The 55,814-nt window shown below is 54.1% G+C and carries 61 protein-coding genes (1 of these 61 running past the window's edge); 24 read left to right on the forward strand and 37 right to left on the reverse strand.

The genetic code is table 11. From position 1 onward, the window contains the following. Window positions 1-358, forward strand: a 358-nt coding sequence (gene greA, locus AC2FNE_RS13090; RefSeq protein ID WP_496805532.1) for a transcription elongation factor GreA, incomplete at its 5' end; no start/stop codon positions are given. Between the two features lie 14 nt (window positions 359-372). After that, the gene (locus tag AC2FNE_RS13095) at window positions 373-1,368 is read left to right on the forward strand and encodes a hypothetical protein (RefSeq protein WP_170474860.1); all 996 of its coding nucleotides are present in this window, start codon (window positions 373-375) and stop codon (window positions 1,366-1,368) included. Window positions 1,369-1,378: 10 nt separating this feature from the next. Here AC2FNE_RS13095 and AC2FNE_RS13100 read toward each other — a convergent pair whose 3' ends face one another. The 5 genes from AC2FNE_RS13100 to fdhD all read right to left on the reverse strand — a co-directional run bounded on the left by AC2FNE_RS13100 (window position 1,379) and on the right by fdhD (window position 5,894). After that, on the reverse strand, window positions 1,379-2,656 hold the full coding sequence (locus AC2FNE_RS13100) for a molybdopterin-binding protein (RefSeq protein ID WP_496805533.1): 1,278 nt from the start codon (window positions 2,654-2,656) through the stop codon (window positions 1,379-1,381). 12 nt (window positions 2,657-2,668) lie between these two features. Further along, window positions 2,669-3,187 (reverse strand): molybdopterin-guanine dinucleotide biosynthesis protein B, encoded by a 519-nt coding sequence (gene mobB, locus AC2FNE_RS13105; protein WP_170605947.1) that lies wholly within the window; start codon window positions 3,185-3,187, stop codon window positions 2,669-2,671. After that, window positions 3,184-3,840, reverse strand: coding sequence for a molybdenum cofactor guanylyltransferase MobA (mobA, locus tag AC2FNE_RS13110; protein ID WP_302477832.1), 657 nt, complete (start codon window positions 3,838-3,840; stop codon window positions 3,184-3,186). Before mobA ends, mobB begins: the two co-directional genes overlap by 4 nt. Window positions 3,841-3,887: 47 nt before the next feature. Continuing rightward, entirely contained in the window at window positions 3,888-4,841 is a 954-nt protein-coding gene (locus AC2FNE_RS13115; RefSeq protein WP_496805534.1) for an AEC family transporter, read from the reverse strand. Window positions 4,842-4,952: 111 nt separating this feature from the next. Further along, window positions 4,953-5,894, reverse strand: a complete 942-nt coding sequence (gene fdhD, locus AC2FNE_RS13120) for a formate dehydrogenase accessory sulfurtransferase FdhD (protein ID WP_496805535.1) — start codon at window positions 5,892-5,894, stop codon at window positions 4,953-4,955. Here fdhD and AC2FNE_RS13125 point away from each other — a divergent pair. Continuing rightward, the gene (locus AC2FNE_RS13125) at window positions 5,893-6,609 is read left to right on the forward strand and encodes an AzlC family ABC transporter permease (protein WP_170474849.1); all 717 of its coding nucleotides are present in this window, start codon (window positions 5,893-5,895) and stop codon (window positions 6,607-6,609) included. The two genes, fdhD and AC2FNE_RS13125, sit on opposite strands and share 2 nt — an antisense overlap. Next, window positions 6,606-6,938: an AzlD domain-containing protein gene (locus AC2FNE_RS13130; RefSeq protein WP_496805536.1), complete on the forward strand. Its 333-nt coding sequence runs from the start codon at window positions 6,606-6,608 to the stop codon at window positions 6,936-6,938. Before AC2FNE_RS13125 ends, AC2FNE_RS13130 begins: the two co-directional genes overlap by 4 nt. Here AC2FNE_RS13130 and AC2FNE_RS13135 read toward each other — a convergent pair. The 7 genes from AC2FNE_RS13135 to AC2FNE_RS13165 form a co-directional block, all read right to left on the reverse strand. Beyond that, window positions 6,927-7,559, reverse strand: coding sequence for a hypothetical protein (locus AC2FNE_RS13135; RefSeq protein WP_496805537.1), 633 nt, complete (start codon window positions 7,557-7,559; stop codon window positions 6,927-6,929). The genes AC2FNE_RS13130 and AC2FNE_RS13135 overlap by 12 nt on opposite strands. Window positions 7,560-7,578: 19 nt before the next feature. Next, window positions 7,579-7,713, reverse strand: a complete 135-nt coding sequence (locus AC2FNE_RS13140) for an aa3-type cytochrome c oxidase subunit IV (RefSeq protein ID WP_170474840.1) — start codon at window positions 7,711-7,713, stop codon at window positions 7,579-7,581. Window positions 7,714-7,796: 83 nt separating this feature from the next. Further along, window positions 7,797-8,342 carry a hypothetical protein gene (locus AC2FNE_RS13145; protein WP_170474836.1) on the reverse strand — a complete coding sequence of 182 codons (546 nt, stop codon included), beginning with the start codon at window positions 8,340-8,342 and terminating at the stop codon, window positions 7,797-7,799. Beyond that, the gene (locus AC2FNE_RS13150) at window positions 8,329-10,167 is read right to left on the reverse strand and encodes a glycerophosphodiester phosphodiesterase (RefSeq protein ID WP_496805538.1); all 1,839 of its coding nucleotides are present in this window, start codon (window positions 10,165-10,167) and stop codon (window positions 8,329-8,331) included. Before AC2FNE_RS13150 ends, AC2FNE_RS13145 begins: the two co-directional genes overlap by 14 nt. Window positions 10,168-10,231: 64 nt before the next feature. Beyond that, window positions 10,232-10,684 carry a DUF6173 family protein gene (locus AC2FNE_RS13155; protein ID WP_496805539.1) on the reverse strand — a complete coding sequence of 151 codons (453 nt, stop codon included), beginning with the start codon at window positions 10,682-10,684 and terminating at the stop codon, window positions 10,232-10,234. A gap of 5 nt (window positions 10,685-10,689) precedes the next feature. Continuing rightward, window positions 10,690-11,736: an MBL fold metallo-hydrolase gene (locus tag AC2FNE_RS13160; protein ID WP_496805540.1), complete on the reverse strand. Its 1,047-nt coding sequence runs from the start codon at window positions 11,734-11,736 to the stop codon at window positions 10,690-10,692. Next, complete coding sequence (locus AC2FNE_RS13165) at window positions 11,736-13,439, reverse strand: acyl-CoA dehydrogenase (protein ID WP_496805541.1); 1,704 nt, start codon at window positions 13,437-13,439, stop codon at window positions 11,736-11,738. Before AC2FNE_RS13165 ends, AC2FNE_RS13160 begins: the two co-directional genes overlap by 1 nt. A 122-nt stretch (window positions 13,440-13,561) precedes the next feature. Between AC2FNE_RS13165 and AC2FNE_RS13170 the strand changes: the two genes are divergently transcribed. Next, window positions 13,562-14,509: an L-threonylcarbamoyladenylate synthase gene (locus AC2FNE_RS13170; RefSeq protein WP_170605929.1), complete on the forward strand. Its 948-nt coding sequence runs from the start codon at window positions 13,562-13,564 to the stop codon at window positions 14,507-14,509. Here AC2FNE_RS13170 and AC2FNE_RS13175 read toward each other — a convergent pair. Then, window positions 14,506-15,060 (reverse strand): YqgE/AlgH family protein, encoded by a 555-nt coding sequence (locus AC2FNE_RS13175; protein WP_170474819.1) that lies wholly within the window; start codon window positions 15,058-15,060, stop codon window positions 14,506-14,508. The genes AC2FNE_RS13170 and AC2FNE_RS13175 overlap by 4 nt on opposite strands. 147 nt (window positions 15,061-15,207) lie before the next feature. Between AC2FNE_RS13175 and AC2FNE_RS13180 the strand changes: the two genes are divergently transcribed. Together AC2FNE_RS13180 and AC2FNE_RS13185 are read left to right on the forward strand one after the other, a co-directional pair. Then, window positions 15,208-16,020: a protein-disulfide reductase DsbD domain-containing protein gene (locus AC2FNE_RS13180; RefSeq protein WP_170605927.1), complete on the forward strand. Its 813-nt coding sequence runs from the start codon at window positions 15,208-15,210 to the stop codon at window positions 16,018-16,020. A 4-nt stretch (window positions 16,021-16,024) separates the two neighbouring features. After that, on the forward strand, window positions 16,025-16,444 hold the full coding sequence (locus tag AC2FNE_RS13185) for an NUDIX hydrolase (protein ID WP_496805542.1): 420 nt from the start codon (window positions 16,025-16,027) through the stop codon (window positions 16,442-16,444). Here the strand turns inward: AC2FNE_RS13185 and AC2FNE_RS13190 are convergent. The 5 genes from AC2FNE_RS13190 to AC2FNE_RS13210 all read right to left on the reverse strand — a co-directional run bounded on the left by AC2FNE_RS13190 (window position 16,441) and on the right by AC2FNE_RS13210 (window position 23,577). Further along, window positions 16,441-19,842, reverse strand: a complete 3,402-nt coding sequence (locus tag AC2FNE_RS13190) for an efflux RND transporter permease subunit (protein ID WP_496805543.1) — start codon at window positions 19,840-19,842, stop codon at window positions 16,441-16,443. The two genes, AC2FNE_RS13185 and AC2FNE_RS13190, sit on opposite strands and share 4 nt — an antisense overlap. Window positions 19,843-19,847: 5 nt before the next feature. After that, a complete protein-coding gene (locus AC2FNE_RS13195) occupies window positions 19,848-21,302 on the reverse strand; it encodes an efflux RND transporter periplasmic adaptor subunit (protein ID WP_496805544.1) in 1,455 nt (484 codons plus the stop codon). Window positions 21,303-21,408: 106 nt separating this feature from the next. Beyond that, the gene (gene moaB, locus AC2FNE_RS13200; RefSeq protein WP_170474807.1) at window positions 21,409-21,951 is read right to left on the reverse strand and encodes a molybdenum cofactor biosynthesis protein B; all 543 of its coding nucleotides are present in this window, start codon (window positions 21,949-21,951) and stop codon (window positions 21,409-21,411) included. 262 nt (window positions 21,952-22,213) lie between these two features. Then, a complete protein-coding gene (locus AC2FNE_RS13205; RefSeq protein ID WP_170605921.1) occupies window positions 22,214-22,813 on the reverse strand; it encodes a metallophosphoesterase family protein in 600 nt (199 codons plus the stop codon). Then, complete coding sequence (locus AC2FNE_RS13210) at window positions 22,810-23,577, reverse strand: uracil-DNA glycosylase (RefSeq protein WP_496805545.1); 768 nt, start codon at window positions 23,575-23,577, stop codon at window positions 22,810-22,812. Before AC2FNE_RS13210 ends, AC2FNE_RS13205 begins: the two co-directional genes overlap by 4 nt. A gap of 124 nt (window positions 23,578-23,701) precedes the next feature. On the opposite strand from AC2FNE_RS13210, the gene AC2FNE_RS13215 reads away from it, so the two are divergent. From AC2FNE_RS13215 to AC2FNE_RS13250, 8 genes are all read left to right on the forward strand, one after another. Beyond that, window positions 23,702-23,896 carry a hypothetical protein gene (locus AC2FNE_RS13215; RefSeq protein WP_496805546.1) on the forward strand — a complete coding sequence of 65 codons (195 nt, stop codon included), beginning with the start codon at window positions 23,702-23,704 and terminating at the stop codon, window positions 23,894-23,896. Window positions 23,897-23,935: 39 nt separating this feature from the next. Beyond that, window positions 23,936-24,181 carry a hypothetical protein gene (locus AC2FNE_RS13220; protein ID WP_170605916.1) on the forward strand — a complete coding sequence of 82 codons (246 nt, stop codon included), beginning with the start codon at window positions 23,936-23,938 and terminating at the stop codon, window positions 24,179-24,181. A 157-nt stretch (window positions 24,182-24,338) separates the two neighbouring features. After that, window positions 24,339-25,274 (forward strand): aspartate carbamoyltransferase catalytic subunit, encoded by a 936-nt coding sequence (locus tag AC2FNE_RS13225; protein ID WP_170605914.1) that lies wholly within the window; start codon window positions 24,339-24,341, stop codon window positions 25,272-25,274. After that, on the forward strand, window positions 25,271-25,789 hold the full coding sequence (locus AC2FNE_RS13230) for a hypothetical protein (RefSeq protein ID WP_496805547.1): 519 nt from the start codon (window positions 25,271-25,273) through the stop codon (window positions 25,787-25,789). The genes AC2FNE_RS13225 and AC2FNE_RS13230 overlap by 4 nt, the downstream gene beginning before the upstream one ends. Continuing rightward, the gene (locus tag AC2FNE_RS13235) at window positions 25,774-26,160 is read left to right on the forward strand and encodes a hypothetical protein (RefSeq protein ID WP_170474790.1); all 387 of its coding nucleotides are present in this window, start codon (window positions 25,774-25,776) and stop codon (window positions 26,158-26,160) included. Before AC2FNE_RS13230 ends, AC2FNE_RS13235 begins: the two co-directional genes overlap by 16 nt. Further along, complete coding sequence (pyrC, locus tag AC2FNE_RS13240) at window positions 26,157-27,437, forward strand: dihydroorotase (protein WP_170605910.1); 1,281 nt, start codon at window positions 26,157-26,159, stop codon at window positions 27,435-27,437. The genes AC2FNE_RS13235 and pyrC overlap by 4 nt, the downstream gene beginning before the upstream one ends. Next, on the forward strand, window positions 27,437-28,042 hold the full coding sequence (gene plsY / locus AC2FNE_RS13245; RefSeq protein ID WP_170474784.1) for a glycerol-3-phosphate 1-O-acyltransferase PlsY: 606 nt from the start codon (window positions 27,437-27,439) through the stop codon (window positions 28,040-28,042). The genes pyrC and plsY overlap by 1 nt, the downstream gene beginning before the upstream one ends. Window positions 28,043-28,259: 217 nt before the next feature. Continuing rightward, window positions 28,260-28,733, forward strand: coding sequence for a YHS domain-containing (seleno)protein (locus AC2FNE_RS13250; protein WP_496805548.1), 474 nt, complete (start codon window positions 28,260-28,262; stop codon window positions 28,731-28,733). 141 nt (window positions 28,734-28,874) lie between these two features. On the opposite strand, the gene AC2FNE_RS13255 is transcribed toward AC2FNE_RS13250, so the two are convergent. Then, complete coding sequence (locus AC2FNE_RS13255) at window positions 28,875-29,858, reverse strand: quinone oxidoreductase family protein (RefSeq protein WP_170605908.1); 984 nt, start codon at window positions 29,856-29,858, stop codon at window positions 28,875-28,877. Window positions 29,859-30,051: 193 nt separating this feature from the next. Here AC2FNE_RS13255 and AC2FNE_RS13260 point away from each other — a divergent pair, with 193 nt between their 5' ends. Further along, entirely contained in the window at window positions 30,052-30,909 is an 858-nt protein-coding gene (locus AC2FNE_RS13260; RefSeq protein ID WP_170605906.1) for a DUF2189 domain-containing protein, read from the forward strand. A 16-nt stretch (window positions 30,910-30,925) separates the two neighbouring features. Here AC2FNE_RS13260 and AC2FNE_RS13265 read toward each other — a convergent pair whose 3' ends face one another. Together AC2FNE_RS13265 and AC2FNE_RS13270 are read right to left on the reverse strand one after the other, a co-directional pair. Beyond that, window positions 30,926-31,912, reverse strand: coding sequence for an NAD(P)H-quinone oxidoreductase (locus AC2FNE_RS13265; protein ID WP_496805549.1), 987 nt, complete (start codon window positions 31,910-31,912; stop codon window positions 30,926-30,928). Between the two features lie 64 nt (window positions 31,913-31,976). Beyond that, window positions 31,977-32,669 carry a COQ9 family protein gene (locus AC2FNE_RS13270; protein ID WP_496805550.1) on the reverse strand — a complete coding sequence of 231 codons (693 nt, stop codon included), beginning with the start codon at window positions 32,667-32,669 and terminating at the stop codon, window positions 31,977-31,979. 108 nt (window positions 32,670-32,777) lie between these two features. On the opposite strand from AC2FNE_RS13270, the gene rpsU reads away from it, so the two are divergent. Both rpsU and AC2FNE_RS13280 read left to right on the forward strand, forming a co-directional pair. Continuing rightward, a complete protein-coding gene (gene rpsU / locus AC2FNE_RS13275) occupies window positions 32,778-32,984 on the forward strand; it encodes a 30S ribosomal protein S21 (protein WP_005614280.1) in 207 nt (68 codons plus the stop codon). Between the two features lie 292 nt (window positions 32,985-33,276). Next, a complete protein-coding gene (locus tag AC2FNE_RS13280; protein ID WP_496805551.1) occupies window positions 33,277-34,407 on the forward strand; it encodes a CAP domain-containing protein in 1,131 nt (376 codons plus the stop codon). Between the two features lie 50 nt (window positions 34,408-34,457). Here AC2FNE_RS13280 and ppk2 read toward each other — a convergent pair whose 3' ends face one another. Next, complete coding sequence (ppk2, locus tag AC2FNE_RS13285) at window positions 34,458-35,375, reverse strand: polyphosphate kinase 2 (RefSeq protein ID WP_170474765.1); 918 nt, start codon at window positions 35,373-35,375, stop codon at window positions 34,458-34,460. Between the two features lie 271 nt (window positions 35,376-35,646). Further along, window positions 35,647-36,105, reverse strand: a complete 459-nt coding sequence (locus tag AC2FNE_RS13290; RefSeq protein ID WP_170474762.1) for an Lrp/AsnC family transcriptional regulator — start codon at window positions 36,103-36,105, stop codon at window positions 35,647-35,649. 136 nt (window positions 36,106-36,241) lie between these two features. Here AC2FNE_RS13290 and ald point away from each other — a divergent pair, with 136 nt between their 5' ends. Then, window positions 36,242-37,360 (forward strand): alanine dehydrogenase, encoded by a 1,119-nt coding sequence (gene ald, locus AC2FNE_RS13295; protein WP_496805552.1) that lies wholly within the window; start codon window positions 36,242-36,244, stop codon window positions 37,358-37,360. Window positions 37,361-37,492: 132 nt separating this feature from the next. Here the strand turns inward: ald and AC2FNE_RS13300 are convergent, their stop codons facing one another. Beyond that, window positions 37,493-38,299, reverse strand: coding sequence for a mechanosensitive ion channel family protein (locus AC2FNE_RS13300; RefSeq protein WP_170475393.1), 807 nt, complete (start codon window positions 38,297-38,299; stop codon window positions 37,493-37,495). Window positions 38,300-38,518: 219 nt separating this feature from the next. Here AC2FNE_RS13300 and AC2FNE_RS13305 point away from each other — a divergent pair, with 219 nt between their 5' ends. Continuing rightward, complete coding sequence (locus AC2FNE_RS13305; protein ID WP_170605896.1) at window positions 38,519-39,217, forward strand: glutathione S-transferase family protein; 699 nt, start codon at window positions 38,519-38,521, stop codon at window positions 39,215-39,217. Window positions 39,218-39,271: 54 nt separating this feature from the next. On the opposite strand, the gene AC2FNE_RS13310 is transcribed toward AC2FNE_RS13305, so the two are convergent. The 9 genes from AC2FNE_RS13310 to AC2FNE_RS13350 form a co-directional block, all read right to left on the reverse strand. Next, window positions 39,272-39,718: a YtoQ family protein gene (locus AC2FNE_RS13310; RefSeq protein ID WP_170605894.1), complete on the reverse strand. Its 447-nt coding sequence runs from the start codon at window positions 39,716-39,718 to the stop codon at window positions 39,272-39,274. Window positions 39,719-39,798: 80 nt separating this feature from the next. After that, window positions 39,799-42,195, reverse strand: a complete 2,397-nt coding sequence (pheT, locus tag AC2FNE_RS13315) for a phenylalanine--tRNA ligase subunit beta (RefSeq protein WP_496805553.1) — start codon at window positions 42,193-42,195, stop codon at window positions 39,799-39,801. Window positions 42,196-42,273: 78 nt separating this feature from the next. Further along, window positions 42,274-43,065, reverse strand: a complete 792-nt coding sequence (locus AC2FNE_RS13320) for a CE1 family esterase (protein ID WP_496805554.1) — start codon at window positions 43,063-43,065, stop codon at window positions 42,274-42,276. A gap of 524 nt (window positions 43,066-43,589) precedes the next feature. After that, window positions 43,590-44,663: a phenylalanine--tRNA ligase subunit alpha gene (gene pheS, locus AC2FNE_RS13325; protein ID WP_170605888.1), complete on the reverse strand. Its 1,074-nt coding sequence runs from the start codon at window positions 44,661-44,663 to the stop codon at window positions 43,590-43,592. 77 nt (window positions 44,664-44,740) lie between these two features. After that, window positions 44,741-45,808 (reverse strand): Hint domain-containing protein, encoded by a 1,068-nt coding sequence (locus AC2FNE_RS13330; protein ID WP_496805555.1) that lies wholly within the window; start codon window positions 45,806-45,808, stop codon window positions 44,741-44,743. A gap of 127 nt (window positions 45,809-45,935) precedes the next feature. After that, complete coding sequence (locus tag AC2FNE_RS13335; RefSeq protein ID WP_170605884.1) at window positions 45,936-47,306, reverse strand: glutamate--cysteine ligase; 1,371 nt, start codon at window positions 47,304-47,306, stop codon at window positions 45,936-45,938. A gap of 65 nt (window positions 47,307-47,371) precedes the next feature. Continuing rightward, window positions 47,372-47,899, reverse strand: a complete 528-nt coding sequence (locus tag AC2FNE_RS13340; protein WP_170474737.1) for a hypothetical protein — start codon at window positions 47,897-47,899, stop codon at window positions 47,372-47,374. Next, window positions 47,896-48,693, reverse strand: a complete 798-nt coding sequence (locus AC2FNE_RS13345; RefSeq protein ID WP_496805556.1) for a hypothetical protein — start codon at window positions 48,691-48,693, stop codon at window positions 47,896-47,898. The genes AC2FNE_RS13340 and AC2FNE_RS13345 overlap by 4 nt, the downstream gene beginning before the upstream one ends. Continuing rightward, window positions 48,690-49,415, reverse strand: a complete 726-nt coding sequence (locus AC2FNE_RS13350) for a 16S rRNA (uracil(1498)-N(3))-methyltransferase (protein WP_170605880.1) — start codon at window positions 49,413-49,415, stop codon at window positions 48,690-48,692. Before AC2FNE_RS13350 ends, AC2FNE_RS13345 begins: the two co-directional genes overlap by 4 nt. 12 nt (window positions 49,416-49,427) lie before the next feature. Between AC2FNE_RS13350 and ubiA the strand changes: the two genes are divergently transcribed. From ubiA to AC2FNE_RS13365, 3 genes are all read left to right on the forward strand, one after another. Then, complete coding sequence (gene ubiA, locus AC2FNE_RS13355) at window positions 49,428-50,390, forward strand: 4-hydroxybenzoate octaprenyltransferase (RefSeq protein WP_170605878.1); 963 nt, start codon at window positions 49,428-49,430, stop codon at window positions 50,388-50,390. A gap of 66 nt (window positions 50,391-50,456) precedes the next feature. After that, window positions 50,457-52,391: an OmpA family protein gene (locus tag AC2FNE_RS13360; protein WP_496805557.1), complete on the forward strand. Its 1,935-nt coding sequence runs from the start codon at window positions 50,457-50,459 to the stop codon at window positions 52,389-52,391. Beyond that, on the forward strand, window positions 52,378-52,698 hold the full coding sequence (locus AC2FNE_RS13365) for a hypothetical protein (protein WP_170474725.1): 321 nt from the start codon (window positions 52,378-52,380) through the stop codon (window positions 52,696-52,698). Before AC2FNE_RS13360 ends, AC2FNE_RS13365 begins: the two co-directional genes overlap by 14 nt. 26 nt (window positions 52,699-52,724) lie before the next feature. Here the strand turns inward: AC2FNE_RS13365 and AC2FNE_RS13370 are convergent, their stop codons facing one another. From AC2FNE_RS13370 to pgsA, 3 genes are read right to left on the reverse strand one after another with little or no spacing between them, the layout of a single operon-like run. Further along, on the reverse strand, window positions 52,725-53,168 hold the full coding sequence (locus AC2FNE_RS13370) for a molybdenum cofactor biosynthesis protein MoaE (RefSeq protein WP_170474722.1): 444 nt from the start codon (window positions 53,166-53,168) through the stop codon (window positions 52,725-52,727). 4 nt (window positions 53,169-53,172) lie between these two features. After that, entirely contained in the window at window positions 53,173-53,418 is a 246-nt protein-coding gene (gene moaD / locus AC2FNE_RS13375) for a molybdopterin converting factor subunit 1 (RefSeq protein ID WP_170474719.1), read from the reverse strand. 3 nt (window positions 53,419-53,421) lie between these two features. After that, complete coding sequence (gene pgsA / locus AC2FNE_RS13380; protein WP_170605876.1) at window positions 53,422-54,090, reverse strand: CDP-diacylglycerol--glycerol-3-phosphate 3-phosphatidyltransferase; 669 nt, start codon at window positions 54,088-54,090, stop codon at window positions 53,422-53,424. Between the two features lie 176 nt (window positions 54,091-54,266). Here pgsA and AC2FNE_RS13385 point away from each other — a divergent pair, with 176 nt between their 5' ends. Beyond that, window positions 54,267-55,151 carry a DMT family transporter gene (locus AC2FNE_RS13385; RefSeq protein ID WP_496805558.1) on the forward strand — a complete coding sequence of 295 codons (885 nt, stop codon included), beginning with the start codon at window positions 54,267-54,269 and terminating at the stop codon, window positions 55,149-55,151. Here the strand turns inward: AC2FNE_RS13385 and uvrC are convergent. Beyond that, window positions 55,148-55,814, reverse strand: the 3' portion of a protein-coding gene (gene uvrC, locus AC2FNE_RS13390) for an excinuclease ABC subunit UvrC (protein ID WP_496805562.1). It continues 1,208 nt past the right edge of the window; 667 of the gene's 1,875 nt are visible here — the last part of the coding sequence; its start codon lies beyond the right edge, outside the window; it ends in the stop codon at window positions 55,148-55,150. The two genes, AC2FNE_RS13385 and uvrC, sit on opposite strands and share 4 nt — an antisense overlap.

The following is a 55,814-nucleotide window of genomic DNA, read 5'->3' on the forward strand; positions in this document are numbered from 1 at the left end:
ACTTGGCGACCTAAAAGAAAATGCCGAGTACCATTCAGCCCGAGAAAAACAAGGTTTCATCGAGGGCCGCATCAAAGAGCTGGAGGGTATCCTGTCATTGGCTGATGTGATTGATCCGACTAAATTGACAGGGGCGGTTAAATTCGGCGCGAAGGTATCGTTGGTGGATGAGGACACTGACGAAGAAAAAACCTGGCAGATTGTAGGAGAGTATGAGGCCAATATAGAAAGCGGTTTGCTAAACATTAAGTCGCCCCTAGCCCGCGCTTTAATCGGCAAAGACGAGGGCGACAGTGTCGAGGTAAGTACCCCGGGGGGAGTGCGTTCCTATGAAATTCTGAGTGTCGAATACGCCTGACCGGAGCCGTTGTAATGTCGGAACCCAGTCAAGAAAAAGACATTGAAGCGCCAACCTCGCTGGGCATATACGATCGCCCGAGTAGAGCTGTTGTGACCGAAGTGGAAATAATCGCTCTTATTTTGAGCGTGATCTGGTTGGTTGTGTCGGTGGTGTTCCTGGTATTGCCGGGAACTCCGCAGGGTGGCGGGTTCATAGTCACCTTTCTGGCCGTATTTCTACCCGTGGCAATGATTTGGGTGGCGGCGACAGCGATGCGTGCCAGCCGGGTCATGCGTGAGGAAAGTGAACGGCTTCAAACCGCAATAGACGCGATCCGCCACGCCTATGTCACACAGCAACAACGGGCAGCCAGCACTTACGAACCGGCAGTTGGAAAGAAGCTGGACGAAATCGCGGAGACAGCCAAGAAAACTGAAACTGCAGTAGCTACTTTTTCCTCTGGCCGCCATGAACCGACCCGGGTCAATGCACCTAAAACCCAGCCGGATAATCAGACCATGCTGGAGTTGGGTACACCAGCGGAAGAAATCGCGCCGCCTCTGACAACCGAGGTCTTTATCCGAGCATTGAATTTTCCTGAAACCCAGGACGATGCCCAAGGTTTCGACGCCTTGCGGATGGCCTTGAAAGATCGCAAAGCCTCACTTTTGGTGCAGGCATCGCAGGATATTCTTACCCTACTCAGTCAAGAAGGGATTTACATGGATGACCTGCGCCCCGATATGGCGCGCCCAGAGGTCTGGCGGCAATTCGCTCAAGGGGCCCGCGGTAGGTCGGTGGCGGCGCTTGGGGGAATCCGCGACCGTTCATCGTTGGCCCTGACTGCAGCGAGAATGAAGCAAGATCCCATTTTCCGGGATGCTGCACACCACTTTTTGCGAAGGTTCGACCGAATGATTTCAGACTTTGAGCCAGAGGCCAGCGATGCTGATCTAAGCGCTCTGGGCGAAACCCGGACAGCGCGCGCTTTCATGTTGCTTGGGCGTGTCGCGGGAACGTTCGACTAAGTTGCCCAAGTTACAGATTGAAACTGCTGTACGGAATAAACCTGACCGGATCACCGGGGGCGATATGGCGGGCGCCATCTTCAATTTCAACCAGCCCCTCGGACCAGCTTAGGCCGCTGATACGACCGGACCCTTCAGAATGGAACGCTTCAACCCGTCCATCACGAACACGGGCGCGCAGATATTCACGGCGTCCCGGTTTCTTGCGTTTCTCAAAAGCTGCAGGCAAGTCAAACCCCAGCGGCATCTGCCAACCTGCACCCGCCATCAAACTTAGGGCTGGACGGGCAAATATTAGGGTGCAAACCAATGCAGCCACAGGGTTGCCAGGCAAACCAAAAACCGGAGCTCCATTCCACATACCCAGCGCAAGCGGCCGACCCGGCTTCAACGCGATCCGCCATTGCTGCATCGCACCTGCCTGACGTAACAATCCTGATACGTGATCTTCGTCACCTGCCGACGCACCGCCGCTGGTCAAAATCACGTCCGCCTGCTCTGCCGCTTTGTCCAAGCGTGCACGCAATACATCTGGATCATCACCAACCCTGCCCAGATCAACCGGTTCGAAACCCATTTGCTCTACCAGCGATAAAAGCATCGGCCGGTTCGCATCAAAAATCTGCCCCAGACCTGCGGGCTCACCCGGGCTGACCAGTTCATCCCCTGTCGACATTACCGCCACGCGTAACGGTGCGTAGACGTTAACTTCAGCTACCCCGACCGCTGCCAGCAACCCAATATCTGCCGATGTCAATCTCCGACCGGCAGGCAAGACCAGATCTCCCGCTTTGACGTCTTCGCCGGCTTGACGCGTGTTGGCCCTCAGCTTCAACGGCCCATGAAAAGCTATGTGCCCGTCCCGAACGTTTACGTCTTCTTCCAAAATGACGGTGTTTACACCAGCGGGCAACGCAGCGCCGGTCAGAACACGTATGGCTTGCCCTGCCGGTACTGTTCCATTGAACGGTACCCCCGCCGCCGCTCTCCCTTCCGCCAAAGGAAACACATGTGCACCTTCAGGGATCGCACCAGCAAACCCATAGCCGTCCACCGCTGAATTTGGTTGCGGTGGATTCGAACGGGCCGCGACTACATCTGTGGCCAAGATGTGACCAAAAGCCCGAACTGACCGCATTGAGATCGCTGCTTTGACGGGCCGCAATCTTTCGCGCAGCAAGGCAAGTGCTTCGTCCACTGGAGTCCAGTTCACACCCGCCGGAAGCGCAAAACAGTCATTGCGCAGCGGAGGTGGGGCAATATCCGGTGGTGCGGGTTGTTTAATCAATTCCAGCGTCCTTCAATTGCTGTGTTGGTCCGAAAGAGGAGCAAGTGCAACTTCGTTCAGGATAAAGTCTGCGATAGCCTGCGTATCATTCAGGTCAAAGACAGGCACATCAAGATGCAATGGTGTGTCGCTGGCCACAGCTCGGACAGTTTTGTTTTCCGGCGCTATCAACTGAGTTCCGGCTACAGCCCTGAACGCTTCGATCTTTGGATGGTTTTCCTGTTTGTACCCCTCGATCAAAACCAGATCGACTGGCGAGAGCCGAGCCAGAAGATCGTGCAGTTGCGGCTCGGGCTCACCGCGCAATTCCTGCATTAGCGCCACACGTTGTCCCGAGGCTAATAGCACCTCAGATGCACCAGCCACCCGATGGCGATAACTGTCGCGGCCCGGTTGGTCTACGTCAAAGGAGTGATGAGCGTGTTTTATTGTCGAAACCGTGAAACCGCGGACAGTAATCTCTGAGACCAGTCGTTCCATCAACCCAGTTTTGCCAGCATTCTTCCAGCCGGTGACACCGTAAACCTTCATGTCTGTTCCAGCATTTTTTCTGCCTGAATAAGGTCTTCGGGCGTGTTTACGTTAAAGAATGGGTCGACTTGACCAACCGGGAAAAGCGCCTCGCGACCTTCATGCTTGTCAGTCCACAAAACAACTTTGCGTAGGCCAGTGTTCAGAGCTTTCCGCAAATCGTCGCGGAGAGCAACCGGCCAGAGTCCGAAAGTCGGGTGTCGATTCAGCCTCTTACCGCCTCCGGATTTTAACAACTCATCACCGAGTCGAGGAGTAGTCGCCAAGACCAATGGATGGCCCTGCCCTTCGGATTCCCGAATCAAGCGGTCGGCCAGATCAAGTGGGAAAAAAGGGGTATCGGCAGCCACGCTTACTATACAGTCCGCGCCTTGTTCTGCCGCCCAATCAAGCCCAGCCAATACCCCAGCTAACGGCCCTGCAAAACCGTCGATCGAATCCTGCAGAACGGGTAAATTCAAATCGGCAAAACGACCCGGATCACCATTTGCATTCAGAGCCATACCGTTCACCTGAGGGCCTAAGCGGGCAACCACACGGCTCAGCAGTGTTTGCCCACCAATTTTCAGCAAGCTCTTGTCACCTCCGCCCATTCGGGTGGCAAGGCCACCAGCAAGGATGACGCCGAGAGGGTATCTCGTTCCTTTACTCAATCGCTTCTACCTAAATGTTCCGTCATCCGCTGATTTGTAGATCGAACTCAATTTAATTGGAACGCGTTTGGATAAAGATGGTGCAGAACAAACAGCCACATGATCAACGTACCAACTGACAAGAACGAAGTCGCGGACACGATATGGGCCGCAAGCTTAGGTTCCTGATCATAGTGCTTGGCAAGAAGGAAGATGTTTTTTGCTGTAGGAACCGCAGCAGAGACAGTTGCAGCAATGGTCCAGAGCGGATCAAGCCCGATCAAATGAGCAGCTAACAAAACAAAACCCGGGGCAACGATCAGTTTTACGACCGTCAAAAAGAGAATCAGAGGCCCCGTTTGGACGATCGTTCTTACGCTGGTCGTGAATCCAATCGCAAAAAGAGCGACAGCCGCCAAAGCCTGACTGAGCAATTCGAGGTAATCCGAAACAGCGTCAGAAAACCCAATACCTGTGAAAGAGTAAGCTACGCCCAACAAAGTCGCAGCTATTATCGGGTTCTTCAAAACATTCAGCAGAATCTTGTGTATTGGGGTTTTGGTACTTGCCTTATGCCCAGCTGTGGTTTCAAGAACCGCAGTCATGATCAACAGCAAAATAGCGACAACAAGGTTGGTGAGTACAGCAGGTAATGCGCCTTTGGATCCAAAGATCGCGTGAAGAACGGGCAGCGCAACCAGCGCAGTGTTAGAAGCAACCCCTGCAAAGGCCGCAACAGTGGCCGAAGCGACTTGAAAGTTCAGCGCAACTTTTAGGCAGAAAAACAGCAGCACGAACACAACCAGCAATGTGCCACCGTAGGAAATATAGAAACCAAAATTCAGGAGATTTGCGAATTCCTCTTGCCCAATCAGGTAGAACATGATTGCGGGTATAAGAACGTAAACCGCGAATTGAACCAACGCGTCAGATGTCTCTTCACTCAGAAGCTTTGTCCAGGAAAACGCATAGCCTGTCACGATTACGGCAAATACCGGCGCAATAAGGTTGATTAATTCCATGGCTCTCTCAGGTAACGGGCATCAAATTCCCTGCATCCTCTTATGCCATGTTAAGGCACATCCTTCGGAATTCGCAGTATTTTCTCTGATCCAGTTGAATGCGCAGGCAATTCAGGCTTGAGAGCTTTTTCTTTTGTGCTTTTTTTCTTCGACCGGAACGGTTGCCGGATCTGCATCCCGAACAAGCCGATCATCACCAGAGAGGCACACAAATCTTTGACCGCGCATGCGCCCGATCAAAGTCAGCCCTACCTCGCGTGCGATCTCAACACCCCAGGCGGTAAATCCGGACCGTGATGCCAAGACCGGGATGCCCATCATAGCCGTCTTAATCACCATTTCCGAGGTCAGCCGCCCCGTTGTATAAAGGATCTTGTCTGATGCCTCTTCGCCTTCGGACAACATCCAACCCGCGATCTTATCAACTGCATTGTGGCGTCCGACATCCTCCATGTAGACCAACGGCCGGTTTTGACGACACAGGACGGTCCCGTGAATCGCCCCGGCCTCAAGATACAGAGACGGTGTTCTGTTGATTTTGGAGGCCAAATCGTACAGCCAAGAAGTGCGGACTTGAACTTGTGGAAGGCGCACGCCCTCCAATCCCTCCATCATGTCACCAAAGACGGTGCCGACAGCGCAGCCGCTTGTGCGCGTTTTTTTCCTCAACTTCTCCTCATAAGAAGTTTGTCGTGCGGTGCGAACAACTACAGTTTCCAGATCATCGTCGAATTCGACACCAGTGATTTCATCATCATTTAACAACATTCCTTGGTTGCGCAGGAAACCCAGCGCAAGGTATTCGGGATAGTCGCCAATGGTCATCGCGGTAACGATTTCCTGAGAATTCAGGAATATCGTCAATGGGCGCTCTTCAACCACCGATATCTGGCTTGCTTCACCATTCTGGTCTACGCCATCGACCGCGCGGGTCAGGCGTGGGGCACCGGGGTCTGGCGCGATAACATATTCCGACAAATCCAGTTCCGTGACCAATTGCAACCCTTTCCTAAGATCGCTAGTACCTCGACCAACACCATAGGATTTAGCCATGGCAAGCACCACATCCAACTCATTTTATTGGAGGGGTTTTCGAGACGGGGCGCCTTTCGTCTTTGTTGCTTTTCCCTTCGGCACCTTGTTTGGCGTATTCGCAACCGAGGCAGGGTTGAACATTGTTCAGACAATGGCCCTTACCTCGACGGTGTTTGCAGGTGCTGCACAATTCACCGCGCTGCAACTGCTGCAGGATCAGACACCGACAGCGATTATTCTGGTATCAGCCCTAGCTGTTAACTTACGGATGGCAATGTACTCAGCTTCACTCACGCCCTATCTGGGTGCAGCTCCCTTGTGGCAACGAGCCGCAGCTGCGTATCTTTTGGTTGATCAGTCCTATGCCTGTTCCATTGTCCAGTTCGAGAAAGAACCAGCAATGACGATCGCACAGCGCATTGCTTATTTCTTTGGTTCTGCCACACCGGTCACGCCCGTTTGGATTGTCGCTACTTATTTGGGTGCTGTACTGGGAACGCGAATTCCTGAAAGCTGGGCGTTGGATTTTGCGCTGCCCATCGCTTTTCTGGCCATGATCGGTCCGATGATGCGAACCCTACCCCACGTAGTTGCAGCGTTGGTGGCAATAATCGCATCCTTGTTGTCGGCGGGGGTACCTTACAATCTTGGCCTGCTGATTGCTGGCTGCGCAGGAATGATAGCCGGCGCACAGGCTGAATTAATTGCAACACGCAAAAGTGCGAAAGCATGACCCAAGTCGACCCGGTTACAATCTGGACAATTATCGTCGGGCTGGCCATTGGCAGCTATGCCTTAAGGTTCACGTTCATAGGTCTTGTCGGGGACCGTTCAATGCCACCTTGGTTGCTGCGTCATTTGCGTTATACGGCAGTGGCAATCATACCAGCGCTGATCGCACCGGCTGTTGCCTGGCCAACAGCAACCGATGGTCAACCGGACGCCGCGCGCATGATCGCTGCTGCTGTTACGCTGACTGTCGGATTGTACACAAAGAACGTGATTTCGGCGATGTTCACAGGTGCAGCAACGCTTTACGGATTGCTCTACCTACTGGGTTGAAACCGCTTCCAATTGGTTAAGGCGCGCATTGTTGAAGGCCAGACCTGTTTGAAGATCGGCATCATCGTTTTCCCGATACTCAGCCGTTTGCACGCCTGGCAAATCAGCAAATTGTTCGGACAGGTTAACCGGATAGAATGTTGTGTTTATCTGTCCAAAACCCGGTACCTGCTGCAATAGCTGAGACGTCGAGTTCGTACAAAATGCTCCGGCTACGGGTCCCATCTGTTTGGCCAGTTGCAACGCAACCTCTGCCTGCTGCGGTGTCACTTCGATGGTTTGGATGCGGGCATAGTGGGATTCGCGTGCATGAGAACTGCGATACGCGCGTTCCACATTAGGAGTTATCCCATAAAGCACGTCGTTCCTTATCGGAACGACATCCGCCCTGAAAGAGCCTGCAGGGTCAAAGATTACCCGCTCGCTGCCGCTGATCATTAAAGACGTATGCGCTCCGGAACCTGTCCGGGTATTGATCATCGTATACAGTGTCAGTGTCGATGGCCCCGGATCGCGATAGGATCGGGAGGCTATCTCAGACTGATCAGCCTGTGGCCGCTGCGATCCAGCGCAGCCCGAAACAGTCGCTGCCAAAAGGCACGCAATCAAAAACCTGAACACTGCCGCCCCCAACGTCAAATTAAGACGCAAAGACCGCCAGGAACAGGCATAGGAAGGCGATGACCACCACGCACCAGACGGTGAACTTTATAAAACCTTCAAAGGTTTTGGTTTGAACGGTGATGTCCATTTCGCCGTGCTTATATTCAGCCATGATTCCAAGATTCCCAATTCGTATGTTTGAAATGTTGGATAATGGAAATTCTCCTGCCTGTCACGACGTCAATCGCGCGCAGGTCAGCGAGATTTGAAAACCGAACACCCCGGATATCCAAAACCCCAGCGCCAAGGCAATCCGCTGCAGGGGCCTCCGCCAAATCTCACTGCCATAAACATCGCTTCAGCGGTTATGGAATGGGCAGATCGAATCTGGTCCTCAGACATTTCATACCGCGACGCATACTCTTCTGCATGGCTTTCACCGTGGGATTTTACGCAGGATCTGAGCGCATCATCCGCCTGTAAACGGGCGTCGAAACTTTCCTCTGCGTTTTGCGAACCGCCAGCATTGTGGTACGCGCGGTCGTGAGTAACACAGCAGTTTTCCCATGGCGGATGCTCTTCGTACAGGACACCGAATTTTGGAAACGTATCTGCGAGCAAACGCCAACTGGAGGACAACCCGCCTGAGCAGCCATCAGTTTCAAATTCGTTTGGCTGTGTGTTTGCCCGGGCCTCCATCAGCGCGCGATGTGCGGGCATCTCGACATTTCGGATCAAGTCCTGCGCCGCACTCGCCGTCGCAAGACAGATCAATGCCACGCTCCACCTAAGGACTGTCATCTCGCATCTCGTCAGTATCGATCGACAGGCCAAACGTTGTTGCTAACCATAGCAACAATCGCTCGCCCGGACCCATCTCAGCACGCACGCGCAAAACCTCGCGTGCCATAGCAGGTCGGTCGGTGATCAACCCGTCTACGCCCATGGAAGCCATCGATGACATCTGCAATGGGTCATTCACCGTCCAAACATAGATGTCCTTGCCAGACTCATGGACCTTCCGGATCAAACCCGGCGACACCGTTGCCGCATTCACGGCAACAAAATCGCCATCCAACCCACTCAAGTCCCCCACAGCGGTTGCGGCCAGAACTCCAGCTCTCCAATCGGGGCGCAGCGCCTTCATTTTCTGGACTGCAGGGTACTTTAGAGACATTGTCGCTATATCTTCCTGCATTCCAAGCTCTTCAACAACATTCACCACGCGGTTTTCCAGATCGACATCGTGGCCATAATATTTAAGTTCGATGATGACCTTGGCCTTGCCCTTTGCTGCCGTGAGAACATCAATCAGGGTTGGAGTACGTTCCGACGCGTATTCCGGATCAAACCAGCTGCCGATGTCGATTTCTGATACATCTTCCATGGTGGCATCCCAGACCTTTAGGTCAACGCCTGCCAATTTCATAAAATCGCTATCATGAGCGACAATCACAACGCCGTCGGCAGTTTCCTGAACGTCGATCTCGACCCAATCCGCCCCATCTTCGATGGCCTTAACGACGGCAGCCATCGTATTTTCAGGGCGCAAGGCAGCGGCGCCGCGGTGGCCAATGACTTCGGCGTGATCCGGTGCCTGAATACGTTCTAACAGGGCCTGACCGGACCAAAGACCAATCAAGACTGCCGCGACAGCGATGGTAACGGTTACCAGAACTGGCCGGCGCATGCTACTGGATGCAGGGTACAACGGCGTTTCGAAATTCGGCTCGAAAAAATCATCCAATACAACCGCCAAAGCGCCCAGCGCTGTGGCTGCTAAAACTAGTCCAGCCAAAGACCAAAGGCCGGCAACGATCAAACTGAGGGTCAGTGCAAACCTGAGGTTGACCCCCTCTTGCAATGGGACGAGCGCAAACAAAAGGCCAGCAACAAAGGCAATCGCCGCGGCGATAACAAGTCGAATTGCCAGCCAGATGGCGAGTTCGATCTTCAAGCGACCCCGCTTGCCTTCCATCCGTCGCGCACTTTCCGAAAATGTGGCAGCGGAACCCGAATTCTCGAACAGCACCAAGTGCAGGCCCAGCGCCCAGGCCGACAACCTGCGGATCAAAACCCATGCCAGCGCAAGAACGATAAGCCCAATCAAAATCACAGCCACCCAGAATGCCGGAGGGTGGAATGTTAGATAGTAGTTGATATCATATTCGGTCAGCGTCCACCACGCGACCAACCCTGCTGCTGCGACGAAGGGCACGGCCAAAAAAAGGACACGTAAAATCAGGCGCACAGCGAATCCGAACAAAGCAGGCAAGCGTGAAAGGATGAGGGTGACCGCAGAACGTCCTGCACGCCATGGGTCTTCCTCGCCCATACGCAGGGACCCGGCCATCACCGCAAAAACGAAAACCTCGGCCAGCAGAAACAAGCTGAGCACGACAACGGCCGCAATAAATCCAGCTGGTGATAACAGGAACATTGCAATGTCTTGATCGGTCAACGCAGCTTGATCCGACAGCGAGACCGCCAAATTGACGGCCATGGCAATACCTGGCGCTATCAAAGCTACCAACAAAAGTCTTACGGCTACATAAACTGGGACAAAGACAAGTCTCCGCGCCCAGGAACCAGCGTAGGCATTTGTTACAGCGGAGAAATTGGTCAAGCTGCGCCCTCCTGAATGATCCATTCATTCAAGGCTGCGTGAACTGGAATTGCAAGTCAGACTGTCAGTTTTCTTCCAGATCAGCGGCCAACCGGAAACCGATGCGATTGGCTGGCTTGTCGTCAACAGATTTTGGTAACGCCCGCAGCATCACGTTTAGCTGGCTCACGTGCTGCACCAACTGACTTCGTGCGTTGCCGCCATCCGAGCCATAAAAGGTTATGATATCAGGGTCGAAGTAGCCCATGCCTTCGATTCTCATCACGCCTGTATCACTACCCGTGAAACCCATCGCCACCTCATGGTCACCGTCCAGCGTTTTTTCAAAGTTTTGGATGTAAAGGATCAAGCGTTCATAAGCCCATCTGGCAGGACTTTTGGTTTCGACCGGTTCCTGCAATGGCTTGGGAAGCTCTTTCGAACCAGAATCCACTTCGGAATTCGCGTGCACCTCGTAACATCTTGGCAACGCGGCAGATTCGGCTGCCTCCGCCGATGTATCAATCTTGTCCTGCATTTCCATCAACCTTTGCGCAGATATTCCCAAGCCCCGTCCGCGCGACGCGTTCGGGTGACCGCATCAATGTGGTAAAGATGGTTCAAGTGTGCAACCGCTTCTACAAGGGCCAGCCCATATTCGCCGTCCTTGATCGGACGCTTGAATAAAGCCGGGAAACATTCTGCTGCTGCTTTTGGTTTGTCCAGATCAGAAAGCAAACGCTCTAGCGCGCCGTGATGATTTTCTATTAGCTGACGCATTCGAGTCGGAAGACCGACAAAAGGCAATTTATGCCCCCCCAGCACCAAATGATCGGGCCGGGCTAGAGTTTCCAACCGCTCGCACGCCTCTAGCCAATCCGAAACAGGGTCGGCCATGGGTTCGGTTGCGTATACGCCAAGGTTCGAACTGATCGAACTTAGGATTTGGTCGCCCGTAAGCACGAGGTTATCGTCGCGGCTCCAGAATGTTGCGTGTTCTGGGGCGTGCCCGTTGCCCATGTGAACATCCCAGTCCCGGCCACCCATATGAATGACATCGCCCTGTTTGATCCGGGTAAAGCCTAGTGGCATGGGATAGACAACATCTGCAAAATTGAAAGGCCTATCTGCCTTTCGTTTGGACAGAACTTCGGTGGCCATGCCGGCGCTGCGATAGAAATCCAGAGTCTCCTGTGGCCAACTTTCCTGCTCGTCTAAAGTCAGCATTCGTGCAAACAGCCACGAAGTGCGACTTGCCACAAGTTCCGCGTCGTGTTCGGTCTGGAACCATCCGGCATTTCCGACATGATCCGGATGGTGGTGCGTGACAACAACCCTATTTACTGGCCGACCGGACAATGGCCCCGCCATTAGTCTTTCCCAAATCAGGCGTGTCTTTTTCGAGGAAATCCCTGTGTCAACCACTGTCCACCCATCGCCATCATCAAGAGCGTAGACATTCACATGATCCAATGCCATCGGCAGCGGAAGCCTTATCCATAGAACCCCTTCAGCTATCTGGGTCCACTCACCGGGTGCAGGTGGTTCGGTCCAAGGATAACGTATCGTGATGGGCACGTCCCCGTCCATCAGACTGCCAACTCTTCTGCGTTTAACGCATAGAGATCGCCAGCCCCATTTTGGGTTTGCGCCAAAAGTCCAACATGTTCCGGCAGCAATGCATTAATATAAAAACGCGCCAGCTTCGCCCGCGGCCCATCCGGATCGGCCAAGGCTGCGGACAGATGGTAATGCCCACCCAATACGCGGGCAAATGCTTGCAGATAGGGCACTGCGCCAGCAAATCGCTCGTTCATTTCAATTTGCGAAACCAACCATTCCGTTGTTTCCCGCAACGATTCAGTGGCTTCCCACACAGTACCCGCCAATTCAGGTAGAACCGCGCGTGCCCGTTCTGCCTGATCCTCAATCTCGTCCAGCAGGTTTGAAGCTGCCTCGCCACCATCCATCATTTTCCGCCCGACAAGGTCCATTGCCTGAATGCCGTTCGTCCCCTCATAAATCGCGGTCACTCGGACATCTCGATAGTATTGCGCTGCACCGGTTTCTTCGATGTAACCCATACCACCATGCACTTGCACCCCGGTTTCAGCTACTCGCATTCCGGTTTGCGTTCCGAATGCCTTGCAAATCGGCGTCAACAGAGCCGCACGCGCGGCCCATTCCTGGTCCCCAGTCGCCTGCGCCAGATCAATGGCCGCCGCGTTAGCCAACAGAATGGCGCGCGCGGCAAATACATCGGCTCGCATCTCCATTAGCATTCTGCGCACATCCGCGTGATCAATGATGGTACCGGACGGCGTTTTGCCTTGTCTGCGTTCCAGCGCATATCCCAGCGCGTGCTGATAAGCGCCTTCAGCCGCACCGACACCTTGCCCGCCGACACCCAGACGCGCATTATTCATCATGGTGAACATCGCGGCCATGCCACCATGTTCCTTCCCCACAAGCCAACCCTTGGCCCCGTCATATTGCATCACGCATGTGGGTGAGCCGTGAAGGCCCATTTTATGCTCGAGCGAAACGACCTTCAGATCGTTTGCAACACCGGGGTTGCCGTTTCTATCGGGAATAAACTTTGGCACCAGAAACAGCGAAATTCCCTTGGTTCCCGGGACACCATCCGGCAACCGGGCAAGTACCAGATGGCAGACGTTCTCGCAAAAGTCATTATCGCCCCACGAGATGTAGATTTTCTGCCCGGTTACGGCATATGTGCCGTCGCCGTTGGGTTCGGCTTTAGAGGTCAGCGCTCCTACATCAGATCCAGCCTGTGGTTCAGTCAGGTTCATGGTGCCAGACCAGTCACCCGCCATCATCTTAGGCAAGTAAAGCTCTTTCAGCGCGTCACTGGCGTGGTTTTCCAATGCTTCGATCTGGCCTTGCGTCATCAATGGCGCCAATTGAAGTGAAAGACAGGCCGCGCTCATCATTTCGTTAACCGCTGTCGTGACCGTCATTGGCAAACCCATGCCACCGTATTCAGGGTCGCCGCTCATTCCGATCCAGCCGCCTTCTGCGATCGCTTTCCAGCCGTTTGCGTAACCGGGCGAGGTTCTAAGAACGCCGTTTTCCAGACGCGCCGGTTCGAGATCACCGGGGCGTTGCAGAGGAGCCATAACCTCTTCGCACATCTTGCCAGCCTCGGACAGGATCGCGCTGACCACATCGGCGCTGGCCTCCGAAAACGTCTCTGTGGCGGCGATCTGATCAAAATCGACCACTTTGTCTAACAGGAATTGATAATCGGAGATTGGGGCGCGATAAGGCATGGCTTCTCTCGGGTTTTACGCGTGGGCTTGGAATCCGCAAGCCGCATAATTATTCATCTGGGTTGGAACGATTACCTACCTGTCCCTATGTTGCAATCAACCAAAACGCGGCGTCACCACAAATGATCCCTTACCGCACAGAGTATTTGTCCGCCGATCCAGCAGGATTGGAACAGGCCGCAGATTACCTGCGGCAGGGTCTGTTGGTCGCGTTCCCGACTGAGACGGTTTATGGCCTGGGCGGCGACGCGCGGAACGGCGAAGCTGTGGCTGCAATATACGCGGCCAAAGGGCGACCCAGCTTCAATCCCCTTATCGCTCACGTTTCATCGGTCGAGGCAGCACAACGCTATGTTAAATGGTCGGATGAAGCCGAGCGTCTGGCGGAACAGTTCTGGCCCGGCCCCTTGACGCTTGTTCTTCCTTTAAAGGCAGGAGGCGGAGTGTCCTCACTGGTTACTGCAGGGTTAGACACGCTGGCCGTTCGCGTTCCAGCCCACCCCACAGCGCGTGCACTTTTGAAAACCTTGGATGCACCTGTCGCGGCCCCTTCAGCAAATCCTTCAGGCCGAATCAGCCCAACGACCGCCGCTCATGTTCTCGCCGGTTTAGATGGTCGCATAACCGCGGTCCTGGATGACGGCCCCTGCGGAGTGGGTTTGGAATCAACCATAATTGGGCTTGCCGGCACACCAACCTTACTGCGCCCGGGTGGAGTAGCCTTGGAAGGTATCGAATCGGCTCTGGGTAACCGGCTCCATCTGCGCGAGCCCGGTGAACCACTTACCGCTCCGGGACAATTACTGTCCCATTATGCCCCCGATGCTTCGGTTCGCCTGAATGCCGAGTCACAGCAAGGCGGCGAAGTGTTGCTCGGTTTCGGAGAGGTGGTCTGTGACATGAACCTGTCACCGGACGGCAACTTGAACGAAGCTGCCGCAAACTTGTTTGCCTGCCTGCACGAACTGGATAAGTCACGCCGCCCGATTGCAGTGTCTCCGATCCCGGAAATCGGTCTTGGCAAAGCAATAAATGACCGCCTGCGACGGGCAGCAGCCCCTCGAAGCTAAGCCCGTCCAGCGCTGGCTGATAAAGTTAGAGGGTCAACGCCCAAAGTCGCCAACGCAGCTTCCCATTTTTCATCATCGGGCAGGTCATAAACCAACTTTGGGCTGGCATCGGTCGTAAGCCACCCATTCATGGCAATCTCATCCTCAAGCTGATCCGGTCCCCATCCTGAATATCCCAATGCCACCATTGCATTCAGAGGCCCTGTCCCAGACGCTAAATCTTCAAGCACATCCAAGGTCGCAGTCATGCTAAAGTCAGAGCTGATTTGCATTGAGTGCAGGTTAGCCTCGTAGTCTGCGGAATGAAGCACGAATCCGCGTGACATCTCGACAGGCCCGCCAAAATGAACCAGCCGTTCGCCAACAACAGGTATGCGGCAAGGAATTTCGAGTTGCTGCAACAAAGTCTTGATGCGAAGATCCGACGGTTTGTTGATGATAAGCCCCATTGCTCCATCGTCGGCATGGCTGCAAATATAGACTACCGCATGCTCAAACCTTGGGTCGCCCATGCCAGGCATTGCAATCAGCAGTTTTCCGGTCAGGTCCATTTGAAGGCGTCTCGTTTCTCGGCTGCCTGTCAACAATGGCCCTGTATCGCAGGAAATGGCAAGTGATCTGAGGGGAATCAGACACATTTCACCCCACTGACCTGAACGTGACTTGGCAATCCTGCCAACAATGCGCATTTATAGATTATGATGAGTTTCTGGAAACCAACCGCAATAGCACTTACGGCAAACCTTTGCCTTGCAACGTCTGCCTTTGCGCAAGGCATGGATCAGTTGGTTCAATTGGAAATCTTGGATGGCGGCAGAACGCCCGAAGGGACATATCAGGGCGCACTTCGATTGAAACTCAAAGATGGTTGGAAAACATATTGGCGCGCGCCCGGCGACGCGGGAATTCCACCGCAGTTCGATTGGAGTCGTTCGCGCAATGTTGGCGATGTCGAGATAACCTGGCCTGCTCCGCTTGTTTTCGACCAAAATGGCCTGCAATCCATTGGCTATGAGAATCAATTGATCTTGCCTGTTGAAATCACACCGCAAAACCCGGCAAAGCCAGTTCGCTTGCGTGGCGAGATGGATTTGGGTGTGTGCAAAGATGTCTGTGTCCCGGGCCGTTTGGGTTTTGATCACACGCTGGACGCCCAGGCCGCTAGGAACCCTGCTATTGCCGCGGCATTGGCCCAACGCCCGTTTTCCGCGCGAGAAGCTGGCGTTGCCGCCGCATCCTGTCACTTGAAGCCGACTACCGATGGAATGCAAATCGAAGCCCATGTTACGATGCCTTCGGCTGGCGGTGCCGAATTCGCAGTGATCGAACCCGGAAACCCATTGCTTTGGGCTTCGCAAGCGGAAACAAAACGCGATGGCAACACTTTGATTGCCCGAACCGAGGTAACGAATGTCTCGGGCGGTCCGTTCGCATTGGATCGATCCGAAGTTAGAATCACTGTTTTGGGCGCAAGCCATGCGGTTGATATCATTGGGTGCGACGCAGGCTGACCAAATGAACCCCGTCCCTAAAATTGGTGCCCTGGCCGTGGTGCTACACCAGGATCAGGTTTTGTTGGTCCAGCGTAAAAAGCAGCCGGACCAAGGGTTGTGGGGGTTTCCGGGCGGCCACGTAGAATGGGGCGAAACTGTTCTTGAGGCAGCGGCGCGAGAGTTGCTGGAAGAAACCGGGGTTACTGCGCGGCCGGATAGCTATATCGACAATCTGGATTTATTAGGTCGCGACGCGGCTGGGCGAGTGCAATCGCACTATTTGCTGGTCGGCGTTATGTGTCGGTATTTGTCCGGAGCGCCAGTTGCCGCTGACGATGCTCGTGACGCACGCTGGTTTCCAATTCAGAAAATCCTTATTGGAGACCTGCAAATGAGCGAACGGGTGCCAGAGTTTCTTGCGCAGGCCATGCGGCTGAATTAGGTGCCCGCGCGGCCTGATAAGCGCCCGTAAAGCATTCCTGAGATTGTCACACCCAAGATCAGGATAATTGCTGCACCTGCCGCGAAAATACCAAAGCCCAGTCGAAGAATGGTTAACCCTTCATCGCCTTGGTAAAACCCGGACAAAAAACCAATTGGCGTGCCGGTTAAGGCGGGCCAAACCATTGAAGCGACCAGCCACAGGAATAAAGCAGAGGCCGTTGCCGCGACTGCACCTCTCACAACTCTGTCCGGTGCCCTCATCGCGCGACGCATCGCGATCATAGGTCGCGAAACATCGTTCAGGATCGCCAAAAGCGCAGGTACGAGCAATAGGACCAAGAGCATCCCAAACCCTAGGCCGTAAACCAACGTGATTACCGTAGGCTTCAAGAACTGTGCTTGTTGAGAGCTTTCGTAAAGCAAAGGCGTAAGCCCCAGAACCGTTGTCAGGGTTGTCAACATCACTGGCCGCAAACGATCTGCGGTGCCCTCGACAATTGACGGTACAAGTCCACGCTCTTGCTGATAGCCATCGATTGTAGTCACCAAAACAATAGAGTCGTTGATGATAATTCCAGTCATGCCCAACAGTCCGACTACGGTGAACATACTGAGCGGCACGCCCCAAATGTAGTGGCCCCAGATTGCCCCTACCAACCCAAAAGGAATAATTGCCATGACAACCAATGGTCGCGTCCAGCTCGCAAATACCCATGCCAACACAAGGTAAATTCCGGTAAGACATAGGATCAGCCCGGTTCGCGCCTCGGAGAGAAATTCGTCTTCTTGTTCGCTTAAACCCGCCATGCGCCATTCCACCTGCCGTTCTGCGGCGATATTGGGCAGTATGTCTTCGCGCATAGCTCGCTCGATTTCGGCGGCCTTGGTTGGGTCGTCTTCGGATATGTCACCATTCACTGAAATCACGCGCAATCCGTTCTCGCGCCGAACAGTCGAAAACCCCGACTTGCGTTCTACCGAAACGATATCAGCCAGCGGCACATAGACTCCATCTGGTGTTCGCATGAGGGTTCGTTCCAGGAAATCCGCAGTCAGCTCTCCTTCGGGCAATTCGACCCTTATCTCGGCACTGCGTGGTCCATCAGGGAATGTGGCAGCCTCAATTCCATTCAAACGATCCCGCAACACTCGGCCTAGCGTTTCTATTCGGAAACCAAGCGCTTGCCCCTGTGCGGTCAGATCCAGAATGAATTCTTCTTTGTCGTAAGCCAGATTATCTTCAAGCGCTGACACCTCAGTGTATTTCGATAATTCGGTCTGCAAGTCCTCGGATGCCGCCTTCAATGTGTTCACATCGGATCCATAAAACTGAACGTCTATCGCATCACCACCGGGTCCTGACCGCCACCCCCGGAAACTAAGCAATTCGACTTTCGGGTGGCGCGGAACAAAGTCTTGCAGCTCGCCGACGAACTCAAAGCTGGAATATGGGCGCAGGTCGGCATCTATCAGCTCGATAGAGATGCCGCCAAGCAAGTCGTCATCTTTACCGTCCGCTGCAGCCAGTCCGAATCCGGCAGAACCACCAACCTCGGCCAGAACATAATCAATTGGGTTGCGGCCGTGTCGTTCTTGGTAAACCTCACCCAGCTCAACAGTTGCACGTTGAACCATGCGCATCATTTCCATGGTGTCCGCGCGAGTGGCACCTTCAACCATTATGAAATTGCCGGTGACCGAGCCTCGTTCCGGTGCATTAAAGAACCGCCATTTCACATCGCCTTGGATAAACAAAGCAATCTGACTGGCCAAGATCACCACCATCAAAGCTACAACGACGTATCGTGCCCAGACCACCCATGCGACTAGTGGGCGAAACAAATTATCCCGTACCCAGCGAAACCCTCGATTTACCACCCGGTTAGGCAAGTCATACCAATGTTCCTTGGCCGAATGCGCGATGGCATGAGCCATGTGGTTCGGCAGAATCAGGAAACACTCGATCAGCGAGGCTGCCAACACAGCGATGACGGTGAATGGGATGTCGCGGATCAGTTCGCCGAACCGACCTCCCACGAGCGTAAGACCAAAAAAAGCAATGACGGTCGTAATTGTAGCTGCGAATACTGGCATCGCCATCCGTCGCGCCGCTCGTTCGGCGGCGACAACAGGTGCCTCACCCAAACGACGGGCACGAAAATCGGCATGTTCCCCCACGACAATGGCATCATCCACTACGATGCCCAATGTGATGATCAGGCCAAACAGCGACACCATATTGATAGAAAGTCCACCGAGGTACATCAGTGCAATCGCAGCAGACATAGCCACGGGAATTCCGGCGGCGACCCAAAACGCAATTCGAGCGTTCAGAAACAAGAACAACAGGCAGACAACCAGCCCAAGGCCAACAAGCCCATTATCGACAAGGATATCCAGACGGTCTGTGATTGCCTGAGCACGGGTTCTGATCAGTTCGATGGTGATACCTTCGGGCAGGCTTGCCTGCATATCCAGAACCACATCCTCAACTGTATGCTGGATTTCAATCGCATCACCCAGGTTCGAACGATCCACCCGCACAGACATGGCCGGGTCGTCGCCAACAAAGTAGCTGCGATTCCGGGTAACACCTTCAACCCTGATCTGCGCCACATCGCCAACAATCAGCTTGGACCCATCCGCAAAACTACGCAGCGTGATGCCTTCGATTTCTTCCGGAGTGCGTTTTTCCGCACCGGTGCGAATACGTGCATTAGCACCTGTCACATCACCAGCCGGACTTGCGGTGACCTCAGCTGCAATAGCAGATGCGATCTCAGACATGGTGATGTCGTTAGCGATCAATTGCGCGGTCGGTACTTCGACCACCACGCGCGGAGCAGCCAAACCACGAATTGTGGTACGAGTAACGCCAACTGCAAACAAACGGCTGATCAGTTCATCTGTAAACTTGGCCAATTGTTCTGCTTCGATGGGCCCGGTTATGACCACGTCGGTGACCCGATCGCGCCACGCGCCGCGTTGAATCGTAGGCTCTTCGGAATCTTCGGGAAGGTTATTCACACTGTCGACGGCTGTTCTGACTTCTTCGACAGCGCGCGACATGTCCCAGTTCGGCTCAAACTCCAGCCGTATTCGTGCTGATCCTTCTCGTGAAGTTGACTCTGTACTCGCCACACCTTCGACCGCAAGCAAGGCAGGTTCCAGCAATTGTACGATGCCATTGTCTACATCCTCGGGTCCGGCCCCGTCCCATGCAACGTTTACATCGACACGTTCGAGGATCACGTCCGGAAAAAACTGCGCGCGCATATTTGGAACGGCAGCAGCTCCCAACACCAGCATGACCAGCAACAATAGGTTCGCAACCGTACGATGACGCGTGAAATAGCTGAGGATGCCCCCCGCCGCTCCCGGTATTTCGCGCATCATCTTGGTCAGCCTCCGGCCCGGGTCTCAAGCCGGCGAACCAAAGAAGCCGGCACGCTTGCCTCACGAAGCTGATCCAATACCCGATCTTTGACTGCCTGCGGCATGTGACTGCTTGCTTCGACCTGTGCCACAAATCGCGCGCGCTGTTCGTCAGTCAGTTCGACCATGTCCGGTTCGACATCAGCACTGGCTTCAACACGCAAAGGTCGCACACGAACGCCAGAACCCAAAAGCGGAGTTCGACCAATCACAACTTCGCGGCCTGCCAGTCCTTCGCCCCGCAGTAAAACCTCATCGCCCTGTCGTCTCACCAGTTGAACGGGCAAAGGCTCTAGCCGGTCGTCTTTTCCAAGAACCAGTACATTACCAGTGGCGTCCAGAACCGACGATGGCAAACGAACCACATTTTCCAGGGGTTGCTCTTCGACAGTTACAGTTACGAAATCCCCGGGTTTAAACCCCTGCGCACCGTCAAGGCGAGCAAAGACCAAACGTCCTGTCTGTCCCTCTCCTGCCGACCCGCTGTCGCGACTGATCAGACCGGTTGCAGTCAGGTCAGTTCCGGTAACTTCCAGCGATACGGTGACAGGTGCCTGAATCAAAGCGCCGGTATCATCCAGCAGTCTCACATATTGTGCTGTGGATACACGGAACGCGACCTCGAGCGCGTTTGGGTCAACCAGTTCAGCCAGTTTTTCGTTCGCTGAAACAAGTCGCCCTTCTACCAGCGTCACTCCTGTCAGAGTTCCCGCGAAACTGGCATGGATTGTCATGTCTTCCAGATCGCGCTCTGCTCCATCCAAGGCAATTCGGGCGCGCGAAAGCAATGTTGTGGCCTGATCAACCCGCGACTCAGCCTGCGCCAGGGCAATCCGACTGGAAAGAACAGCCTGCTGTGCTGAAGTTGCCGCCAATTCAGCCTCTTCCACGCTGGCTGCCGCTCCGACTCCTCGTGTTTGCAAGTCGCGCTGACGTTGAAGCGCACGTTCCCGCAATTCGGCTTGCGCTTCGGCAGATCGCAATTCATCTTGCGCCAACAGAAGCGAACGTTCCGCGTCACGTTCTTCGAATTGCGCATCAAGCAAGTCGGACTTGGCGCTGTCCAATGCAGATTGAGCATCTGCAGGATCAAGCTCGACCAACAGTTCGCCTGAAGTGACCGTCCCCCCATCTTCAAAATCCTCGGCCAATGCGACCACACGACCAGCGAGAGCCGCGCGCAACTCAAGCCGCCGACGGCTCTGTACCTGACCGAATGCTTCTAAATAAGGAACCACAGTTTCCGGCTGAGCTGTTCTGACACTGACAGCAAATATACGCTCTCGGGCCGCGGGTGCCTGCGTATCGCGGGTGAGGACATCTTGAATTGCCCCGGAAATCATATGACCAGCTACGAACAACAGGCCCAGCGTCATAAACGCAAGGAAAACACCGACAAGGCTTTGCCTTAGAAATCGCATTGATGTCTCAGCTCCGTTTGCGACTGTAGCCCTACGAAAAAGGTAGCTGAGCAATGAAAATTGCCAAGCCACAACACAGTTACTTAGTGTTTAACGCACGAACATCCTACTTCCGTCGCAGATGTTCGTCCAATCTGGGCAATATTTCCACGAAATTGCAGGGGCGGTGACGATAATCGAACTGTTTTTCAAGGATGGCATCCCATGCGTCCTTGCAGGCACCAGGACTGCCGGGAAGAGCAAACAGATATGTCCCAGCTGCTACGCCTCCAGTGGCACGTGATTGAACGGCCGAGGTGCCAATCTTCTGCATTGAAACGATTGTGAAAACTGTTCCAAACGCATCGATCTCTTTTTCATAAACATCTCGGTGCGCTTCAACCGAAACATCTCGACCTGTTAGCCCGGTGCCGCCAGTCGAAATTACCACGTCAATCTCGGGATCGGCCACCCATAGACGCAATCGGGCAGCTATTTCGGAGCGCTCATCCTGAACGATTTGTCGGTCGGCTAGAATGTGTCCGGCCTTTACAATGCGATCGACCAAGGTCTGACCTGATCGGTCATCCGCCAAGGACCTTGTGTCGGAAACCGTAAGAACAGCAATCCGGACAGGGATGAACTCTTTGTTTTCGTCAATATTCGTCATGCAGTTCAGGCCCTTTCCATAGTAGAAAACCGAACCATCGGTGGCAAAGACAGGCCATCGTTGATCCAGACTAAAACTCCCGAAGCAGTGGCCTTCGAGTCCAAAACCCGAAGCTCACCGCCCGCAAACCAACAGACCAGTCCATTCTTCGCGGAACATTCTTGGGCCTTGTTCAAGTCAAATAGAAGGAAATGCGGCAGAAGTGAGCACTTGGTAGGGTAAACAAACTTTGACAAAAACGCAGGCAAAGTGTCAGGTCCGGTCATAAGCTAACCTCAAACCAATTCGGGCGAGGCCCTAAATTGGCCACTTGTGTTCGTCCGATCGCACCACGAAAACCCCAGCTGTCGTGTATGTGGCCACAGAAAACAAAGTCTGGCTGAACCCGTTCAATTGCATCTCGTATCGCGGTGGACCCGACTGAAATACCCTGCGATGTAACATCGCCACAACCTTTGGGTGGAGAATGCACAATCAATAAGTCTGCTGTTTCGCAACGATTTAACAACTCTAACGCTTCGGCTTCAGTCATGTCGCAAGACCAATCACCAAATGGCGTAACCGGTACGCCATAGCCCAAACCGAACACGCGAAGCCCATCAATCGTCATTCCAGAGCCATGTAGCACATGGACACCTTCTGGCACGGCATCAGTCAGTTCTTCGGCGCTTTCAGCATTGCCTGGCACAAGGACCAGCGGAACGGATATGCCCGACAGCATCTTCATCGCCTCATCCAAACCACTTCGTGCATTACAATAGTCGCCAGCTCCGATTACCAGATCGGCTTCCGCACTTGCTGCAACTAGGTCGGCAGCACGATTGCGGGCAAGATGCAGATCGGAAAACGCTAAAACCCTCATTTGTCAGTTCTCAGCCATGACTTCAGCTCCAGCAGGTCTGCCCACGCCTGTTTCTTCATTTGTGGTTGACGCAGCAAATAGGCCGGATGGAACATAGGCAGGACCGGCAGGTCAAATGCCTGATTCCATTGTCCCCGTAACCGGGTAATCCCTCTTTTGCCCAGAACGGCCTGACAGCTGATATTGCCCATCACAACCAAGACCTTCGGTTTGGCTAACGCAACGTGCCTTTCCAGAAATGGTCCCATCATGCCTATCTCTTCAGGTTTGGGGTCACGATTTTGCGGCGGCCGCCAAGGTAGAACGTTAGTAATATACACGTTCTTCGTCCGATTCAGATCTATGGCAGCCAGCATCCGGTCCAATAATTGCCCGGCGCGGCCTACAAAAGGCTTACCCTCGCGATCTTCGTCACGACCCGGAGCTTCACCGATAATCATAACCGGTGAGCACGGGGTTCCGTCTGCAAAAACAAGTTGACGCGCACCGCGTTTCAGTTCGCACAGATCAAACGCCTCCATCGCAGCCCGTAAATCTGAAAGCGTCCCAGCGGAGGTTGCAGCCTGCTGAGCAACTAAAGCTGCGTCTAACGATTCAGACTTCACAGGTGTGGCAGGTTTCGCGGTAGGTTTTTTAGACTTTGGTCCAGTATCCGGAAGCGCATAACGATCCACTGGCGCGTCACCAATCGCCTCGGTTACGCCGAGTTCGATCTGCCATTCCAGCAGAGCCCGCGCGGTGTGAATGTCCAAGCCCGATTCCATGGAACTAATTTACCCTCCTTTGGGCTGAGGGAAAGCGAATAGAACTTGATATACGAACGGTACGCACAGACGATGCACGCATCCATGTTGTTGACCTTGCGATTCCTTCTGATCGGACTGATCCTTGCCTCGTTGGCAAGCGGCCCAGCCTCGGCCACATTTCACGACAGACCTGGCCAATGCAGAGGCGGCCAAATCAAATGCGGCGCTCGCTGCTGCTCAGCCGGGCAAAGATGCAGCTTTGACGGCCACTGTATACAACCCGGCGGGAATTATTGTGGCGGCGGACGATCCTGTGGCCCATTTGAACGCTGCGTAGCAGGCGGAACCCGCTGTGCGCCAATAGGAGCTAATAAATGTGTCTCGCGACTTGATTGTCCGGGCGGAAGCTTCTGCAACGCTCGTGGCGAATGTGAACGCACATCGCCCGAATTCGACCCCACTCCGCCGACCAGGTGCGATGATGGGCTTACATGTGCGCCGGGCTCAGCTTGCTTGCCCGGTGGGGGATGTTCGCGCCCGGGCTGGTTCCTGTGCGAGGAAACCGGATCGCAATGCAGGCCGGGTTTCAAGTGTTCGCAACACCAAGGATGTGTTCCAATGAAAGCAATCGATTGTGGATATGGCAAATGGTGCAAGCCCGGCGAGCAATGTTTGCCCGAAGGTGGTTGCACTAAACTACCTGAAGGCACCGAACCTTAGGTTGCCAGGTGCCTTGCAGCTTCATATAAGCGGCCCGATTGTCAGACAGGAGCCAGCCCATGAGTTTCGCCCATCGTCACCTACTTGGCATCGAACATCTGTCGCAATCCGATATTACCGCTATTCTAGATCTGGCCGAAAAATACGTGGACCTGAACCGTCGCTCAGCCAAGCACTCTGATGTACTTTCAGGTCTTACCCAGATCAACATGTTCTTTGAAAACTCAACCCGAACCCAAGCCAGTTTTGAACTGGCTGGTAAGCGGTTGGGCGCAGACGTCATGAATATGGCGATGCAGGCAAGTTCGATCAAAAAAGGCGAAACGCTGATCGACACGGCGATGACCTTAAACGCAATGCACCCAGATTTGCTGGTTGTAAGGCATCCCCATTCCGGCGCGGTCGACTTGCTGGCGCAAAAGGTAAATTGCGCAGTTCTGAACGCAGGTGATGGTCGGCACGAACACCCTACTCAGGCGTTGCTTGACGCATTGACCATTCGCCGCGCCAAAGGTCGGTTGCACAGGTTGAACATCGCTATCTGCGGTGATGTCGCCCACAGCCGCGTGGCACGGTCAAACCTGATTTTACTTGGCAAAATGGAGAACCGCATCAGGCTGATTGGCCCTCCTACTTTAGTGCCCGCACAATTCGCCGAATTCGGTGCGGAAATCTACGACGACATGAACGAAGGCCTAAGGGAAGTTGATGTTGTGATGATGTTGCGCCTGCAACGAGAGAGGATGGATGGTGGGTTTATCCCTTCGGAACGGGAATACTATCACCGCTATGGTCTTGATGCTGCCAAGCTGGCACTGGCCAAACCCAAAGCCATAGTTATGCACCCAGGGCCGATGAACCGAGGTGTCGAGATTGACGGAACGCTGGCAGACGACATCAATAGGTCTGTTATCCAGGAACAAGTCGAAATGGGCGTCGCAGTTCGTATGGCCGCGATGGAACTTCTGGCCCGCAACCTTACCGAGGCCGCATGAACGATCTGAACATAGCACCCTACGAACGCGGCGTACTGCGCCTGTTTCACTTGGACATGCGTCCCGAAGAAGCGAAGTTTCTGCGAGAACCAGGCGCGGTCGACCAGGTTCTTGGTGTGACAGGGCTTGACGCAGAACAGATCGACATATTCCCGGTCTCAGATCTCGAGGATTTGGGCCTATATGGCTATTTGCACGACGGCTGCGGTATTTCAGACGACCAACTGAACCGAGAAAAGCTGGATGCCATTGAAGGTTGGGTTTTGGTCGTGCGGAGCGCCGCCTTTCGCGGTCGTGAGGCAACGCTGACGCTCGATCCAAGGGTTCGTTTGGTTGACCTGTTTACCGAGGCGGTCACAAACTGGTCCGGCGGGAAAATCGAAACTGAGAGCGCCTTGCCATTCTCTGGGCATCAGATTTTGGAACAAGACACTAATCCGCGCAGAATTGGGTCAGCCATTTTAGCTGTGGCATTTGTAACTGTCATAGGAGGCTTACTTTGGATGATCCTGTAACTTTCGCACCGAGCAAGGCGGCCTATATTCGTACCAACGCGTGGCTTGCGGCCGGGGCCATGGCTGGCGCAATGATTGTGTTGTGGGTGATTGGTAATCCCTACGTCTGGACAGGCGCTCCCGCGGGCCTTGCCGCAGTCACTGTTCGCGCCTGGTATCTGGCCTCGGAGGAATTGGCCACCAGTTGGCAGATGACGGATACTGCCCTTACAGGTCCTGGCCCCCGCAAAGTCCCGCTAATCCAGATTGCAGCGGTCAACAAGATGGGCAGCTTTGTTCAGATCGTTACCAATGGTGGTGAAAAACACCTGATCAAGTACCAATCTGACCCCGCAGCAACGAAAGCCGCGATCGAAAGGGCAATGGCATGAGCACCATAACCTTCACAAATGCCCGCTTGATTGATCCGGAAAGCAGTGAGGACTTTATCGGATGGCTGCAAATCGCTGAAGGTCACATCGCCGCGAGGGGAGAGGGAACTCCACCTGTTTCCGACGAACAAACAATTGACTGTGGCGGTCAGTGCCTCGGGCCTGGTATCGTCGATATTGGCGTCAAAGTGTGCGAACCGGGCGAGCGACACAAGGAAAGCTATAAGTCCGCTGGGCTCGCAGCAGCTGCAGGCGGTGTGACTACCATAGTCACGCGCCCTGACACTTCTCCAGCTATCGATACACCCGAAAGTCTGGAATTTGTCACTCGCCGTGCGCAGGCCGATACTCCTGTCAACGTGCTTCCCATGGCTGCCCTAACCAAGGGTCGGGAAGGGCGCGAGATGACCGAAATCGGATTTCTGCAAGATGCTGGCGCCGTCGCGTTCACAGATTGCGATCATGTCGTCGTCAACACCAAGGTCTTCTCGCGTGCGCTGACCTACGCGAAATCCTGCGGAGCATTAGTGATTGCTCACCCACAAGAACCCGGTCTGAGCGGCGGTGCAGCAGCGACCAGCGGAAAGTTTGCCGCGCTGCGCGGTCTGCCGGCCGTGTCCCCAATGGCCGAGCGAATGGGGCTGGACCGAGACATCGCTTTGTTGGAAATGACCGGGGCCGCGTATCATGCCGATCAGATCACCACAGCGCGCGCCCTACCCGCTCTGGAACGAGCAAAGCGAAACGGGTTGGACATAACGGCAGGAACGTCAATTCATCATCTAACGTTGAATGAGATTGACGTGGCCGACTACCGTACGTTCTTTAAGGTAAAGCCACCACTGCGTTCGGAGGATGACCGTTTAGCAGTTATAGAAGCCGTTCGGACTGGTTTAATAGACACTATCAGTTCAATGCACACGCCTCAGGACGAAGAAAGCAAACGTCTTCCATTTGAAGAGGCCGCGTCGGGCGCGGTCGCGCTTGAAACTCTATTGCCCGCAGCGTTGAGGCTGTATCACGCGGAGCAATTGGACCTGCCATCTTTGTTCAGGGCCATGGCCCTGAATCCTGCCAAACGACTGGGGCTTAATAGTGGTCGATTGGCAATAGGTGCTCCGGCCGATCTGGTGTTATTTGATCCCGACGTTCCTTTTGTTCTGGACCGCTTCACTCTCAAATCAAAATCTCAGAATACTCCATTTGACGGGCAAAGATTGCAGGGTAAGGTCACCGCAACTTACGTCGCTGGCGAACAAGTCTACCGGAGAACCTGATGCCGATCTTTGATAGTACAACAACTCAGCTCATTCTTTGGGCTGCGCTGGGGTATCTTATGGGTTCTATACCGTTTGGTATGATCATTGCCCGTGCGATGGGTCTAGGGAACTTGCGCAATATCGGTTCAGGAAACATCGGTGCAACCAACGTTTTACGAACCGGAAACAAGGCCGCAGCCGCGTTAACCCTTCTTATGGACGCGGCGAAGGGTGCGGCGGCGGTTCTTTTGGCTCGTTCCTTGGCTGGAGAGGATGCGGCGCAAGCTGCCGCACTTGCGGTTTTTCTGGGTCATTGTTTTCCGGCCTGGCTTGGGTTCAAGGGCGGAAAAGGCGTGGCAACCTTTCTAGGGCTATGGCTGGCACTAGACTGGCGCGTCGGGGTTTGTTGCTGCCTGACTTGGCTTGTCGCAGCAGCAATATGGAGAATTTCGTCTTTGGGCGCACTTGTTGCGGCGGCTTTGTCGACCACGTGGGTAGTGATACTGACAGACGGCTCCACCTTCATACTGGGCGTTATTCTGACCCTGTTAGTATATTGGCGGCACAGTGCCAATCTGGCTCGTATTCGCGCTGGAACCGAGCCTAAAATCGGAAAGTCCTGACTGCGCTGGGTCTTTAAAAAATCTGTGCTTTCTCTGCATTTTTGAACAGCTGCCCTTAGTACCTGCACAATCACGATTGATTGCTTTGAACGTGAACTCGGCGTTTCCCAACTCGGATGGCGTGACCTTCAATTACAGGAGGCACAGACAACTTAATCTGGGTCGTCTAAGCAAAATTTGGATGCTTGAAAACGATCCGTGCTCGAAGGATGAAAACATGAACAGGATCAGATCCATCATTAGCGGCGTTGCACTTTCAGTCGCCATCGCAAGCTCGGCATTGGCGGCCGGCGTAGAACTTAACACAAGTACGACTGGGCTGGCACTTCAGGGCTATGACCCCGTCGCATACTTCACCGAAGGTCTACCCACCAAGGGTGATTGGCAGATAACCACATTGCACAACGACGCAACCTATCGCTTTGCCAACGAAGACAACAAGACTGCGTTTGAGGCAAATCCGGAGGCGTACCTACCGGCCTACGGAGGCTATTGCGCGTTCGGAGCCGCGATGGGTTTCAAGTTTGACGGCGACCCCAACTATTGGAAGATCGTGGACAACAAGCTGTATCTGAACCTGTCCGAAGGCATCCAGAAACGTTGGGAGGGTGACATTCCCGGATTTATCGAACAGGCCAGCAACAACTGGGAAACGATTGCTGACAAAACCCCGGCGGAGTTACAGCAGTAATAAAGCGCTGAGAGTGCGAAAATCTTGGCGGCAGGAATCCTGCCGCCAAATTTGTTTGTGCTTCAACTACAAATGGTGCCGATAGTTTCTGTCGCTGAAGGTAGACGCGTATCGGTCATACTAAATCGAATATAAGTAAATCTATGGTTCTAAAATTGTACTGCCGGTGGTTTGCCGCGCTTCAAGTGCGCGATGCGCGTTGGCGACATCCTCTAATGGGAATTGCTGATCAACGTGTATCTTGACTTCTTTGCCCTCAACCTTGCCAAACAACCTCCTCGCCATGGCCTGACAGACACTGGGGTCCGAGATATGCGTAAATAAAGTCGGTCGTGTCAGCCGAAGCGATCCTTTTTGCGCCAAAACCCCTATGTCCAAGGGCGGCACTGGCCCAGAAGCATTGCCGAAGGAAATCATCATACCCAGCGGCTTGAGGCAATCCAAAGATCGCTCAAACGTGTCCGCACCCACGGAATCCATCACAACATCGACGCCTTTCCCGTCGGTGATTTCCAAAACACGCGCAACAAAGTCCTCGGTACGGTAGTTTATGCAATGGGCCGCACCATTGAATTGCGCGAGGCTGCATTTCTCATCCGTACCAGCGGTGCCTACCAGCGTGATCCCTTCAGACTTGGCCCATTGGCAGGCGATCAGGCCCACTCCGCCCGCCGCAGCATGAAACAGAACCGTATCCCCGCGCTTCAACGGAGTGGTCCGATGGAACAAATATTCCACGGTCATCCCTTTTAGCATCATCGCAGCCGCGGTTCGGAAAGAGATGCTTTCAGGCAATGGACAGACTTGCGCTGCTGGCATCACTCGAGCCTGTGCATATGCACCCGGAGGGGCACTGGCATAAGCCGCCCTTTGTCCCTGACTCAAATGAGTGACACCCTCACCCACGGCTTCGATAACACCGGCGGCCTCCATCCCCAAAGCATGAGGCAATGCCAACGGATAAAGACCGCTGCGCTGGTATACGTCTATGAAGTTCAGTCCGCAGGCCTGATGCCGGATGCGAACCTCTCCCGGACCCGGATCGCCAACATGGCGTTCTTCGATCCGCAGAACTTCGGGACCGCCGGTTTCGTGAATAACTACGGTCTTTGCCGTCAGCTGCATGGTGACCTCCCTCTGTTATAGAGCAAAGCTATCACGCCCGAACGATAGGGCAATCCATTCAATCCGCAGGCTCGGAAAGACATAAACGCCATAATGTGGTATAATTCACTTAGGCGTTGAAGGATCATTCGGTCCGGACACCCAAAAAACCGGATGCATCCTTACGCGCCAAAGCGCTGTGGAGGGGATGATCATGGGCAAAACAATCGGAAATCCAATCAGTTGGGCCGCTAGAAATCTTGGTGCGACCAGTTCACATATTGCGGAAAGCCTTTCCAGGGTAGGCAGTTCGGACACTCAACAACTTCCTATGGTTAAAAGGCTTACTATTCAGGATCTGCGCGACTGTCTTCGCGCTGGTTATCGGGACTTCCTCGAAACCCGCGCCGACGCAATCTTTGTCGTGCTAATTTACCCAATTGCAGGTATGTTGATGTTCGGTTTCGGACTAAACATGAACATGATCCCGCTTCTGGCACCGCTGATCGCTGGATTTGCACTGATAGGGCCAGTGGCCGCCGTTGGGCTGTATGAAATTAGCCGGAAAAGAGAGTCGGGAGGCGAAGTTCATTGGCTAGACGCCTTTGGAGTATTTCGCTCGCCCTCGTTTGGCGCAATTCTGGCATTGGGGTTTTACCTGATAGTTCTTTTTTTGATCTGGCTAATGGTGGCACAAAGTCTCTATTCACAAACACTTGGGCCCGATTCGCCCGTTTCTTTCGGTGCCTTTGTGACTGAGGTTTTCACCACAAGCGCTGGCTGGGTTATGATTATACTGGGAACTGCGATCGGGTTTGTTTTCGCGCTTGTGGCACTTGCTATTAGTGTTGTCAGCTTCCCCTTGTTGCTGGACAAGAAAGTCGGGCTACCGATCGCAGTGGTGACCTCAGTTCGGGTCCTGCGAGAAAATCCGGGCGTAATACTTACGTGGGGTTTCATAGTCGCGGCCTTGCTGCTGCTTGGTGCTATTCCGCTGCTGCTTGGCCTGATCATCGTAATGCCGGTACTTGGCCATGCCACCTGGCATCTGTACCGGCGTGCCATAGCGTGACCATTGGTCCGGGCCTTTAGTCTGCAACCTTAAGAACGATCTTTCCGATGTGGCCCGAACTTTCCATTCGCGTGTGCGCCGACGCGGCGTCCGTCAGATCAAACTCGCTATCCATAACTGGAGCGACTTTCCCGGCCTCGAGCAACGGCCAAACAGCCTCAAGCAAATCTTGCGCAATAAGCGCCTTGGCCAGATTACTTTGCGGTCGTAACGTACTCCCGGTTAAAGTCAGACGCTTGACCATCATAAGCGCAAAGTTGACCTCAACTGTTGGTCCTTGAAGGAAAGCGATCTGGACCAGACGGCCATCTTCGGCCAAAGCTTTGAGGTTTCGGGGTATGTAATCCCCACCAACCATGTCGAGGATCAAATTTGCGCCGCCTTCAGTGCGCATGACGGCAACAAAGTCTTCATCTTTGTAATTTATCACTTTTTCGGCTCCGAGGCTGACACAGGCGGCACATTTTTCGTCTGATCCTGCTGTGGCAAAAACCCGGGCGCCGAACGCGTGTGCCAGTTGGATTGCCGTTGTTCCAATCCCGCTGGAGCCGCCATGAACCAGAAACCTTTCACCGGCCTTCAACCCTCCTCGAGTGAACACATTAGACCATACAGTAAAGAAGGTCTCAGGCAAGCAAGCAGCTTCTTTTAGGCCCATCCCAGACGGCACAGGCAGACAATGCGCTGCCGGTGTCGCAACGTACTCTGCGTATCCGCCACCGGGTAACAACGCGCAGACTTGATCGCCAACCGCCAAACCTTCAACACCTTCACCAACAGAAACAATTTCGCCGGATGCCTCAAGGCCCGGCAAGTCGCTTGCACCCGGCGGCGGATCATAGGCCCCTGCCCGTTGCAGGGCATCAGGGCGATTAACGCCGGCGTAGGCGACCTTGATGACAACCTGACCGTGTCCAGGTTTCGGAACCGGACGTTCGGTCAGTTGCAAAACATCCGGGCCACCAGGTGTCGTTATTTCAACGGCGCGCATCATCTGTGTCATCTGCCAATCTCCTTTGCCGATTGCCTAACAGGCATCAGGCTAAAGGCCCAGTCGCAAGTTCAGATTACTTTCGGGGGTTAAGCAAACCGGGAAGGTCAGCCCGCATCCGAACCGGTGCCTTAATTTGTCCAGCCAGCCAGTTGGGGATAGACAGTAAGGGTTTCAAGAGCGGGTTCCCGTTAACTTGCGCCTTGAGCTTTTCAAACTGCATTACACCCTCTATGCGGCGATCAAGAAATTCCCACGTTTTTTGATTGTCTGGACTGTCATCCCCCAACCAATACAACAGGGTCGAGGAATAAACACCGGACAAAGTCGCGCGTTTGGTATACCAGTTCACATCGTCTGAGGTGTCACCAAGCGCATCCCAAATCTGATCGCATGTGCCCCAAATCGCCTTCGCTCCGTCCGCTGCATACATCGGCAGAGCAAACAGAGTGACCCCCCGGCGAACCGCCTCTTTATCGTGTACGGCTTGCAAACGAAACCTAACTGCTGCTGCAATTTTTTCGCGGAACTTCAGCCCACTTAAATCTTCGGACTTTATCCGCTCCAACATTTCTGCATCACCGCGCGCGTGGAACGCCAATGCCAACTCCACTGCGCCGCGAGGACAAATGATACGAGCCATGCCTTCATCCAGACCGCAATCGACGACTGCGGCGCGAAAGCTCACCTCGGACCAGCCGTCAAATGGCACATGGTCCAGAATAGCATCCAACAGCTGTTGCTTCGTGTCTTCGTAAGTCACTGTCATTGCGTTTCTCCGATTCTGGCCCAGTACTAGACAAGATAGGTGCGCTTTGCTATACGGCCACCTCCTGCAAATCCTTGCAACTCTATCTAGAAAGGTGGTGACAACCACATGCAGGTTAGTGTTCGCGACAACAATGTCGATCAGGCGCTTCGTGCCCTGAAGAAAAAGCTGCAGCGCGAAGGCGTGTTCCGTGAAATGAAGCTTAAGCAACATTTCGAGAAGCCGTCGGAAAAGAAAGCGCGCGAGAAAGCTGAAGCGATCCGCCGTGCCCGCAAACTGGCACGTAAGAAAGCCCAGCGCGAAGGTCTGCTCTGAGATCTGCGTCTCGTCCAGCTTTGGATGACACAATTTGACGACCCCCGAGGCGGCGCCCGGGGGTTTGTCGTTTTTGGATCAGACGTTATTCGCCGATAGGCCGTGGGTTGCTTGCGGTAATTTGCCGACCGCGCGCTGGACCGTTTGGACCGGCATATTACAGCCAACCGAATCATCCAAGCCAGCACCACCTTGCCAATACCTGATCTGATTGCGCCGGACGCTTTTCTACCAACCAAAATCCCTCTGTAACTGGTCGCGTCCGAAAGGACGTGAACAAACGGAGGCATAAATGTCGACAGCAAGTACAATCGAGTGGGAAATGCTGGCGCTGATTAACCAAGAGCGCGAATCCCGCGGATTGGATCCACTGCTAATGGAAACCCAACTGAATGATTCATCAGAGGATCACAGCGCCTGGATGCTGGATACGGACAGATTTAGCCACACAGGTGAAGACGGATCATCCGCAACCCAGCGGATGCGGGCAGCTGGATTCGATTTTGAAGGCAGTTGGCGGTCAGGCGAGAATATCGCGTGGCAATCCGAACGCGGCGCGCCTGGTATCAGCGATGATGTTGCACAACTGCATGAGAATTTGATGAGCAGCCCGGGTCACCGTGCTAACATACTCAACCCTGATTTCAGGTATATTGGCATCGGCATCGAGACCGGTGATATGCGGGGCTACGACGCGGTCATGGTTACTCAGAACTTCGCCACGACCAGCGCTCCGGTTCTGCTGGATCAAGGCCTGGCTTTTGTAGAACCTATCCCGACCCAACCTGCAGAAGAATCTCTGCAACCTGTCGAGGAAGAAACCGTCGAACCGATCGAAGACGATTATCAAACCGCCGAAGAAGTTACTGCGGAACCAGTGGAAGAAATTGACCCGCCCACTCAAGAAACCGTTGTGACACCGGTTGAAGACAACGACGAAACCGTTGAAGAAAACGTCGCAGAGCCTGACGGAAGCGAATACGAAAAAATCGAAGAGGAAATCGCCGAGCCGGTTGAAAGCGGCGAAAAACCTGTCGAGGAAAATGTTGCGGAACCGTTAGAAAGCAGAGACGAAACAGTCACGGAAGACATCGTTGAACCGGTCGAAAGCAAAGACGAGCCATACGAAAAAGCAGTCGTGGAATCTGATGTCACTGACATCAAAGAATTTGACGTGCAGGCCTTTTTGGTTGAGGTCGAAGAAATGGTGAACACCTTGAAGGCTCGCTTCGATCAGTTCGATTGGAATACGTCAAAGTGGGCTCAACCTGAGTCCAAGTCGAATGATTTCGACTTTGCATTCAGCCTTGGCTCTGACGAAGAAGAGACATTCGCCGAAGAAGAAGGCGCAATCGATGAGTCAAGTCAGGATTTCGACTGCACTGCAACATATGAAGTAAACTGGGCCTTTGATTTCGGGTGATCGAAATTTGGATACGGGGCTCCGTGTCCCGTATCCAATATCTGCCTGATTCAATAAATCTTGGGCACATGCAACTCGTCTGGCAAAATACGGCGCTCGTATTCGGGGTTATAACGACGATCAGGAAGCGTTACCTTTTCCTGCGGAACATCATCATAAGGTATTTTGGTCAAAAGGTGCTCGATACAATTCAGGCGCTCACGTTTCTTGTCGTTTCCTTCCACGATATACCAAGGCGCTTCGGGAATGTTGGTGCGGAAGAACATATCTTCCTTGGCCTTCGTATACGCCTCCCAACGAATTCTAGACTCCAAATCCATAGGCGACAGCTTCCATTGCTTCATAGGATCATGAATCCGCATCAAGAACCGCAATTGCTGTTCCTCATCCGTGATTGAAAACCAGTACTTTAACAAAATAATTCCTGAACGAACCAGCATACGTTCAAATTCAGGAACGTCTTGAAAAAACTGTTCGACCTGACTTTCGCTTGCAAATCCCATAACCCGCTCGACACCCGCTCGGTTATACCATGAACGATCGAACAGAACGATTTCGCCAGCTGCGGGTAAGTGCGGGACATAGCGCTGAAAATACCATTGGCTTTGTTCGCGGCGGCTTGGTGCGGGCAAGGCGACCACTCGGGCGACTCGCGGATTCAGACGTTGAGTAATCCGCTTGATCACACCGCCCTTGCCGGCACTGTCGCGACCCTCAAACAGGATGCACACCTTGGCACCTGTATGCTGAACCCAATCCTGAACTCTGATCAATTCAGCCTGCAGACGCAGAAGATTGCGGAAATACAGCTTTCGGTCCAGCATATCTGGATGCTGTTCGCGATAGATTTTTCGGATCTCCATTGAAAGCATCGGCTCATTGAATTCGATCTCGAAATCTTCGTCGAGCGTGTCTTCCAGTTCAGCTTCCAACCAGTCCTGCGCAGCGTCATTAATGTCGTGTGCCAAGGTCTGCTCCTTATAATTCTTCGGGTCCGGACCGTATCGGCGCTGTGTAAACGACATATGTCGTCAAGGACGCGATTTCGCCAAAAAGTCGCTGCCCTTTGGCAATGCAACCTAAAGCGCCAGACTTTAAATGTGGCCCGTTCGGCAATAGGATACAAGCGCGAGAATTGACGCAACCAGAACCTCCGGGACGTCGCTAATCCAAACAGCTGAATTTGTGTGCACCTATCAATTTGGGAGATGAATCCGAAGACTTTTGGCGCTTTAAAGGTCACACCGGAAGTGCGGTCGTTTTGAATACAGTTCGCAACGCAAAAGAACTCTGCATTTGGGCCACGCCGGGTAGGCGAGACAGGTATTGGCGGTGAATACGTGCGAAATCTTCTGTATTTTCCGCAACAACCTTCAGAATGTAATCCGCTGTGCCAGCCATCAGATGGCATTCCAATACGTCCGGGATCCGGGCTACGGCCTTTTCAAAGGCGTTCAGGACTTCTTCGGCTTGTCCCTGCAGCGTGATTTCAACGAAAACCGTTGTCGGGACATTCATTTTGCGGGCGTCCAGCAGGGCGACGTAGTCCTTTATATAGCCTTCTGCCTCCAGACGTTGCACTCTGCGGTGGCAGGCCGAAGGCGAAAGGTTTGCCTGATCCGACAACTCGGAATTGGACATCCGCCCTTTGCGCTGCAGCGCGGTTAGAATCTTACGATCGGTTGCATCCAAACTCATTTGCGCACGTCTATTGCATGACTTGGCCTTATTGTCGAATAAATTCCCGCGTTTTTTGATTTTCACAAGCAGGGTTTCACAAAAATTGCGCTCAATTTTGCACATAATTTAGGCAGTTCATGTATGGAGAACCTCAATGAAGATCGGTTGCCCCAAAGAAATCAAACCTCAGGAGTTCCGTGTAGGAATGACCCCGAACGCAGCTGGCGAAGCCGTGGCACACGGGCATGAGGTCATCATCGAAACCAATGCTGGAACAGGTTCCGGCTTTGAAAACGAAGCATATGTCGCGGCCGGCGCTCGAATAGTCGACACCGCGGAAGAGGTTTTCGCAACGGCCGACATGATCGTGAAGGTCAAGGAACCACAGGCGGTCGAACGCAAAATGCTACGCGAAGGTCAATTGCTGTTTACGTACCTACATTTAGCGCCTGATCCTGATCAGACCCACGATCTGTTGGAGTCAGGCTGCACCGCGATTGCTTATGAAACCGTCACCGATGCCAACGGAGGACTGCCGCTGCTGGCGCCAATGTCCGAAGTTGCAGGCCGCCTTGCGCCACAGGTCGGATCGTGGACACTGCAAAAGGCCAATGGCGGTCGCGGTGTGCTGATGGGCGGCGTGCCTGGTGTGGGCCCGGCCAAGATCGTCGTCATTGGGGGCGGAGTTGTAGGCACTCACGCCGCTAAAATCGCTGCAGGCATGGGCGCAGACGTCACCGTGCTGGATCGATCCCTGCCGCGCCTGCGTTATCTGGACGACGTATTCGGCGGAACGTTCAAGAACCAGTATTCAACCGCGGGCGCAACTGCCGAACTGATTCAGGATGCCGAAATGGTAATTGGCGCGGTGCTTATCCCGGGGGCGGCTGCTCCCAAGTTAGTGACCCGCGCACAGCTGTCGACAATGAAACCCGGCGCGGTTTTGGTTGATGTAGCAATAGACCAAGGCGGTTGCTTTGAAACCTCAAAGGCAACCACGCATGCGGACCCGATCTATGAAGTGGACGGGATTATGCATTATTGCGTCGCCAATATGCCCGGCGCGGTCGCGAGAACGTCAACCATTGCTCTTGGAAACGCCACTATGCCATTTCTTTTGGCCCTGGCAGACAAGGGTTGGAAAGAGGCATGTCAAGACGATCCGCACCTGTTGGCAGGTTTGAACATCCACGCGGGCCAACTGACCTATTACGCTGTTGGCAAGGCTCTTGGGATCGACGTCGTCTCTCCGTCAGTTGTCATTAAATCCTAGCTAAATTTACCGTTTATGGCACGGTTTGGAAAAGTCTTCTGTCTAATCAAAAAAGGTGCCGCGCGAATCGCGCGGCACTTTTCGTTTTGAAGTACTGCCATTTCACACTTCTGGACACAGGGTCCATGGCTTTCAGCCCTGCCTTTGGATCTCCACCGAATGCGGGTATGGGATCGAAACTCCCTTTGCGTCAAAGGCTTCTTTGATGGTTTTTGTCAGTTCGAATTTGACGTCCCAATAATCATCTGCCGCGCACCAAAGACGCGCCGTCAGGTCGACCGAACTGTCACCCAGATTCGTCACCCTTACCCAAGGCTCCGGATCGCCCAGAATGCGCTCATCGGCTTTTGCTACGTCCAAAATAATCTGCATTGCATCATCTGCGCTGTCACCATAATCGATGCCAAACACCAGATCGACGCGTCGAGTATCGTGAGCTGAATAGTTTGTAATAACCGACCCCCATGCCTGACCATTCGGCACGATGATTTGAACATTGTCCGGGGTAACAAGCTCTGTCGTGAAAAGGTTCAGGTCTTTGACCGTCCCAGCAGTTCCACCAATATCAACGTATTGCCCCAGTTTGTATGGCCGGAAAACAACCAACATCACGCCCGCGGCAAGATCGCTGAGTGTCCCTTGAAGGGCAAGACCGATCGCCAACGATGCAGCACCCAGAATAGCGACAATGCTGGTAGCCTGAATGCCAAAGATCCCTAATACTGCAACGAACACAATCGCCAAAAGCACCCATTTGACCAGGCTGGCAACGAAATTTCCAAGTGTCGGGTCGATATGTGGTGTCGCGTTTATCCGACGGCGGACCACACCGCTTATCGCTCCGGCCAAAATCCAGCCGAGCACCAATACAATCAGGGCTTTGATCGCGTTCATAATCAATGGACCGAACGCGCCCACCTGTGTTGCAACTTCTTCCACGCGCATCTCCTTTTCGACAGCATACCCGGGCATCTAGCGCGGGGATCATAAGTGAGTTTGTTCCAAAGTTCTTGTTGGGTCTAGGGGCCGGGTTGCATGGTTTTCCCCCCAAGTGTTCCCCTGCAAACATCTGCTGACCTTTTACGCACAGTTCCGGAACTGACAAGGTGACGTGGTTTTGTCAAAGTGCCCATGAGTTGCACGAGAAAGGAACCTCCGATGCTGGATGTAAGCTCATTCCTGATCATGTCAAAATGGCCCCCGCAATGGCCTGAAAGGATTCAGCTATATTCGTTCCCAACGCCAAACGGCATAAAGGTGTCAATTATGTTGGAAGAGACCGGGCTTGCCTATGAACCGCATCTGGTCACTCTTGCTGATGCGGATGTCAAAAGCCCCGAATTCCTATCGCTCAACCCCAACAACAAAATTCCGGCAATCGTTGATCCAGACGGACCCGATGGTCAGCCAATTGGGCTATTCGAAAGTGGAGCGATACTACTTTATCTCGCAGAAAAAAGCGGCACACTCCTTGGGCGGTCACCGTCTGAACGACATCGCATCACCCAGTGGCTGATGTTCCAAATGGGTGGTATTGGCCCGATGCTGGGTCAACTTGGATATTTTCATAAATTTGCCGGCAGTGAAATCGAAGATCCTCGTCCGCGCGCGCGTTATCGTGACGAAGCCAAACGTTTGCTGAACGTTTTGAATACACAGCTTGACGGCCAGGATTGGATCGCCGGGGACTATTCAATAGCAGACATTGCCATTGCATCATGGTTAACCGCGCTGGATTTTTATGGCACCAAAGACGTCGTGGGGTGGGATGAGTTTACCAACCTTCCGATCTATCTTGACCGTTTCCTTGCCAGGCCTGCGGTTCAGAAAGGCAGGTCGATACCGGCACGCGACTAGTTTGTAAATCAACGCGAACGGCTCAAAATATCCGTTCGCGATCTTTGCATTTGGCTAATCAGACAATTTTCCGGTTAAAACATATCGCAGAATCTCAACTACCTGTCCTGGTTCTTCCGCAACAGCCAAAGCAGCGGCATCCACCTCTTTCAGCGCATGCTGATGATCGGGACCGTGCAACACGATGATCGATTTGCCCAAAGCCGAGGCATAACCCGCGTCAAATGCCGCGTTCCATTGTTTGTATTTGTCGCCAAAACGAACAACAACGACATCAGAATCCAAGATCCCTTTTCGGGTACGAATTGCGTTGAGCATGGCACCTTTGTGGTCGTGCCAGTATTTGTTTGGCTCGCCTCCCAAAATGGCTACGCCGCAATCATCGCTTGCACCATGATCAGTCACTGGGCTGCTAAAAGTTACCTCTAAGCCACGTGCGCCATCGATAATCTGTTCGCGCCAATCGGTGTGTATTTCTCCGGAAAGGTAAACCTTCAGCATGTCTTTCTCCTTTTCAGGTAACCAAAGTAGATAAATGGCTCTCGCCTTACCAAAGTGATCACACCATGGGCGAAGCGACTCTAGCCGCGCAGAACGCCGCCTGTTGCCTTAGCGACTTTTTCGACAATTTTCGCGCTGACCGCTTCGATATCCTGATCTTTCAAGGTCGCTTCTGAAGGTTGAAGACGCACTGTAATGGCCAGAGATTTCTTGCCGTCGCCTACATTGCCGCCGATGAACTCGTCAAAGACGCGCACATTATCAATCAGAACCTTGTCAGCACCCGCCGCTGCATTGACAAGTGTCAATGCCTCAACCTGCGCGTCGACCACGAACGCAAAATCACGTTCGACCGCCTGCAGGTCCCGCAGTTCTAAAGCCGACCGCGTTGCACCGGATTTACGCGGCATAGGAACTTCTTGCGGCCATACGACAAATGCCATCGCCGGTCCTTTGACGTCCATCGCCTGCAAAACGCGTGGGTGCAACTCACCAAACACACCCAGCACTTTTTTGGGTCCTAAACAGATTTTTCCGTGCCGCCCCGGATGCCACCAAGAATTTGCTCCACGCATGATCTGAACTTTTTCAGGCGCTCCGATAGCCGCAAGAACTGCTTCGGCGTCAGCCTTGGCGTCAAACACGTCCACCGAGCGAGACGCTCTGTGCACATCTTTAGGACCACTATTTCCAACCAGAAGACCGGCGATTTGTGTCGTTTGATCGCCAGGCTCGCCATCGTGAAAAACCGGGCCCACCTCGAACAAAGCCAAGTCGGAATAACCGCGAGCCTGGTTTCGGGCGGCAGCCTGAAGCAACCCGGGCAACAGATCCGGGCGCATGTGGCTCATTTCCGACGAGATCGGGTTTTCCAGCATGGTGGTATCATCGCCGCCGCCAAACAGCGCGGCCGAAGCCTGATCAATGAAAGTGTAGGAAACACACTCATTGTAACCTAGCGCCGCACACGTGCGCCGCGCCATAGACTGGCGCCGTTGAGACGGGGTCATAACCGGCTTGGGTATCCCGCTATTGGCACGCGACAATGGCTTGCCTTGAAGTTTGGTCAGCGATGCGATCCGGGCGACCTCTTCCACCAAATCGGCTTCACCCATGATATCCGGACGCCAGCTTGGAACTTTGGCCATTTCACCGTCCAACTGAAATCCAAGGCGGGTCAAGGTTTGACGCTGTTCGCTTTCCGGGATGTCCATGCCTACCAGAGATTGCACACGCGCAGCATCCAGCCGGTAAGAACGTGCGTGATCCGGCGCCTTGCCTGCCTCGACCACGTTCGAAGCCTCTCCTCCGCAGATATCAAGGATCATCTGAGTGGCATGTTCCAGCCCTTCCAGAGTGTATTCTGGGTCGACGCCACGTTCAAACCTATAACGCGCGTCCGAGTTGATCTTAAGCGCTCGCCCGGTCAGGGCAATCTGTACGTGATCCCAAAAAGCACTTTCCAGAAATACATTCACTGTATCTGCGGTACAGCCGGTTTCCTCTCCTCCCATGACGCCCGCTATTGATTCCGGCCCATTGTCGTCGGAAATCAGCATCATTCCGGGCTGAATAGTGTATTCTTTTTCATCCAGCGCAACCAACTTCTCGCCGCCTTTGGCGCGATGCACGCGCAGATTTCCTTGAACTTTGTCTGCATCAAAAACATGCAAAGGGCGGTTATGATCAAACGTCATGTAGTTGGTGATATCCACCAAAGCCGAGATCGGACGCAACCCGATCGCCTTCAACTGGTCTTGCAACCATTGTGGACTGGGACCATTTTTGACACCTTTGATCAAACGCCCGGTGAAATGAGGGCATCCGTCCAACGTGTCGTCATCAATCGTCACCTTGATTGGGCTTTCAAAATCTCCGGGTACAGGCGCAAAATCCCGTTCTTTGAGCTTACCGATGCCACGAGCAGCCAGATCGCGTGCTATCCCAGCAACGCCCAATGCATCCGGGCGGTTAGGTGTGATAGCGATTTCAATCATTGGATCAACTTTGGCCGGGTCATTCTCGGCCAGCCAGTCGACGAACTTGTCTCCGACCTTGCCCGTGGGCAGTTCTATGATACCGTCATGTTCGTCTGAAAGCTCCAGCTCCCGCTCGGATGCCATCATACCAAAGCTTTCGACGCCGCGGATCTTGCCCACATTGATCGTCAAGTCCAGACCGGGGATGTACATGCCAGGCTTGCAGACAACTACGGTAATTCCCTCGCGTGCGTTCGGTGCGCCGCAGATGATTTGCAGGTCGCCTTCGTCAGTTTCAACCGTGCAAACGCGCAGCTTGTCTGCGTCTGGGTGCTTTTCAGCATGCTTGACGCGACCCAGCGTAAATCCTTTAAGGCGGTCCGCCGGGTTCACGATCTCTTCGACCTCGAGGCCGAGATCGGTTAGCGTTTCGGCAATCTCGTCTACTGACGCGTCGGTTTCGAGGTGATCTTTCAGCCAAGACAGAGTGAATTTCATTGCGCGGAGCCTTTTTTGGCAAACATCCAGTCGGCCAAGGCAATGGCAAAGATTGGGCCAAGGTGCAAGCGTTGCGCGTTACGGATAGGTGGGGTTGCGGCCCAAAAGTTCGTCTAACTGCCGACCGATCCAGCCGTGAGGGATAAAATGCCCGCCCGGATGCGTGTCCAGCACCACCTGCCCCTGTGCGCAATCGCTCCATTCTATCCGGCTGAGCGTCAGGAATGGCTCGACGCTCCAGTCGCCCCTCGGCGTCGCTGTCCGGCAATCAAAAGCCTCGCGCCATAGCGCAACCGGATAGGTCTTGTCGCCATTCGGACCTATAGGAAAATCCATGACTGTGTCGCTTAGCCCGTGCACGTGGCGCACTTCGCGCGGGGCTTGCGGGCAGTCTTCGGTCTGCCGGATCGAACCAGCAACAGCCAGCAATGCTGCAGTGCCGTCACCCGACTGGCAGGCATAGCGCCACGCCATAGCGCCGCCGTAGGAATAGCCGGACACATAGATGCGCTTAGGATCCACTGGATAGCGTTTGGCCACATCCTCCAAAACCCGGTTCGCAAAGGCCACATCGTCGGATTCAGAGGTCCAGAAATCCCAAGTTTTGCGCTGACCGTTCGGCGCCACCAACAACACGCCCCTCAGCTTGGTCGCGCCAGCGATCCGCGAGTGATTTACCACCACATCGCCCTGCCGTGCCCAACCGTGAAAATGCAGCAACACTGGCAAAGTCGTTTCGCCGTCCCAGCCATCCGGTTCAAGTACATGGTACGAGCGGTCGCCAAGGTCGCATGCCACATCGCTGTGGCAGTCAATTGCTGCGGCTTGTAGTGGGAAGAGGAACAACAGGCAGGTCAGAATCCGGAACATAAGCTAGAGTCTACAAAACCTGCGCCTCAAGTCACGTCACAACCCCGTGGGAGGTCGCCATAAGCCGCTCGATCTGGCTATTAATCAGTTTTGAATTGGCAGCGTCTTTTGGATGTCTTCTACTAATAAAGCCGTCTTATTAAATACGTCTCGGCGCATTTCCGTCAGCGCCGCAGCAAGCAAGTTTTAAAATTTTTTCATGTCGCGCTGAGCGCTCGGACTCGACGTATCTGCGGCATACTCTGCGAATTCATTGACACTTTTCAAAACCTGATCGGAAGCTAGCAAAGACAATTCCATCCTGAGCGAATTGTAGGTTTCTAGTCCACCATCACTGTTTAACTGCATAAAGGACCGCATGAAGTTTAGATAAAGCTCGCGTTTCTTTGACACTAGGTCAGCTTCTCGATCCAGTCGTTTTTGCACTCTGTAAGTAATTGTGGCTCCGACTACCGCTATCAGCGCCACAAAAAGAGTCACCAAGCTCGAAAGGTTGTCGGAATTCAGGAGATTCGGGACATTACTCACCTACTCAAACCACCATGCAGGTTCGGCATATCCAGCGCGGCAAACCCATAGTGGCGCAGCCAGCGCAGGTCTGAATCAAAGAACGCCCGCAGATCAGGGATGCCGTATTTCAGCATCGCCAGACGGTCGATGCCGATGCCGAAGGCAAAGCCCTGATAGACCTCGGGGTCGATCCCACCAGCGGCGATCACCTTGGGGTGGACCATGCCCGACCCCAGAATCTCCATCCAGTCGTCGCCCTCACCGATCTTTAGCTGACCGTTATCCCAGGAACATCGGATGTCGACCTCGGCCGAGGGCTCGGTGAACGGGAAGTGTGAGGCGCGGAAGCGCAGTTCGACGTCGTCGACCTCGAAGAAGGCCTTCACGAACTCTTCCAGAACCCACTTCAGGTTCGCCATCGAGATGTCTTTGTCCAAGGCCAACCCCTCGACCTGATGGAACATCGGCGTGTGGGTCTGGTCATAATCGGCGCGGTAGACGCCGCCCGGGCAGATCACGCGGATCGGTGCGCCCTGCAGCTCCATCGAGCGGATTTGAACCGGCGAGGTATGTGTGCGCAGCACATGCGGCGGGCGGTTATCCCCTTTGGCCCGATGCATATAGAACGTATCCATCTCGGCCCGAGCGGGGTGGTGGCCGGGGATATTCAAAGCGTCAAAATTATGCCAATCAGTTTCGATCCGCGGCCCTTCGGCCACTGAAAACCCCAACTCGGCGAAAATTGCTGTCAATTCTTCGGTGGCCTGACTAACAGGGTGGATTGAACCCTGACGGCGCGGACGCGATGGCAAGGTGACATCCAGCCATTCCGTACGCAGCCGCTCATCCAGAGCGGCATCCGCAAGTGCCGCCTTCTTAGCGGTAAGAGCCGAGTTGATCTCATCCTTGAGGGCGTTTAGTGCGGGTCCTGCAATCTGGCGCTCCTCGGGGGTCATTTTACCCAATTCGCGCATCTTCAGCGCAACTTCACCCTTTTTCCCGACGGCGGCGACGCGGATCGCCTCGAGCGTGTTTTCGTCGCCCGCTTCGGCGATCTGCCCCAGATATTTTGCCTTGAGATCGTCCATGACGCTTTCCGAAACTTGCCCTGAATTCTGTTCAAGTCCTGCTATCACAGCAGTCCGCGAAAGCAAGAGGGCGTGGATCAGATCGCCCGCAGCATTGCCGCCTGTGCGCCGCACCGTACCGGGCGGACAGTCTGGCCATAACCTGCCGGATGATTCTGCAATTCAGGGAACAACAAAAAAAGCTCGCGCGCTGCGTCTTGATCAAGACTGGATAACGCCTGTGCGCCCGGAAAGAAACTTTCCGAAATCAAACCAGATGTTGATACCAACTGATGCCGATCGAAAAACAAATGGACATAATGCACGATATCGCAGGGCGCTGATGTGACAGTCACTCCGTCAACCAATGACTTAGCGGGAACCGGAACCTCATCTTCGCCGAACAGCAATTGAGCTTGCCAACCCGTCACAAGAAGCCGGTGCTGAGGTGAAACGTAAACATCAGCATCGGCACTCAGCGCCCCTGCGTGGATACAGATGGGTGCAAGCCTGCCGTGCCCCTTAACCGTACGTCCCCCGGCCCAAAGGATCGGACAGGGACCATCATCGATCGTTAATACAGCGTCACCCGGTCTAAGCGTCTCCGCCCGCCGCGGGCCCTCCGGAGTATCAACCAGCGTTCCGGCCACAAAACAGGGTGCACCACTGTCGCCAGGTGAAAGATCTCCATAAACCAGCGAATCCGGGTTTGGCTGGTTGAACTGCAACGTAGTCGTTGTTTGGTTCGGCCCCACCAAAACCAGCAGATTGACCGAAGTTTCACCTGCCGCAAGTCCGTTTTGCGCCACGATATTCTGCGTACCGCCGCCAATATCGTAAAAATCGATAACCTCGCCCGTCGAGGTATTTGTTAGCGCGTAAGCTTCGTAATTGTTGGGGCCACCACCATTGGGGTCCGTCAGAAGGATAGGGAAATCATCTGCCGATATAACGAAAACCTGTTCGTTGTTGTCCGGGTCGATCAAGACTTGGACCGAGGGGTCAGTCAATGGGATTTCGATACCGACCTGACCGTTGGCCTGGTAGAACGACACGGTAAAATCCGCCGGATCCTCACCCGGACGAAGTGAGACTTCCAAAAACTCGGAAACGCCTGTCTGAGCGGCATAAGCGTTCGAGTAATGTAGTTCGCTGATACGGGCCATTTCGTTTTCACAGTCAGAAAATTTGGCCCAACACTACGCGAAAACGCCCTGCTGATGGCAAGGGTGTAATTAAACGAATAGCAAATGCTTTCCCAACTGCAACACAACCCTATACAGCACTGCGGCGTCAGTAGCTGAATTCGGGATAAATTCTGGTCAGATCGCTTTGCCATTCACCGTAATACTTGTCCAGCAATTCGTCGGCAGGCACTTTCCCGGATTCGATACTGTCGTTGAGCGCGTTCAGAAAATGTGTCTCATCCTGAACGAGACCTCCGGCGCCCGGCCGGGCGCGGGCAGCCAATCCGGAACTCGCGATCGCAACCACCTCGCGCGCCAAATCATGCATATTAATTTTGCCCACCTGCGCCTGCAAACCGTTCTTTGCGGCTTCGACTCTCAGAGTTTCGCGTGTCTCGGCATCCCAATCCTTTACCAGATCCCATGCGGCATCCAGCGCGCCCTGATCATACGTCAGGCCCACCCAGAACGCCGGCAAAGCGCACAGACGCCGCCAGGGACCACCATCAGCTCCGCGCATTTCCATGAATTTCTTGATCCGCGCTTCGGGGAATGCCGTCGTCAGGTGGTCAGCCCAATCACTCAGTGTTGGTGTCTCACCGGGCAGAGCCGGCAGTTTACCCTGAAGAAAGTCGCGAAAAGACATGCCGAGCGCATCAATGTACTTTCCATTGCGGTAAACAAAATACATTGGCACATCGAGCGCGTACTGAACGTATCGTTCGAATCCAAAACCTTCTTCAAACACGAAAGGCAACATCCCGGTTCGCGCATCATCCAAATGCCGCCAAATGTAGCTGCGCCAGCTTTTCTGCCCATTGGGCTTGCCTTCGAAAAATGGTGAGTTCGCAAATAACGCCGTAGCGACGGGTTGCAACGCCAGCGCAACGCGAAGCTTTTGCACCATGTCCGCTTCGGATCCAAAATCGATATTGACCTGAACTGTGCAAGTCCGCCGCATCATGGCCCGGCCCATCGTTCCGACCTTTTCCATGTAGTCGTTCATTAGCCGATAACGCCCTTTAGGCATCAATGGCATGTCTTCATGTGTCCATATCGGAGCCGCACCAAGACCTATGAATCCAACGCCAATTTTATCCGCAATGTCTTTCACATCGCGCAGATGCGCGTTCACCTCGTCACAGGTTTCGTGGATCGTTTCAAGCGGCGCGCCTGATAGTTCCAGTTGACCGCCCGGCTCAAGCGAAACGTTCGCCCCGTCTTTTTCCAGGCCAATCAGTTTGCCGCCTTCTTCAACAGGCGCCCAACCGTGCAAATCACGCAGGCCTTGCAAAACCGCCAGAATTGAGCGTTCACCTTCATAAGGCAGAGGTTTCAACGTGTCCTTGCAGTAGCCAAATTTTTCATGCTCGGTGCCAATACGCCAATCCACTTTGGGTTTACAGCCGGCTTCCAGATATTCGGCCAGTTGCTCATGGCGTTCGATCGGTCCGCCGCCGGACTGAGGGATAGACATGAACCGTGCTCCGATCTTGCTGCGTCAGTCGTGTTGGCCAGTGGTTATCCTAAACCGCGGCAGTGTCAATGCAGCCGAACATGCAAGGGGCGCGATGGGCGTCGTTCCCAAATGACGACCGGGTGTTCAGAACCGCCGTTTAGTTCCGACAGCATATGCTCGGTTTTTAGTCCCGGCAGACTGGAAAACACGTCAAACAACGCTTCGGCCCCTTCCGCATTCACTGGAATGTGAAGCGTGGGTTGGCCGGGCTGATCCAGAACCCAAAGTGCCGGATTGGAAGTAGGGTCCAATGCCAAACGTTCGATTTCCTGCGTGGCGACGATACCGCCGTCGAGGGGACCGAAATATGTTATCTGGCCCTCGTCAATGGTCACCACACCCGGCCCGCCGGCTCCTGTGCGAAAACGGACGCGTTGAACTCCGATAACGGCAAGAGCTATGGAAATGGCGATCAGGACCCAGCCCAACCAACCCAACAACCCACCGGGACCGCTAATCCAGCTTAAGCCTATTAAAAAAACAAAGAGCGCCGTTAACACTTCGCGCCAGCGCCAAAGGGCCCACTTGGCTTCGGGTCTGATGAAACTCACTGCTCAACTCCGGTATAAGGTGCCTTGATGGCTTCAAATCTCATTGGCGTCAGATCGTATACCAAATGCCGTTCAACAAGACCCGCTTCGCGTGATATTTTGGCCTGCCAGATCGCTCCTTTTTCGGCCCATTGAATTTTGTTTTCAAAAAAGTCCGCCCACTCCCACCCATTCAAATCAGCAATATTCTCTTCACCAGGAGCGATCAAAGCATAACTGCTTGAGATCATTGCCCTGTTCTTGCGGCCCAGTGAAAAACTCTGGCGCAAGGCAAATCCAGAGGAAAGCTCGAGCTGCAGAACCGTCTCGTATCGCGCACCTTCAATACGGTTCCAGCCTCGCCGTTCCAATCGGGATGCAGCCAGATCCCCCATGTGAAATCCATCGGTAGACTGCGGATAAGCATCAATCGGGGCCGGGACAAGTCCATCGGGCAGATGATCTTCCGCAGCTGCCCCATTACGCCACAGCGCACCCTCATCCGTGAATGCACCACCGCCGAACCAACTGTCCTCCTGCGGCCAGAACGCGATGGCCGCCAACCATGGTGTTCTGGATACTGCGGTCCAACACCTGGAACCATGGCAAGCAAAGTAAACAAGATGCTTGCCGTCGGGGGACAGGTCGCACCGATATTCATGGATACGCCCGTTGATCCATCGACCCAATTCTACCTTGTTCCTGCGCCGATCCCAAGACAACGCCGCAACCTGAGCTGAAGGTCCTCGGCGCAGTATAACCGCGTTGTCAGACTGCGTAGCCGTCAAAACATGAAGCCTGGGTGGGGGAGTCAAGTCCAATCCCCCAATACCTGTTGCCACATGGTCAATGCAGCGACTGCCGCGGTATCCGCACGCAAGACACGCGGCCCAAGGCTAACTACGTGGGCAAAGGGTAACGCCGCCAGCCGCGCGCGTTCACGTTCAGAAAACCCCCCCTCCGGGCCGATCAGAATGGCCCAAGGACGACCTTTCTCTGTAGCAGTTAGATGCAAGGCCGCACCTGCTTCGGCCTCATCACAGAACATCAATTGGCGATTTTCGGGCCAAGAGTCCAAAACCGAATCAAGACGTTTCAGGTCAACGACCTCTGGCACAAAAGTCCCACCACATTGTTCCGCAGCCTCGATTGCATGGGATTGTAAACGATCTTGGCGAATGCGCTCGGAATTGGTGAATTGCGTCTGCACCGGCACGATCCGCGCCGCGCCCATTTCCGCCGCCTTTTCAACGATGAAATCGGTACGTGCCTTTTTGATTGGCGCAAACAAGAACCATAGATCGGGCGGCAATTGAAGTTGCTTGGTCTGCTTTAAGCAGATCAGAACGCCCCCTTTTTTGCCGGCTTCGACAATCTCGGCCATCCATTCACCATCGCGACCGTTGAACAGGGCAACTGGGCCACCAAGGGACAGCCGCATCACCCCGAACAGGTAATGCGCCTGGTCACGCGTCAAAGGAACCGATTGCCCCTGACCCAAAGGGTGATCTACATACAATCTGATTTTTGCGTTCATGGGACCTTACATATGCAAGGCAATGCGCCAACACCAGACGGTCAAGTTGCCGATGCCGTCACGGGAAACTGGGTGGATACCCACGCTCCGGCCTTTGCGCGCCCTTACTTGCGTTTGTCTCGGGCTGATCGACCTATTGGCACCTGGCTGCTGCTGATCCCCTGCTGGTGGGGATTAGCATTGGCAATCCTCAGCCGTGGAGACGCGCGTTGGAGCGACCTTTGGATTGCGGCAGGTTGCGCTATTGGAGCGTTCTTGATGCGAGGGGCCGGTTGCACTTGGAACGACATAACGGACCGTGACATCGACGCCCGGGTCGAGCGGACACTGTCACGACCGATCCCTTCGGGCCAGGTCAGTGTGCGGCAGGCGATAATTTGGATGGTACTTCAATGTTTGTTTGCACTGGCAATTCTGTTGACTTTCAACCGCGCAGCCATCGCAATGGGTGTACTGTCCTTGCTGCCCGTGACCATCTATCCGTTTGCCAAACGATTCACTTGGTGGCCGCAGGTGTTTCTTGGATTAGCTTTCAACTGGGGCGTTCTGCTGACCTGGGCCGCCCATACAGGGACTATAGGTTGGCCTGCAATCACCCTTTACTTGTCAGGAATCGCGTGGACCCTGTTTTATGATACGATCTACGCTCATCAGGACGCTGAAGACGATGAATTGATTGGTGTGAAATCCACCGCTCGCCTGTTTGGCGTCGATACAGCCAGATGGCTCAAGTATTTTCTGGTTCTTACCGTAAGTCTGATGGCACTTGCCATTATCGACGCTGCATTGCCGCGGGCCTCGCTACTTGCTTTGGCGGTCGCGCTGGCAGGGCCGTGGGCAATGGGGTGGCATATGGCGTGGCAACTGCGCGGTCTGGACACTGAAGACAACGCGAAATTATTGCAATTATTTCGCGCCAACCGGGACACCGGCCTTATTCCGCTTATCTTCCTTTGCGTCGCACTATTGCTCTGATTGAACCTCCGGCCCGGGGTCTGTATGAGTCCGATGCCAGACGACCGAGGAGTCACAATTCACCCCATGCGCCTGCCATACGCAATCGCCGTTGCCGTGTTTTTTGTCATATCAGCCATGATATCCGTTGTGGGTGCAGGCTTGGCTGTCACACGGATCGAAGACGCCTCTGAACTGGCTGTACGCCGGGCGCTGGACCTGCAGGGTCATGACTGGGCCGAAGTGCAATCGGACGGTTTGCGTGTTGTTTTGACAGGAACGGCCCCAACGGAAGCGACCCGGTTCAACGCGCTGACTGCAGCCGGAACCGAGGTCGACACTTCGCGCGTGATCGACGAAATGGAAGTTGCACCGACAGCCAATCTGAACCCGCCCCGATTCTCGGCCGAGATCTTGCGCAACGATAATGGAATTTCGTTGATTGGTTTGATCCCCGCAAGCGAGGACCGCGGCGCTCTGATCGACAACCTAAAACGCTTGAACCCCGGTGTTAGCGTTTCGGACCTTATGGAAACCGCGGATTACCCCGAACCAAAGGGGTGGGATGACGCAGTAACTTTTGCTGTCGCGGCGCTATCAAAACTGCCTAGGTCCAAGATTTCTGCAAGCCCCGGGTTGGTCCGGATCACCGCGATTACTGATAGCCAACAGGAAAAAGAACGGTTGGAACAGGAGCTGACCCGTGCTGCGCCACCCAGCCTGCGTATTGGGCTATCTATTTCCGCACCGAGGCCGGTCATAACTCCGTTCACTTTGCGCTATCTGATCAACGAAGCAGGAGGGCAGTTCGACGCTTGTTCTGCCCAAGACGAAACAGCGCGCGCCAGTATATTAGAGGCGGCCAAGAAAGCTGGTTTAACGGGACCACACGACTGCACGATTGGATTGGGCGTACCCTCTCCGCGATGGGCCAGCGCCGCTCAGCTAAGCATTCGCGCACTTTCCGAATTGGGGCGCGGATCCGTTACTCTTTCTGACGCAGACGTCACACTGGTGGCCGCACAGGATACCGACCCCGCCCTTTTTGATCGCGTGGTCGGAGAACTTGAAACAGCATTGCCAGACGTATTTGTTCTTCATGCCGTTCTGACCGAACCGGAAACTCAGGAACAGAGTGGCCCAGTCGAGTTTACCGCGACGCGCAGTCCCGAAGGCCTTGTGCAATTGCGCGGGCGTCTTGAAGATGAAGCCTTGCGGGACATGGTCGACAGCTTTGCAAAAGCGGCATTTGGGTCCAACCAAGTATACACCGCGACCCGTTTAGTGTCTGACCTGCCGGAAGACTGGTCCGTACGAGTACTGGCCGGACTTGATGCACTGTCACAGCTGAATAACGGAGCATTAACAGTGACCCCCGACTATGTCGAACTTTCGGGCATAACCCACGATCCCCAAGCAAAAGCCCGGATCGCAGGGCAACTATCAGAACAGCTGGGCGATGCACAGGATTTCAACCTGCTAATTGCCTATCAGGCACCGCCTGAACCGGAAGACGCTCTGCCCGACCCTGAGCAGTGCGAAGAGCAGATAGCGGAAATTCAATCCGCCAGCAAAATCGCGTTCGAACCCGGGTCGGCCACAATTGCCGCAGAGTCGCGTGACACAGTGAACCAGATTGCCGATATCCTGCGAGAGTGCGGACCGATAAGGATGGAAATCCAAGGTCATACCGACAGTCAGGGTCGCGAAGAGATGAACCTTCAGCTCAGCCAGTCCCGCGCGCAATCCATTCTGACGGAACTAAGAGGGCGGCGAATCCCAACGTCCAGTTATACTGCGGTGGGTTATGGCGAAACGCAGCCCATTGCCGATAACGACACAGAAGAGGGTCGAGAAGAAAACCGACGGATTGAATTCCGGCTTGTTCGCCCTGAACCCGGTACAAACAATGAATCTGGACTAGAGGCATTGGAATCCGAACTTGAAGCGATAGAAGCCGAACCAACGGACGATGCAACGCCCGACGCGGAAACAGGGAATCTGCAAGTTGAACCGAACTGAATTCATAATAGCCACTGCCATTATCTTGTTCGCGGCCTTTTGCATGGGATGGTTCGCCAACTGGCTGGCCCATCGTCTGTCGCGTGTCCGCCAAAGCGATGTGGCCGATTTGGATCGCATGAGCCAAGAGCTGCATGAAGCCGAAGAGACGCGGGATCAGGCAATTACTTACCTTCAGCAGCGTGAGGCCGAACTTACGAACCAACTGACCCAGACTGAGGCGGAACTGACCGCTGCGATGGACGGACTTCGCGCTGCGCGTCAAGAGGCCGATGAACTGCGCGGGCGGATCAGAGACTCGGACTAAACGCTCGCGCGATATGTTTTACGACGCTACCAGCGGCCCAAAGCGTTTTCATCCTCATCCCTGGCTGCGACCCATTCCGCACCCGACCTGGTGATTTCCTTTTTCCAGAAAGGCGCACGGGATTTAAGATAATCCATCAGAAACTCTGCTGCCTCGAACGCATCTTTGCGATGCGGCGCCGCGGTGGCGACCATCATGATCCGCTCTCCTGGCTCAAGACGCCCATGCCTGTGGATCACCAGCACGTCGCCTAAGGACCATCTTTTCTGCGCCTCCTGAGCGATCTTCGTCAAGGCCCTTTCAGTCATGCCGGGATAATGCTCAATTTCCATTACATCCAAATCGCCGGTTGCAAGATCGCGCACCACACCTGTGAATGTAACGATAGCTCCATGCGCAACGTTACCCCGGGCGAATGAATTAGCCTCGGCCCCCAGATCAAATTGTTCTTCCTGAACCGCGATACGCATTTGGTCATCCACCAGTCATTGGCGGAAAAAAAGCCACTTCGCGCACACCGGAAAGCGGTGCATCGAAGTCAGCCAACTCCTGATCAAGTGCCACGCGCAAAGCTGAGATATCCGCGAATGCGGCGGCGTAGCGATCTTCGCGCTCACTTAGCTCTGCCACCAATTCCGCGACCGTGGCAGCCCTGGTCTCCACCCGTTCTTTTGGAATTCCGATGCGTTCGCGAACCCAAGCGAAATACAGCACATCCATCCACTAGCTCTCCTTCAGATGAGGCATGGCTTTACGTAGGTAGTCATAACCCGTGATCAATGTCAGCGCAGCGGCAATCCACAACAGCCACAGCCCGACCTGTCCGGACCAGTACATTCCACTGAGGTGCCAGCGTAAATTGTTCACATCCTCAACTTGTCCGGCGATAACTTGTTCGACCAAATCAGCATCCATGCCGTAGGTCGCCATCACTGCATAGTGTTCAAAAATACCCTGTGAGAACATTATTGCGATGGCAACCATCTGCGCGGTTGTTTTCCATTTTGCCAGTTTCGTGACTTTCAATGTTCCGGCCACGTCTCCCAAATACTCGCGCAGGCCAGAAACAAAAACTTCTCGGAATAAGATCACAGTTGCTGGAAGAACCAGCCAAGGTGTCCAATGTTCAGTTGAATAGCCCACTAGGATCATAAGCGCGATTACAACCATCGCCTTATCGGCGATAGGGTCCAACATAGCGCCAATCTTGGTCTCTTGTTTCCAAGCGCGGGCCAGATATCCATCAAACCAGTCGGTGATTGCAGCTGACAAAAACAGGATTAGCGCAAACCAGTCCGCATAGGGGCGAGTGAAGTACAGAAACATCACCGCCAGGCCTGGCGCGGCAAGCAGGCGCAGTATCGTAAGGATATTGGGCAAGTTCCATTTCATGCAGCGGAGCCTACATCGCCGGTTCCGGACAGAAAAGACGGTGCAGCAAAAAACTATACCGATCACATGGGCTTGGTCAAAGCGCCGCAGCTGTCAGGTGCGTTCGAAATTGGACTTGGCCTCCGCCACGATTGGCGTCAGATTGCCGCGTGAATCAGGCCAATGAAGCATCCAAGATGACAGCTCAAGTTCTAACTAATTCCCGATCGAACCTGATTGGCAGTATTTGGATGATTACAGCGATGGCCGGGTTCGCCATTGAAGATGCTTTCCTTAAAGGAATGTCCAAGTCACTGCCTGTTTGGCAAGTTCTGGTTTATTTCGGGTTGGGTGGATCTGCTGTATTCGGCGCGATATCGACGCTGCGAGGTTCGCGACTGTTTCAAAGGGCTGTTCTTTCCCGCCCGATGCTCATCCGAGGGTTTTTTGAGGTTCTCGGTCGGTTGTTCTATGTTCTGGCCGTCGCCTTGACGCCGTTGTCTTCGGCTACTGTGATACTACAAGCCGCACCATTAGTCGTCGTCGCAGGGGCCGCTCTGATTTTTGGCGAAACAGTCGGTTGGCGCCGATGGAGCGCGATCTTTGTCGGCATGGCCGGTGTAATTGTTGTCATCCAACCAACCGGTGACAGCTTCTCAATTCTATCGCTGTTGGCAGTTTTCGGAATGCTGGGTTTGGCCGGTCGAGATCTGGCCAGCCGCGCGGCACCTGCGCAACTGGGAACCGATTTGTTGGGATTTTACGGTTTTCTCAGCGTCATTGTCGCCGGGTTTTTCTATCGCTTTGTGGAAGGCGTTCCTGCAGAACCTCTTTCCTCTGATTCCGGTTTTTACCTAGCGGGCGCGGTGATGTTCGGTACAATGGCATATGCGTCTCTGATGAAGGCAATGAGAACGGGCGAAGTGTCGGCGGTGACACCGTTTCGATACTCACGCCTTCTGTTCGGTATCGGTTTGGGCGTGTTTTTGTTCGGCGAGCGATTGGATCAAACTATGTGGATCGGAAGCGCCCTGATCGTAGCCTCGGGTCTCTACATCCTTTGGCGCGGCAGATACCACTAACCTTTTTCATGAAAGAAGTCATAGACCTTTTGCGCAAGGCCTGCTGAAATTCCGTCCACTGCTCTTAAGTCGGCCAGATTGGCGCGGCTGACTGCTTTGGCGCTGCCAAAATGCGCCAGCAGCGCGCGTTTTCGCGCGGCGCCAACCCCGGGTATTTCATCTAACGGGGTGGCACCTACGGCTTTTGACCGCTTGGCGCGATGTGTTCCGATAGCAAAACGGTGGGCCTCATCCCGCAATCGTTGAATAAAATACAGAACAGGATCGTTTCGTTTTAGTGCAAAGGGTCGCTGGCCAAATCGATGGAACTCTTCCTTGCCGTGATCCCGGTCTACACCCTTGGCTACACCGATCATCGGGATGTCTTCCACCCCATGCTGCGCCATGATTTCATGCACTGCACTGACCTGGCCTGCCCCTCCGTCTATCAACAACAGGTCCGGCCAATGACCCTTGTCTCGATCCGGATCTTCTTTCTGAAGGCGTGTAAAGCGGCGCGTCAGAACCTCTTTCATCATTCCAAAGTCGTCGCCTGGTGTCAGGTCGTCACCGCGGATATTGAACTTGCGATAAGAGTTTTTAATAAAGCCCTCAGGGCCGGCCACAATCATACCGCCCACCGCATTGGTGCCCTGGATATGCGAGTTGTCGTACACCTCTATC

Source organism: Ruegeria sp. YKSD179, from assembly GCF_059612885.1.

Bases quoted from the DNA above. Each gene is read 5' to 3' on its own strand.
- AC2FNE_RS13180 (WP_170605927.1), top strand. From the start codon at position 15,208: ATGATGAGTTTCTGGAAACCAACCGCAATAGCACTTACGGCAAACCTT.
- AC2FNE_RS13255 (WP_170605908.1), bottom strand. From the start codon at position 29,858: ATGCAGCTGACGGCAAAGACCGTAGTTATTCACGAAACCGGCGGTCCC.
- AC2FNE_RS13320 (WP_496805554.1), bottom strand. From the start codon at position 43,065: ATGTTCCGGATTCTGACCTGCCTGTTGTTCCTCTTCCCACTACAAGCC.
- ubiA (WP_170605878.1), top strand. From the start codon at position 49,428: ATGCAAGGCAATGCGCCAACACCAGACGGTCAAGTTGCCGATGCCGTC.
- AC2FNE_RS13170 (WP_170605929.1), top strand. From the start codon at position 13,562: ATGATCCCTTACCGCACAGAGTATTTGTCCGCCGATCCAGCAGGATTG.
- pheT (WP_496805553.1), bottom strand. From the start codon at position 42,195: ATGAAATTCACTCTGTCTTGGCTGAAAGATCACCTCGAAACCGACGCG.
- AC2FNE_RS13305 (WP_170605896.1), top strand. From the start codon at position 38,519: ATGCTGGATGTAAGCTCATTCCTGATCATGTCAAAATGGCCCCCGCAA.
- rpsU (WP_005614280.1), top strand. From the start codon at position 32,778: ATGCAGGTTAGTGTTCGCGACAACAATGTCGATCAGGCGCTTCGTGCC.
- ald (WP_496805552.1), top strand. From the start codon at position 36,242: ATGAAGATCGGTTGCCCCAAAGAAATCAAACCTCAGGAGTTCCGTGTA.
- AC2FNE_RS13175 (WP_170474819.1), bottom strand. From the start codon at position 15,060: ATGGACCTGACCGGAAAACTGCTGATTGCAATGCCTGGCATGGGCGAC.
- AC2FNE_RS13195 (WP_496805544.1), bottom strand. From the start codon at position 21,302: ATGCGATTTCTAAGGCAAAGCCTTGTCGGTGTTTTCCTTGCGTTTATG.
- moaD (WP_170474719.1), bottom strand. From the start codon at position 53,418: ATGGATGTGCTGTATTTCGCTTGGGTTCGCGAACGCATCGGAATTCCA.
- AC2FNE_RS13155 (WP_496805539.1), bottom strand. From the start codon at position 10,684: ATGCAGGACAAGATTGATACATCGGCGGAGGCAGCCGAATCTGCCGCG.
- pheS (WP_170605888.1), bottom strand. From the start codon at position 44,663: ATGGACGATCTCAAGGCAAAATATCTGGGGCAGATCGCCGAAGCGGGC.
- AC2FNE_RS13145 (WP_170474836.1), bottom strand. From the start codon at position 8,342: ATGACAGTCCTTAGGTGGAGCGTGGCATTGATCTGTCTTGCGACGGCG.
- AC2FNE_RS13350 (WP_170605880.1), bottom strand. From the start codon at position 49,415: ATGAACGCAAAAATCAGATTGTATGTAGATCACCCTTTGGGTCAGGGG.
- AC2FNE_RS13230 (WP_496805547.1), top strand. From the start codon at position 25,271: ATGAACGATCTGAACATAGCACCCTACGAACGCGGCGTACTGCGCCTG.
- AC2FNE_RS13370 (WP_170474722.1), bottom strand. From the start codon at position 53,168: ATGCGTATCGCGGTTCAGGAAGAACAATTTGATCTGGGGGCCGAGGCT.
- mobB (WP_170605947.1), bottom strand. From the start codon at position 3,187: ATGAAGGTTTACGGTGTCACCGGCTGGAAGAATGCTGGCAAAACTGGG.
- moaB (WP_170474807.1), bottom strand. From the start codon at position 21,951: ATGACGAATATTGACGAAAACAAAGAGTTCATCCCTGTCCGGATTGCT.
- AC2FNE_RS13115 (WP_496805534.1), bottom strand. From the start codon at position 4,841: ATGGAATTAATCAACCTTATTGCGCCGGTATTTGCCGTAATCGTGACA.
- AC2FNE_RS13140 (WP_170474840.1), bottom strand. From the start codon at position 7,713: ATGGCTGAATATAAGCACGGCGAAATGGACATCACCGTTCAAACCAAA.
- AC2FNE_RS13265 (WP_496805549.1), bottom strand. From the start codon at position 31,912: ATGACACAGATGATGCGCGCCGTTGAAATAACGACACCTGGTGGCCCG.
- AC2FNE_RS13280 (WP_496805551.1), top strand. From the start codon at position 33,277: ATGTCGACAGCAAGTACAATCGAGTGGGAAATGCTGGCGCTGATTAAC.
- fdhD (WP_496805535.1), bottom strand. From the start codon at position 5,894: ATGGCTAAATCCTATGGTGTTGGTCGAGGTACTAGCGATCTTAGGAAA.
- AC2FNE_RS13130 (WP_496805536.1), top strand. From the start codon at position 6,606: ATGACCCAAGTCGACCCGGTTACAATCTGGACAATTATCGTCGGGCTG.
- AC2FNE_RS13250 (WP_496805548.1), top strand. From the start codon at position 28,260: ATGAACAGGATCAGATCCATCATTAGCGGCGTTGCACTTTCAGTCGCC.
- AC2FNE_RS13225 (WP_170605914.1), top strand. From the start codon at position 24,339: ATGAGTTTCGCCCATCGTCACCTACTTGGCATCGAACATCTGTCGCAA.
- AC2FNE_RS13385 (WP_496805558.1), top strand. From the start codon at position 54,267: ATGACAGCTCAAGTTCTAACTAATTCCCGATCGAACCTGATTGGCAGT.
- AC2FNE_RS13160 (WP_496805540.1), bottom strand. From the start codon at position 11,736: ATGGACGGGGACGTGCCCATCACGATACGTTATCCTTGGACCGAACCA.
- AC2FNE_RS13095 (WP_170474860.1), top strand. From the start codon at position 373: ATGTCGGAACCCAGTCAAGAAAAAGACATTGAAGCGCCAACCTCGCTG.
- pyrC (WP_170605910.1), top strand. From the start codon at position 26,157: ATGAGCACCATAACCTTCACAAATGCCCGCTTGATTGATCCGGAAAGC.
- AC2FNE_RS13190 (WP_496805543.1), bottom strand. From the start codon at position 19,842: ATGATGCGCGAAATACCGGGAGCGGCGGGGGGCATCCTCAGCTATTTC.
- AC2FNE_RS13360 (WP_496805557.1), top strand. From the start codon at position 50,457: ATGCGCCTGCCATACGCAATCGCCGTTGCCGTGTTTTTTGTCATATCA.
- AC2FNE_RS13165 (WP_496805541.1), bottom strand. From the start codon at position 13,439: ATGCCTTATCGCGCCCCAATCTCCGATTATCAATTCCTGTTAGACAAA.
- plsY (WP_170474784.1), top strand. From the start codon at position 27,437: ATGCCGATCTTTGATAGTACAACAACTCAGCTCATTCTTTGGGCTGCG.
- AC2FNE_RS13205 (WP_170605921.1), bottom strand. From the start codon at position 22,813: ATGAGGGTTTTAGCGTTTTCCGATCTGCATCTTGCCCGCAATCGTGCT.
- AC2FNE_RS13310 (WP_170605894.1), bottom strand. From the start codon at position 39,718: ATGCTGAAGGTTTACCTTTCCGGAGAAATACACACCGATTGGCGCGAA.
- AC2FNE_RS13260 (WP_170605906.1), top strand. From the start codon at position 30,052: ATGGGCAAAACAATCGGAAATCCAATCAGTTGGGCCGCTAGAAATCTT.
- AC2FNE_RS13125 (WP_170474849.1), top strand. From the start codon at position 5,893: ATGGCAAGCACCACATCCAACTCATTTTATTGGAGGGGTTTTCGAGAC.
- pgsA (WP_170605876.1), bottom strand. From the start codon at position 54,090: ATGAAATGGAACTTGCCCAATATCCTTACGATACTGCGCCTGCTTGCC.
- AC2FNE_RS13210 (WP_496805545.1), bottom strand. From the start codon at position 23,577: ATGGAATCGGGCTTGGACATTCACACCGCGCGGGCTCTGCTGGAATGG.
- AC2FNE_RS13335 (WP_170605884.1), bottom strand. From the start codon at position 47,306: ATGTCTATCCCTCAGTCCGGCGGCGGACCGATCGAACGCCATGAGCAA.
- AC2FNE_RS13290 (WP_170474762.1), bottom strand. From the start codon at position 36,105: ATGAGTTTGGATGCAACCGATCGTAAGATTCTAACCGCGCTGCAGCGC.
- AC2FNE_RS13330 (WP_496805555.1), bottom strand. From the start codon at position 45,808: ATGGCCCGTATCAGCGAACTACATTACTCGAACGCTTATGCCGCTCAG.
- AC2FNE_RS13185 (WP_496805542.1), top strand. From the start codon at position 16,025: ATGAACCCCGTCCCTAAAATTGGTGCCCTGGCCGTGGTGCTACACCAG.
- AC2FNE_RS13270 (WP_496805550.1), bottom strand. From the start codon at position 32,669: ATGACAGTGACTTACGAAGACACGAAGCAACAGCTGTTGGATGCTATT.